Annotated in this window: 46 protein-coding genes, 1 tRNA gene, 1 other RNA gene and 5 pseudogenes; 15 read left to right on the forward strand and 38 right to left on the reverse strand. The window is 41.9% G+C overall.

The window, feature by feature from the left end:
• Positions 1 to 845 precede the first annotated feature (845 nt).
• The 4 genes from ssrS to ACFIKN_RS08380 all read left to right on the forward strand — a co-directional run bounded on the left by ssrS (position 846) and on the right by ACFIKN_RS08380 (position 3,193).
• Positions 846 to 1,006, forward strand: a non-coding RNA gene (gene ssrS / locus ACFIKN_RS08365) — 6S RNA.
• A 257-nt stretch (positions 1,007 to 1,263) separates the two neighbouring features.
• Positions 1,264 to 1,527 carry a hypothetical protein gene (locus ACFIKN_RS08370; RefSeq protein WP_375658239.1) on the forward strand — a complete coding sequence of 88 codons (264 nt, stop codon included), beginning with the start codon at positions 1,264 to 1,266 and terminating at the stop codon, positions 1,525 to 1,527.
• Between the two features lie 220 nt (positions 1,528 to 1,747).
• Positions 1,748 to 2,353 carry a 5-formyltetrahydrofolate cyclo-ligase gene (locus ACFIKN_RS08375; RefSeq protein WP_375658240.1) on the forward strand — a complete coding sequence of 202 codons (606 nt, stop codon included), beginning with the start codon at positions 1,748 to 1,750 and terminating at the stop codon, positions 2,351 to 2,353.
• 18 nt (positions 2,354 to 2,371) lie between these two features.
• Positions 2,372 to 3,193, forward strand: coding sequence for a TIGR00282 family metallophosphoesterase (locus ACFIKN_RS08380; RefSeq protein WP_273790841.1), 822 nt, complete (start codon positions 2,372 to 2,374; stop codon positions 3,191 to 3,193).
• A gap of 366 nt (positions 3,194 to 3,559) precedes the next feature.
• Here ACFIKN_RS08380 and ACFIKN_RS08385 read toward each other — a convergent pair.
• From ACFIKN_RS08385 to ACFIKN_RS08410, 6 genes and pseudogenes are all read right to left on the reverse strand, one after another.
• Positions 3,560 to 3,916: pseudogene (locus tag ACFIKN_RS08385) on the reverse strand (helix-turn-helix domain-containing protein).
• 279 nt (positions 3,917 to 4,195) lie between these two features.
• A pseudogene (locus ACFIKN_RS08390) lies at positions 4,196 to 4,587 on the reverse strand (helix-turn-helix domain-containing protein).
• Positions 4,588 to 4,986: 399 nt separating this feature from the next.
• Positions 4,987 to 5,310 (reverse strand): annotated as a pseudogene (locus tag ACFIKN_RS08395) (UDP-N-acetylglucosamine 1-carboxyvinyltransferase); the annotation flags it as partial.
• Between the two features lie 91 nt (positions 5,311 to 5,401).
• Positions 5,402 to 5,665: a hypothetical protein gene (locus ACFIKN_RS08400; RefSeq protein ID WP_375658241.1), complete on the reverse strand. Its 264-nt coding sequence runs from the start codon at positions 5,663 to 5,665 to the stop codon at positions 5,402 to 5,404.
• Between the two features lie 59 nt (positions 5,666 to 5,724).
• On the reverse strand, positions 5,725 to 7,020 hold the full coding sequence (murA, locus tag ACFIKN_RS08405) for a UDP-N-acetylglucosamine 1-carboxyvinyltransferase (protein ID WP_375631456.1): 1,296 nt from the start codon (positions 7,018 to 7,020) through the stop codon (positions 5,725 to 5,727).
• 159 nt (positions 7,021 to 7,179) lie between these two features.
• Positions 7,180 to 7,332, reverse strand: coding sequence for a hypothetical protein (locus ACFIKN_RS08410; RefSeq protein WP_273790845.1), 153 nt, complete (start codon positions 7,330 to 7,332; stop codon positions 7,180 to 7,182).
• Between the two features lie 176 nt (positions 7,333 to 7,508).
• On the opposite strand from ACFIKN_RS08410, the gene ACFIKN_RS08415 reads away from it, so the two are divergent.
• The 4 genes and pseudogenes from ACFIKN_RS08415 to ACFIKN_RS08430 all read left to right on the forward strand — a co-directional run.
• Positions 7,509 to 7,583 (forward strand) — tRNA-Thr (locus ACFIKN_RS08415).
• Positions 7,584 to 9,299: 1,716 nt separating this feature from the next.
• On the forward strand, positions 9,300 to 10,034 hold the full coding sequence (locus tag ACFIKN_RS08420) for a hypothetical protein (RefSeq protein ID WP_375658242.1): 735 nt from the start codon (positions 9,300 to 9,302) through the stop codon (positions 10,032 to 10,034).
• Positions 10,035 to 10,126: 92 nt separating this feature from the next.
• Positions 10,127 to 10,660, forward strand: coding sequence for a hypothetical protein (locus tag ACFIKN_RS08425; RefSeq protein ID WP_273790848.1), 534 nt, complete (start codon positions 10,127 to 10,129; stop codon positions 10,658 to 10,660).
• A 946-nt stretch (positions 10,661 to 11,606) separates the two neighbouring features.
• A pseudogene (locus ACFIKN_RS08430) lies at positions 11,607 to 11,843 on the forward strand (DnaJ domain-containing protein); the annotation flags it as partial.
• 764 nt (positions 11,844 to 12,607) lie between these two features.
• Here the strand turns inward: ACFIKN_RS08430 and ACFIKN_RS08435 are convergent.
• The 4 genes from ACFIKN_RS08435 to ACFIKN_RS08450 form a co-directional block, all read right to left on the reverse strand.
• Positions 12,608 to 13,372, reverse strand: coding sequence for a lambda exonuclease family protein (locus tag ACFIKN_RS08435; RefSeq protein ID WP_375658243.1), 765 nt, complete (start codon positions 13,370 to 13,372; stop codon positions 12,608 to 12,610).
• A gap of 961 nt (positions 13,373 to 14,333) precedes the next feature.
• The gene (locus tag ACFIKN_RS08440) at positions 14,334 to 14,522 is read right to left on the reverse strand and encodes a hypothetical protein (RefSeq protein WP_273790850.1); all 189 of its coding nucleotides are present in this window, start codon (positions 14,520 to 14,522) and stop codon (positions 14,334 to 14,336) included.
• Between the two features lie 2 nt (positions 14,523 to 14,524).
• Complete coding sequence (locus ACFIKN_RS08445; protein WP_273790851.1) at positions 14,525 to 14,914, reverse strand: hypothetical protein; 390 nt, start codon at positions 14,912 to 14,914, stop codon at positions 14,525 to 14,527.
• Positions 14,915 to 15,226: 312 nt separating this feature from the next.
• Positions 15,227 to 15,544, reverse strand: a complete 318-nt coding sequence (locus ACFIKN_RS08450) for an XRE family transcriptional regulator (protein ID WP_273790852.1) — start codon at positions 15,542 to 15,544, stop codon at positions 15,227 to 15,229.
• Positions 15,545 to 15,960: 416 nt separating this feature from the next.
• Between ACFIKN_RS08450 and ACFIKN_RS08455 the strand changes: the two genes are divergently transcribed.
• A complete protein-coding gene (locus ACFIKN_RS08455) occupies positions 15,961 to 17,031 on the forward strand; it encodes a YdaU family protein (protein ID WP_375658244.1) in 1,071 nt (356 codons plus the stop codon).
• A complete protein-coding gene (locus ACFIKN_RS08460) occupies positions 17,028 to 17,396 on the forward strand; it encodes a hypothetical protein (protein ID WP_375658245.1) in 369 nt (122 codons plus the stop codon). The genes ACFIKN_RS08455 and ACFIKN_RS08460 overlap by 4 nt, the downstream gene beginning before the upstream one ends.
• Here ACFIKN_RS08460 and ACFIKN_RS08465 read toward each other — a convergent pair.
• Positions 17,390 to 17,512 (reverse strand): hypothetical protein, encoded by a 123-nt coding sequence (locus tag ACFIKN_RS08465; protein WP_375631451.1) that lies wholly within the window; start codon positions 17,510 to 17,512, stop codon positions 17,390 to 17,392. The genes ACFIKN_RS08460 and ACFIKN_RS08465 overlap by 7 nt on opposite strands.
• A 501-nt stretch (positions 17,513 to 18,013) precedes the next feature.
• Here ACFIKN_RS08465 and ACFIKN_RS08470 point away from each other — a divergent pair.
• Positions 18,014 to 20,896, forward strand: a pseudogene (locus ACFIKN_RS08470) (toprim domain-containing protein); the annotation flags it as partial.
• Between the two features lie 43 nt (positions 20,897 to 20,939).
• Here the strand turns inward: ACFIKN_RS08470 and ACFIKN_RS08475 are convergent.
• The 10 genes from ACFIKN_RS08475 to ACFIKN_RS08520 form a co-directional block, all read right to left on the reverse strand.
• A complete protein-coding gene (locus ACFIKN_RS08475; protein WP_375658246.1) occupies positions 20,940 to 21,461 on the reverse strand; it encodes a hypothetical protein in 522 nt (173 codons plus the stop codon).
• Entirely contained in the window at positions 21,440 to 22,123 is a 684-nt protein-coding gene (locus ACFIKN_RS08480; RefSeq protein WP_375631448.1) for a hypothetical protein, read from the reverse strand. Before ACFIKN_RS08480 ends, ACFIKN_RS08475 begins: the two co-directional genes overlap by 22 nt.
• 56 nt (positions 22,124 to 22,179) lie before the next feature.
• The gene (locus ACFIKN_RS08485; protein ID WP_375658247.1) at positions 22,180 to 22,305 is read right to left on the reverse strand and encodes a hypothetical protein; all 126 of its coding nucleotides are present in this window, start codon (positions 22,303 to 22,305) and stop codon (positions 22,180 to 22,182) included.
• 58 nt (positions 22,306 to 22,363) lie between these two features.
• Complete coding sequence (locus tag ACFIKN_RS08490; protein ID WP_375658248.1) at positions 22,364 to 22,687, reverse strand: hypothetical protein; 324 nt, start codon at positions 22,685 to 22,687, stop codon at positions 22,364 to 22,366.
• A 56-nt stretch (positions 22,688 to 22,743) separates the two neighbouring features.
• On the reverse strand, positions 22,744 to 22,869 hold the full coding sequence (locus ACFIKN_RS08495; RefSeq protein ID WP_375658249.1) for a hypothetical protein: 126 nt from the start codon (positions 22,867 to 22,869) through the stop codon (positions 22,744 to 22,746).
• Positions 22,870 to 22,927: 58 nt separating this feature from the next.
• On the reverse strand, positions 22,928 to 23,251 hold the full coding sequence (locus ACFIKN_RS08500; RefSeq protein WP_375658250.1) for a hypothetical protein: 324 nt from the start codon (positions 23,249 to 23,251) through the stop codon (positions 22,928 to 22,930).
• 56 nt (positions 23,252 to 23,307) lie between these two features.
• Positions 23,308 to 23,433 carry a hypothetical protein gene (locus ACFIKN_RS08505; protein ID WP_375658249.1) on the reverse strand — a complete coding sequence of 42 codons (126 nt, stop codon included), beginning with the start codon at positions 23,431 to 23,433 and terminating at the stop codon, positions 23,308 to 23,310.
• Positions 23,434 to 23,491: 58 nt separating this feature from the next.
• The gene (locus ACFIKN_RS08510) at positions 23,492 to 23,815 is read right to left on the reverse strand and encodes a hypothetical protein (protein WP_375658250.1); all 324 of its coding nucleotides are present in this window, start codon (positions 23,813 to 23,815) and stop codon (positions 23,492 to 23,494) included.
• Between the two features lie 56 nt (positions 23,816 to 23,871).
• Complete coding sequence (locus ACFIKN_RS08515; RefSeq protein ID WP_375658251.1) at positions 23,872 to 24,462, reverse strand: hypothetical protein; 591 nt, start codon at positions 24,460 to 24,462, stop codon at positions 23,872 to 23,874.
• 163 nt (positions 24,463 to 24,625) lie between these two features.
• Positions 24,626 to 24,844, reverse strand: a complete 219-nt coding sequence (locus ACFIKN_RS08520) for a hypothetical protein (RefSeq protein WP_375658252.1) — start codon at positions 24,842 to 24,844, stop codon at positions 24,626 to 24,628.
• A 286-nt stretch (positions 24,845 to 25,130) separates the two neighbouring features.
• Here ACFIKN_RS08520 and ACFIKN_RS08525 point away from each other — a divergent pair, with 286 nt between their 5' ends.
• Positions 25,131 to 25,700 carry a hypothetical protein gene (locus tag ACFIKN_RS08525; protein WP_273790862.1) on the forward strand — a complete coding sequence of 190 codons (570 nt, stop codon included), beginning with the start codon at positions 25,131 to 25,133 and terminating at the stop codon, positions 25,698 to 25,700.
• 2,049 nt (positions 25,701 to 27,749) lie between these two features.
• Here the strand turns inward: ACFIKN_RS08525 and ACFIKN_RS08530 are convergent.
• From ACFIKN_RS08530 to ACFIKN_RS08565, 8 genes are all read right to left on the reverse strand, one after another.
• On the reverse strand, positions 27,750 to 27,929 hold the full coding sequence (locus tag ACFIKN_RS08530; RefSeq protein WP_375658253.1) for a hypothetical protein: 180 nt from the start codon (positions 27,927 to 27,929) through the stop codon (positions 27,750 to 27,752).
• Complete coding sequence (locus ACFIKN_RS08535; RefSeq protein WP_375658254.1) at positions 27,916 to 28,155, reverse strand: hypothetical protein; 240 nt, start codon at positions 28,153 to 28,155, stop codon at positions 27,916 to 27,918. The genes ACFIKN_RS08530 and ACFIKN_RS08535 overlap by 14 nt, the downstream gene beginning before the upstream one ends.
• Positions 28,156 to 28,254: 99 nt before the next feature.
• Positions 28,255 to 28,413 carry a hypothetical protein gene (locus ACFIKN_RS08540; protein ID WP_375658255.1) on the reverse strand — a complete coding sequence of 53 codons (159 nt, stop codon included), beginning with the start codon at positions 28,411 to 28,413 and terminating at the stop codon, positions 28,255 to 28,257.
• A 99-nt stretch (positions 28,414 to 28,512) separates the two neighbouring features.
• Positions 28,513 to 28,671, reverse strand: coding sequence for a hypothetical protein (locus tag ACFIKN_RS08545; RefSeq protein WP_375658255.1), 159 nt, complete (start codon positions 28,669 to 28,671; stop codon positions 28,513 to 28,515).
• A 99-nt stretch (positions 28,672 to 28,770) separates the two neighbouring features.
• A complete protein-coding gene (locus ACFIKN_RS08550) occupies positions 28,771 to 29,040 on the reverse strand; it encodes a hypothetical protein (protein WP_375658256.1) in 270 nt (89 codons plus the stop codon).
• A gap of 279 nt (positions 29,041 to 29,319) precedes the next feature.
• Positions 29,320 to 29,475, reverse strand: a complete 156-nt coding sequence (locus tag ACFIKN_RS08555) for a hypothetical protein (RefSeq protein ID WP_375658257.1) — start codon at positions 29,473 to 29,475, stop codon at positions 29,320 to 29,322.
• 215 nt (positions 29,476 to 29,690) lie between these two features.
• Positions 29,691 to 29,825 carry a hypothetical protein gene (locus tag ACFIKN_RS08560; RefSeq protein WP_375658258.1) on the reverse strand — a complete coding sequence of 45 codons (135 nt, stop codon included), beginning with the start codon at positions 29,823 to 29,825 and terminating at the stop codon, positions 29,691 to 29,693.
• Complete coding sequence (locus ACFIKN_RS08565; protein WP_375658259.1) at positions 29,822 to 30,061, reverse strand: hypothetical protein; 240 nt, start codon at positions 30,059 to 30,061, stop codon at positions 29,822 to 29,824. The genes ACFIKN_RS08560 and ACFIKN_RS08565 overlap by 4 nt, the downstream gene beginning before the upstream one ends.
• A gap of 377 nt (positions 30,062 to 30,438) precedes the next feature.
• On the opposite strand from ACFIKN_RS08565, the gene ACFIKN_RS08570 reads away from it, so the two are divergent.
• Positions 30,439 to 30,762: a hypothetical protein gene (locus tag ACFIKN_RS08570; protein ID WP_273790865.1), complete on the forward strand. Its 324-nt coding sequence runs from the start codon at positions 30,439 to 30,441 to the stop codon at positions 30,760 to 30,762.
• 1,673 nt (positions 30,763 to 32,435) lie between these two features.
• Here the strand turns inward: ACFIKN_RS08570 and ACFIKN_RS08575 are convergent.
• From ACFIKN_RS08575 to ACFIKN_RS08600, 6 genes are all read right to left on the reverse strand, one after another.
• Positions 32,436 to 33,602 carry a DUF6990 domain-containing protein gene (locus tag ACFIKN_RS08575; RefSeq protein ID WP_375658260.1) on the reverse strand — a complete coding sequence of 389 codons (1,167 nt, stop codon included), beginning with the start codon at positions 33,600 to 33,602 and terminating at the stop codon, positions 32,436 to 32,438.
• 10 nt (positions 33,603 to 33,612) lie between these two features.
• Positions 33,613 to 33,990 (reverse strand): hypothetical protein, encoded by a 378-nt coding sequence (locus ACFIKN_RS08580; RefSeq protein WP_375658261.1) that lies wholly within the window; start codon positions 33,988 to 33,990, stop codon positions 33,613 to 33,615.
• Between the two features lie 693 nt (positions 33,991 to 34,683).
• The gene (locus ACFIKN_RS08585) at positions 34,684 to 34,968 is read right to left on the reverse strand and encodes a hypothetical protein (RefSeq protein WP_375654340.1); all 285 of its coding nucleotides are present in this window, start codon (positions 34,966 to 34,968) and stop codon (positions 34,684 to 34,686) included.
• Between the two features lie 427 nt (positions 34,969 to 35,395).
• Entirely contained in the window at positions 35,396 to 35,605 is a 210-nt protein-coding gene (locus ACFIKN_RS08590; protein WP_375643477.1) for a hypothetical protein, read from the reverse strand.
• A gap of 30 nt (positions 35,606 to 35,635) precedes the next feature.
• A complete protein-coding gene (locus ACFIKN_RS08595) occupies positions 35,636 to 36,169 on the reverse strand; it encodes a hypothetical protein (RefSeq protein WP_375658262.1) in 534 nt (177 codons plus the stop codon).
• A gap of 148 nt (positions 36,170 to 36,317) precedes the next feature.
• A complete protein-coding gene (locus tag ACFIKN_RS08600; protein WP_375658263.1) occupies positions 36,318 to 36,545 on the reverse strand; it encodes a hypothetical protein in 228 nt (75 codons plus the stop codon).
• A 1,255-nt stretch (positions 36,546 to 37,800) separates the two neighbouring features.
• Here ACFIKN_RS08600 and ACFIKN_RS08605 point away from each other — a divergent pair.
• Entirely contained in the window at positions 37,801 to 38,364 is a 564-nt protein-coding gene (locus ACFIKN_RS08605; RefSeq protein WP_273790873.1) for an NADPH-dependent FMN reductase, read from the forward strand.
• 18 nt (positions 38,365 to 38,382) lie between these two features.
• Positions 38,383 to 38,898: a short-chain dehydrogenase gene (locus tag ACFIKN_RS08610; RefSeq protein ID WP_375637680.1), complete on the forward strand. Its 516-nt coding sequence runs from the start codon at positions 38,383 to 38,385 to the stop codon at positions 38,896 to 38,898.
• 333 nt (positions 38,899 to 39,231) lie between these two features.
• Here the strand turns inward: ACFIKN_RS08610 and ACFIKN_RS08615 are convergent, their stop codons facing one another.
• The 3 genes from ACFIKN_RS08615 to ACFIKN_RS08625 form a co-directional block, all read right to left on the reverse strand.
• On the reverse strand, positions 39,232 to 39,402 hold the full coding sequence (locus tag ACFIKN_RS08615) for a hypothetical protein (RefSeq protein ID WP_375658264.1): 171 nt from the start codon (positions 39,400 to 39,402) through the stop codon (positions 39,232 to 39,234).
• Between the two features lie 367 nt (positions 39,403 to 39,769).
• A complete protein-coding gene (locus tag ACFIKN_RS08620) occupies positions 39,770 to 39,919 on the reverse strand; it encodes a hypothetical protein (RefSeq protein ID WP_375658265.1) in 150 nt (49 codons plus the stop codon).
• Positions 39,920 to 40,374: 455 nt separating this feature from the next.
• Positions 40,375 to 40,548, reverse strand: coding sequence for a hypothetical protein (locus ACFIKN_RS08625; protein WP_375658266.1), 174 nt, complete (start codon positions 40,546 to 40,548; stop codon positions 40,375 to 40,377).
• Positions 40,549 to 40,795: the final 247 nt, after the last annotated feature.

Below are 40,795 nucleotides of genomic sequence, written 5' to 3' on the forward strand. Positions count from 1 at the left end.
AGCTCTGTTAGACGAACAATCACCCCAAGCTCTTTAAAACCATTCAAGAACAAGACACTTTACGGCATGCTTTCAAACCTAGATAAGACGCAAACCGGCTTCACATTCCACTCAATAAACTAAAAGCCCCCTGCTTATAACCACACCCCCACACACAATTGACAGTGCCTTTTTTGAATTTGGACCTTTTTTGTATTGCAGGCAGCGTCCAAACATTTCCAATATACCCCCTACAGAATTTCTCTCATAGCAAGCAAACGCTTCACGCTTGAGTCCTCTTCAGCCGTTTCTTCTTTTCACACCTTCCATCATCGATAAAAAAAATTTGTAAACACGATCCTCAAAAAATACTTTTTTAAAAAAGCTTACAACATCGCTTAGCGCCTCTGATAAACTATCATCATCTGTTTTTTATTTTTAAGCTTCAACCATAGCAGCACATACCGTATCGGCTCTCCTCCCCCCCCCTCAAAGTTGATAAAACAGCCCTAAAATACTCCCCACGAGGCAAAAACTTCAAAGAAGCAATATCAATTGAACAAACATTCTTGAATAAGAAATATTCCCTTCAAAGCTCCTCCAAGTATTCCCGCGAAACATAAAAATCAAGCATTGTCCCAAAAGAGCCAGTCAAGCCATTGCCAATAAACCGTTCTACGTCACTCAAACACCCACCCCCACTCATATTTTTGCTTTTTTACTTTGAATAAGCCATCCATCATACAGCCATTTCGAGCAGCCACCAGCAAGGTTATAAAAACTCTCCTGAAATACTTTATGAAAAAGAAGAGAGCGAGGTTATTTTATCCCTAGCAGAAACTCTGAAATTGTTTTATATTAAGGAGGGTGTTCTGCGCTTCTCGACAGGAAATAACGTATTCCTGAGACCTTAATGATCTCCAAGGGAGCTGTCCCTGATCAAGCCCGTGGGCTTTTTCATATGGCGCCCACCTATTTGTATAGGTTCCCGGGATCAGCTTTTTCCATCGGCTGTTGTGGATCACCCTTTATTTGTATAACTTTTTTGCATAAAAATTTTTCCAGCTAAAATTGAGAGCGTCCTTTTACATAAGACCAATGACGATACTCTCTTTTCAAGAAATAAAAATGACGAGGGGCTTTATTTTATAAAACAGACAGCACTGACAAAATAATCCCCTCTGTGAATCTGCTTCATCCCTTCGCACGCAAGCAACGCAAGAGCGGCTTTTTGCACCAAGATACCCCCTATAAAGAGCACACACTTTTTTCATGCTTTTTTTCATGAGCACAGCTCTTGTCCTAACAGAGATTTACAAAACGCCAACAATGAATAAAATATCAGCATCTTATAAAACAGACAGCACTGACAAAATAATCCCCTCTGTGAATCTGCTTCACCCCTTCGCACGCAAGCAACGCAAAAGCGGTTTATCGCACCAAGATACCCCCTATAAAGAGCACACACTTTTTTTCATGAGCACAGCTCTTGTCCTAACAGAGATTTACAAAACGCCAACAATGGATAAAATATCAGCATCTTATTAAAACAATTGACGAGACAATGACACAAAATCCCCTCTGTGAATCTGCTTCACCCCTTCGCACGCAAGCAGCGCAAGAGCGGCTTGTTGCACCAAGATACCCCCTAGAGCACACACTTTTTTCATGCTTTTTTTCATGAGCACAGCTCTTGTCCTAACAGAGATTTACAAAACGCCAACAATGGATAAAATGCCAGCATCTTATTAAAACAATTGACGAGACAATGACACATAATCCCCTCTGTGAATCTGCTTCATCTCTTCGCACACAGCAACGCAAAAGCGGTTTATCGCGTCGTGATGCTCTTTTAACAGAAGAGCGCGCACTCTTTTCGCAACGTGCTTGTTGCCACTTTATTGAATACCTTGAAAAGAAGGGAACCGATTTTTCACGCCTCATTTTAGCAGGCTATTGGCCCATTAAATCGGAAATTGACCCGCGTCCTTTACTGGATGCTGTAGCGTTACGCGGTGGACGTTTAGCCTTACCAGCAGTGCTTGATTCCACCACCATGATTTTCCGTGCATTTTCGCCCAGCACGATTTTAGAGCCCATGCGTTTTGGCACCTTTGGTCCCAGTGCCGACAATGAGGTTGTTGTCCCCAATAATATTATTGTTCCGCTTTCTGCGTTTGATCGTCACTGTCACCGTCTTGGCTATGGAGGAGGATACTATGACCGTGCTGTTGAAGCTCTTGAAAAACAAGGGCATCAAATGACATTATGGGGCATAGGGTTTTCATGTCAGGAGGTTTTCTCTATTCCCGCAGCAGAACATGATCTACAGGTACAAGGAATTTTTACAGAAAAAGGTTTCTTAAAATGTTAAAGTGTGATTAAAGCGCCTATGCGTTTTTTATTTTTAGGTGACATTGTTGGTAGCACAGGCTGTAAAGCTGTTTTTGAACACCTTCCTCAACTGATTGAGAAATGGCAGCTTGATTTTGTTGTGGTAAATGGTGAAAATGCCTCTGGTGGTTTTGGTCTTAAGCAAGAGACATATCAAGATCTTTTGATGACCGGTGTTGATGTTGTCACCACGGGCAATCATGCTTTTTCTCACAAAGAAGCATTGCAGTATGCCCATGAGAGTGATCGTTTTTTACGCCCTGCCAATTTTTCGAAAGAAACTCCCGGAAAAGGTGCTGGTGTTTTTACGGCAAAAAATGGCGCCCGTGTTCTTGTCGCCAATCTGTTGGGCAACGTTTTTATGCCGTGCAAAGTAGAAGATCCATTTGAAACAGCGGAAAATATTCTTCTTGCCTGTTCGTTGATGGAGCAAGCCGATACGATTATTTTTGACTTTCACGCAGAAACGACAAGCGAGAAGCAATGTTTAGGCCATTTTCTGGATGGTCGTGTGAGTGTTATCGTTGGCACACATACGCACATTCCCACGGCTGACGCGCAGATCTTAGAAGGTGGGAGCGCCTATTTAACAGATGCAGGCATGTGTGGAGATTATAACTCCTCTCTTGGAATGGATAAAGAAGAACCCTTACACCGTTTTCTTTATAAGACGAAGCAAGACCGTTTTGAACCGGCGTGTGGTCCCGCCACCCTTTGTGGTTTAGCGGTTGAGATTTCAGATCGCACCGGTTTAGCAGAAAAGGTCTCAGCGGTACGGATTGGTCCTCATTTAAAGCCTGAAGTTCCGGATTTTTGGTAGCTTCTTTTAAAGCCGCCCCTTTGATGATCGCTCTCCACTGTGCGCCCTTTGGATGATTGCTCTCCAAGATTTCCTTTTGAGAACTCTATTTGGCAAGATGATTTTCAAGCCCTTCCCAAATCCTAAAAACACCCCGCCCTCCAATTTGCCTAATACAGCAACTTTTCTAGCACAAATAAGTCACTCTTTTTAAAAGGATAAAAGATAAAGGATAAAAATTTTCGTGATTTTTAAAATGATGAGAAGGAGGTTTTATTCGGACATTTCTGCGGGGGGGGGGAGGAGAAATGTTAACCCCCTTCTCTAGAAAAAGCTTTATATAATAATTTATTATTTAGCAAGAGCCTCTTTAATTTTTTTTTGATTCTAACGAAAATTTAATCTTAAAATTGCTTTCTGCTTTTTAGGTTTGAGCTCTCTAAAACTTTTCAAAAGGATATGCTCTTCTTTACTTGAAATTCTTTCATCACAGTAATACAAAGCATTTTCTTTTGTTGAGAGATCAGCGTAAAAAAAAGGCAATAGGAACATTGAGAATATCGGCAATTTCTTGTAAACGCCCAGCTCCTATACGATTAGAGCCTTTTTCATATTTTTGGTTTGTTGAAAAGTCACACCTAACTGACTGCCTAATTTCTTTTGCGACATTCCGATCATTGTTCTTTTAAAGCGAATTTTTCTGCCTATCGAAATGTCGTTAAAGTGTGGATTTTTAGCTTTCACTTCAAGCTCCCCTACCGGTTGCGAGCACCTCTTATGCGTATTCCGGGAGTCAAAAACACTGAGTTCAGTCAGCTTTTTTGCTTTTAGTGCTAGAGCGCACTTGGACATGGCAAAAACTCCCGGAATCTCGCGATACTTATAAAGCAGGCTAATGTTTCATCTTGGATTTTCAGGCTTTGGGTTCCACCATTCAACCACACTGTACGACGAGAACCCTGGTGCTTGTTCATAAAATAATTTCTGGAGACCAGCAATAAAATTTAAAACAGTGTTTTTATCTCATGAGACAATCAAACACAAAATTGCCTTCTGCTTTTTAGGTTTAAGCTCTCTAAAACTTTTCAAAAGGATATGCTCTTCTTTACTTGAAATCCTTTCATCACAGCAATACAAGACATTTTCTTTTGTTGAGAGATCGGAGTAGAAAAAAGAAATAGGAACATTGAGAATATCGGCAATTTCTTGTAAACGCCCAGCTCCTATACGATTAGAGCCTTTTTCATATTTTTGGTTTGTTGAAAAGTCACACCTAACTGACTGCCTAATTTCTTTTGCGACATTCCGATCATTGTTCTTTTAAAGCGAATTTTTCTGCCTATCGAAATGTCGTTAAAGTGTGGATTTTTAGCTTTCACTTCAAGCTCCCCTGCCGGTTGCGAGCGCCCTCGCATTGGTATTCCGGGAGTCTGAAAGTACTGAGTTCAGTCAGCTTTTTTTGCTTTTAGTGCTCATCGCACCTGGACATGGAAAAAACTCCCGGAATCCCGGGAAACCCACAAGAGTAGGCTAATCTTATGTACTGAACTTTAGGGCTTTCAGACCCTACTGATCGTTGCGTAGACGACCAAAGTTACAGTGTTATTTATAAAGTAATTTCATGAAATTAGCAATAAAATTTAAAAACAGTCTTTATTTGTTTGTTTTATGAGCCCCACCCGCCTCTCAAACTTTTATGCCCGCTTGTAAAAACCATGAGATAAACCCCACGTTTATTGAGAGGATTAACAACCCTTGATTCTTGAGATTAATCCCCCCCGAAGAGAGAGATTAAAGAATACCCTCAAAGGAAATTACACTGTGATGCGTTGGATTTTTGCGCCACAACGGACTAATTTTTCTTCTAATCTCTCAAATCCACGATCAAGATGATAGACACGACTGACGATTGTTTCCCCCTTTGCCGCCAATGTAACAAGATAAGAGGGCTGCAATCACAAGAGAAACAACAAGCACGCAAATCCGTCGCCATAACGGGAGCCCCTCGCAAATTCTCTGTTGCAAATTCTCTGTTCCATGAGACAGTTTCTCTCTCGCCCATGGCGCTTTATCGGCACCCTCAAGCGATTGAGTTCTTGAACATGCATAAAACGATTTTCGAAAACCGTCTCTGTAATTTCGTGCGGTTCCCTCAACCCCGTGTTATAAGCGCCGTAAACGACACTGAGAACAATAATCTCTACCCCCTTGTTAGAGGGGCAAAATTCTTCAAAAAAGACAACCATTACGAAAAGAAAAAAGCAGCCACAAAAGCCATCCCCTTGACATACCCTTGAAAGGTGGAGGTTTGAAAGAGCTATTTAGAAAACCATCAAGAATATACGGCTCCAAAATTCCACAAACAAGAGAGTAAATCATTAAAAATGCGCCAGCAAGCCCAGCCTCACAAGCCCAAGCCCAGCCGCCCCTAAAAGCCAAGCATTGTGCTAAAACACCCCCAAAGCGCAACCTTAAAGCATGGCCCGCCCACACAACAGCCACCCCCCAAGCAACCTCTCAAAGCCATTCTTTTGGGCATATCTTTGAAAGCTTTACACTGTGATGCGTTGGATTTTTGCGCCACAACGGACTAATTTTTCTTCTAATCTCTCAAATCCACGATCAAGATGATAGACACGATTGACGATTGTTTCCCCCTTTGCCGCCAACGCTGCAATCACAAGAGAAACAGAAGCACGCAAATCCGTCGCCATAACGGGAGCCCCTTGCAAATTCTCTGTTCCATAGACGGTTGCCGTCTGCCCATCAAGCTTTATCTGTGCTCCTAAGCGATTGAGTTCTTGAACATGCATAAAACGATTTTCGAAAACCGTCTCTGTAATATGCGCGGTTCCTTCAGCCCGTGTCATGAGCGCCATGAATTGGGCTTGGAGATCGGTTGGAAAAGCAGGATAAGGTCCTGTTTTAATATCAACGGGCATAATTTTGGTGTTCTTTGGATTTCGCTTAACATGAATTCCTTGAGGTTCTATTTGAATCTCGAGTCCTGTTTTTTGGAGCACCTTAAGCACTTTTGTGAGATGATTAGGATTTGCATTTTTAAGAAAGACATCTCCTCCTGTCATAGCAACAGCCATTGCATATGTCCCCGCTTCTATTCGATCAGCAATAACGCGTATTTTTGTCCCTTTAAGTTTTTTCACCCCTTCAATTGTAAGCGTTGTTGTTCCTTCACCGGTTATTTGAGCCCCCATAGCATTCAGGGTTCGAATAAGGTTTGTCACTTCTGGCTCACAAGCCGCATTCTCAAGAACGGTTGTTCCCTTTGCCGTTGTCGCCGCCATCAGCAGCACATGGGTTCCCCCAACAGTGACTTTAGGGAAACGATAGTGATCACCTTTTAAGCCCCTTGGCGCTTTTGCATGAACATATCCATTTTCGATCGAAATCTGTGCGCCTAAAGTTTTGAGTCCTTCAAGGATAAAATCGACAGGTCTTGTTCCAATAGCACATCCTCCAGGAAGCGAAACATAAGCCTCTGCGCATCGTGCAAGCAGAGGTCCGATAACCCAAAAGCTTGCACGCATTTTTTTCACCAGTTCGTATGGCGCCCGTGTTGTGGCTATTTTTTGCGCCGTAAAATGAATTGTTCTTGAATTCACACATTCATCGTTAAACTCTTGTCCATCAACGGCATATCCCACACCATGATTATTGAGAATACGAATAAGCAGTTCGACATCGGCCAGATGAGGAATATTTTCTAAAGTAAGCGTTTCTTCTGTCAAAAGCGCCGCAATCATAAGAGGCAAGGCAGCATTTTTTGCTCCTGATATAGGAATTGTTCCTTTAAGTTTTTCTCCCCCAACAATTTGAATAGAATCCATAGTGTTTTCCCTCTTTTCCTTTGTGCCTGCCCTTCCAAAGGATTGTCCCCCTTCGGGAAGTTATGCTTTATTAATCGTTTTAGAACGCATTCTAAATATGAGAACAAATTATTGAGAAGTTTGGTTGCAAAGCTTCACTAAAAAACATTTTTTTGCATTTTAGAGCTCTGTTTGTGCTCTTTTTCGGCATTGTTCTTTTCGACGTTTCAGGTTTTGACGCAATTGTTGCGCCAATCTTTCTTGACGTCGTTTTGCTTTTTCATCTTGATGATTCATTTCATTTTGTTTTTGTTTTTGATACATTTGTGTCATTGCGCAACCTTTTAAACAGTGTTGAGCTTCTATCCAAGCAACTCATAACCTTAAATATTTAAGCATATAAGAAACATATGTCATGACATAAGATACGTTTTCTTGCAAGAATATACAAATGTTCTCTTGCCTATTTTCTGACAATATGGCACAAGACAGCGCAAAGATTGAAAAGGGCTGCGGTAGCTCAGTGGTAGAGCACTCCCTTGGTAAGGGAGAGGTCGAGAGTTCAATCCTCTCTCGCAGCACCATTTTATTCTTCTTTTGCCTCTCTCTTCTTGCCCCTATAAGCCTTCTCTATAAGCCTCAATTTTTCCCCCAGCCTCCATTGGCTTCATCACATCCTCCATCCTTTAAACCATGCGCTTCAATGGCGTCAAAATCAATGGCTTCAATGACGCACTTAATCTCCAAAATGCTTTATGAGCGGCTTTTGAAATTGACACACCCCAAAGAATAGCCCCCCTCCCATTGGCTTCCCCCTTTTTCCTTCCTGTAAGACACCCCCCTTATCCTTCTCTTTGCCAAACCTCACTGTTGCATCTTCTTAACACTTGAGACGGTATAGGCATTTTTATTTCTTGAATATTTTTCCCCACAAGCTCACCCCACTTATAATATGCAGACAAACGATTTTACTTGTTTCAATATAAGAGCGTTTGAATAAGAAGGTTTGAAATAAGAACATCTCACACTATTTCGGGCTCTCATTGAAATTCAAATTAAATCTCAATAATGAATTATTATAAACTCATTGTTTGAACATATCCCATTGATACCTTTATCCGCCCCAAAACGAATAATCTTATCTTTCTAGCCTCTCTATCCACCTCAAGCAACACAAGTATTCCCTCTAAAAATTAGAATAAGCTTCATCGATCCTATTCGTCATTTACAACAAATCTAACAGAGCCATTTCCAGAACCTCCTCTCAACTCAATTCCTTCCCCATTCTCCCCACCCCTTACCAAAAGAAAAAAACCAAACAGTGATAAAGCCCCCCCTCAATAAAGCTTTCAATAAGTCACCCCACGCTCCCATATGGCAAACATCTCATATGACAGACATCCCCATATACTAGGCATCCCATATACCAGAAAATTGATAGCCCGCCGTTTCAAAGAAGATCCCTCATTACCAATTTTATACACTATGATTTTCCACGTGCTCTAAGCCATCCCTCTTTCAAGACGCTCTTTTTTATACGAATACTTTAATTTATACGGATAGCGTTATTCCTCTTGCAGAAGAACCCTAAGAGCGAAGAATTCTCTTCCCCTCTATTCTATTGAAATCAAACACCCCTCTTCGCTTACAGTTCACAAGGCTTACAGTTCACAAGCAGAAAGATCCGTATGGCATAAAACTTTTCAAGAAAAGCCTACCTTTTATGAAAAGTCCCCCCCACAGTGAATGAGATTATGAATCATCCCAAGAGCTAAAGCCCATGTCGCAATCTTGAGAACGAGCTCAAGATGATACCAACTTACTTTTTCATAAAGTAAAGATGAGGTGTGTAATATTTATAATCTACGAGGTTTTATCGTTACCTCTCACGATACCATTTACAAGCCCCAGCATGAAGTTCACGAACGCCGGTATGAAATGGGCATGAAATGAGTATAAAAAGAGCTTGGAGCAAGATGTCTCTTTAAAACAAGCGCATGACTATGCACAACAAGTATATTTCGTTTAGAGCATTTTGGATATTCCCCACTCCCGCCCTAGAACAAACATTTTGGTGACAGGACCTCCCTTATATTTTCTACTGTCCTTGTCTCCTCTGTCCTTGTCTTCTTCAGCGAATAAAACCCCGCATGTGCGGGGTTTTATCCTGTACTACACCCTTATTTAGATACAGTATGATCACTATCGCTGTTTTCATTAAATACATTTTTTACATATATTTTCAACACAAAAATAACACATATTGATTTATTCAACAAAAATCATTAAACGTTAAAATGATGAAATTATTATTCAAAACGTACGTCATAATATTTATAACGTTTTTTTCTGTATCCCTATTATTGGGTTGTACTCAAGTAAGCGATCTCGCTGAATACGATAGGCTTTACCAAAAATATGTCCATGAAAATTACACTCCTTTAGCATATTCTCAGAAATTAGAAAAAGCAAAAAAAGAGGTAGAATATTTAAAAGCGTATATGGAATGGACTGTAGACATACCCCATGACAAAAGTCAATTTTGGAGGCATTTAATAACATTGCCCAGTAATCCTCCAGAATTCAATATTTTTAAACATTATCACATATTGCTTGTTTTTTGTGGACGTTTTTTTGATTTATGGCAAGGTGATAAAACGATGCCCACACTTACCTTTAACGACTTACCAACAAGACTTAGGGCTTTTAAAGCTAACGGGATGAAATACAGGAAAAATTGGGATTATATAGAAAATATTTTCCTCAACGCAAAGTTTGAAACAAACTTTGATGATCCAATGTTTGCGTACGCAGAAAAATTTTTGGATTCCCCTAATGGCATTAGTCGAAAAGAACAAACTCTCCAGACAGAGCTGCTCATAATAGGCAATGAACTCACTCGTTTTAGAAACACAGCAACAATGTGCGTTATGGCTAGAGAGGTATACCTTGCCATGATGCCCAAAGAAAATGTAAAACCGCCCGTAAGATATAGCACTTTTGAAAAATGGAAGCAGTATTTAAAAAATCTTTAAACGGATAATAAAACGCCTTTCAAAATACTTCTAAAGAACCATTAAGCCCTCTCACAATGACTATAATCAATCACAAAAAGGGTATAAAAAAAATGTTAATTAAACAGTCTTTATTGAGAAACGTCTTAATTATCGCCCTTTTAACAACGCATCTTTTTTATTCTTCAAAGGGATATACTCATTCGAATGAACTATTCTCTTCAAAAGAGATTACAGAAAGAGAGAGATTGTTCCGCATTTTCCTCGTTAATGGAAGTAGTTGGTGGTCAGAAAAATTCTACCAAATTCTCTGGATAGAAAAAACATTTTTTTTGGAAAACAAGTGGCGGTTATCGCAACCTCTCTATGAAAAACATGTCAATATAATAAAAAAATGGCAGAATATAATCAAAAAACGACATCATGTATTTAATACTCTGTGTAGCCTTATAGAATTAGAAATAGATGCAATGCGACATGTGAATGAAGCAAAACACTCTAATGAGCATACCCGTCTCTCAAACAGTATGAAACACATAGAGACATATCAAGAGCGTATAGCTAAAAACAAGAAAGAACTTGAGAAACTTGATCATGAAATTGAGATCTTATACAGAGTTATCATAGAGTATACAAAATTACCATAAACTTTGATCTATTCATTCCATAACTTTATGAAAAGTGCTTCTCAAAGGGTATTCTGCATTTTCAAGCATTTTTAACTATCTATCGCCATCTTTAGATACAAAGTGCCAAAGTACATACAATTTGTTTTATTTTACCAACATAAAAATAACATATATTGATTTATTCAATAGAAATTACTTATCAAAGCTCGTTAGAAACAAAAGGCAATAAATACCCTATGTTTAAACACTTTATTTTATTTGCTATAGCAATAAGCGCTGTTTTTATTCACGCATCATACAACCCGTGGATGTAGAAAAGACGAATTTTTTGTTGGGAATACTTCTCCGATCAATTGTATTTCCAAAGAATATATAAAACAAAAAATAGAAAAGAAGATATTGGAAAAAGAACGCGAAAGATAATGGTTAGAGCTTGAAAAATTTGCTGTTATTGCTTGTCCAAGTAGAGAGTTTCCTGTTTACCCTGTTTTTTCTATTATCGATTGTATTTCAGAGGAAGAACTCAAACAAAATCGTTTTAATAAAGATAAAATCAATATAATGTACTTATTCATGCAATGGTTTATCGTAGGATTCATCATAACAACGATAACGTCCGTTCCCATTAGTTTACTTTGGCGTTTTAGATTTAAGGTTCCTGCCTGTTTATTTACAATAATGACAACCTTGGCTATTATTGCCGTCCCTTTATATTTGATTTATCGTCTCTCTTTTAATCTATTTTTGTAAAAAATATTTCTAAAATATTAAAAACACCCTGCATTTTTAAGCGTTTTGAACTGTATCTCCCCTCATTTAGATACAATAGCCCCAAGTACAGCCCCACCATTCAATACGATTTTCACCATACTTTAAACATAAGATAATACCCATTGATATATTCAACAAAAATTAGTTAAGCTATCCTATAAAAATAAGAGCAATACACAAGTAGCAGTATTTAATGATATTAAATGAAGACGATTATTATGGAATTCTTGATGTAAGCTACGCATGCAACGATAAACAGATAAAATCTGCTTTTCGTAAATTAGCTCTGCAATACCATCCTGATCATAATCCTAGTACCGAAGCTGAACAAAAATTCAGAAAAATTCTTGAAGCCTATGAAGTTCTTAAAGATCCTCGAAAGAGAGCTGCTTACAATCAGTTCTACCATAAAACCTCTGAAAACAATCACAAGACCTCTGAAAGAAGTAGAAACCAAGAGAACAGAATAAGAGATAATATAAATATAAATAATATCAAGCGTGTAATTTTCATTACTTGTGGAATAACGCCTCTAATTTATGGTACAATTTCACTCTTTACGTGGAATATACCACTAGGAATAATAAGTATAGGGTTATTAATTCTCATCAGTATAAAAGGATATTTGGTAAAGATTGGTAAATTGATATTCTGGCTCATACTCATACAACAATTTTTAATGTTTACCAGATTTATATTGAAAATTATCTCATGAAAATGCTTTTGAAGAGTATTAAGAGCGACCCACAGTGAATTCATAAAATGTGGTCATTTTTGATTTTCTATAACAAGGTAATGTAGAGAAACATAAAGATTATAATATCTCTATCCGTTCTTTCCCTATTCTCCCGTTTTCCCCACCCCTTTATTTTCTTCCACAATCCGCCCGCCACCCTTTCCCCCAACAAGCCCACTTGACTCCACACAGACTTTTTCTCATGCTCCTACATTCTTTTCCCCATATCGGCTAAAAAACTCCCCCCCTTAATCTTCCCCCTTATCTCCCCCCCTTAACACGCAACACAAAAGCTCCCAGCCCCCTCGGATCTCGACGTCTAAACATCTGTCTCACGTCTCCCGTAAAACATCTCCTTCCATTTTCCAGCATGCTTTACCTATCACTCCAAGCTCCCTACTTGCGTGCCCAGAAAACACAAAAAAACCGGCTCTTTTCCCCCTCTGCTCTTTACCTTTTTATAGAACTTTGCCTCTCCTCAACGCTGCACACGATCCCTTTCTTGCCCACCTCATTCTTGTTTTGCCCTCCAGCAGACGCTTTGTCTTCATTCCAAGCACCCTTTCTTCCCCCTCCTTCAAAGCAATTTCTGTCCTTAGATGAAAACCTGTCCCAACACTCTTAATTTGCTCTACCATCTTCTCCAAAGCCTCATTAAAACGGCTAATTTCATTTTCAAGCTTGCAAATATACGCTTCATCACGATAAGCCCGTTTAATCAAAGGAGGCATATCCGGCCAATAGAGCATTAAATCCACCCATTCGCGTTGAGAAATCCATAATCCCCCTTGACATTGTGCTTTATGTTCTGCTGGAAAATTCTTTTGCATGAAATGAGGGATCAAAATTTCAGGTTTTTTTGTTTTAATTTCTAATAAGCCATTTTTTCCCACAAAAGCATCGGGGGAAAATCCTTGTCCGCGATCATCAGCCAAAACAAAGCCAATACATTCAGGTTCTGTATGTGTAAGTTCCCCATAAAGCTGTCGTGCGATTGGTTCTAATTCTGTTCCACGTCGCTGAGAAAGTGTTGTTCCTTCCTCAACGGTTTTTCCTGTAATTCTTTCTCCCGCCAATTTCATCATCACACTCTGATAGCGTGAAGTTTTTTGCCCCTGTTTTTTTTGTGCCATAACCATCTCAAACAAAGAAGCCGTAATCAAACCATTACGCACTTTCTGCCATTCTTCTGTTCCTTGAATACAATCGATAATAATTGGCATGACCTTTCTCCCCTTCATCTTTAAAGTGTTTTTTGCAATATATCCTCTTTGAAACATTCATATTTTTAAAGCCTGTGTCCCTCACACGGACTAAAGGCGACAACATCCTTCAATGCATCCTTCAATATTGTGCCGCTGAAAACACAAAAACTGCTGCCCCCCTCAACATCCCCCCTCCGCAATTTCTCATATATAGGCTCTTTTCTTCATGCCCCCCCTTTCCCATATCGGTTAAGAAAACCCCCGCAAAGCTCCCCCCTAAGCTCCCCTAAGCTTCCTTAAGTCCCCCCTAAGCTCCCCTAAGCTTCCCCAAAGCTTCCCCTAAGCTTCCCTTCCAAGAACGAAAGCATAACGCACACCATTGTCACCGCAATGAAAAAGCACTTGGACCCTTTCATTGCGGCGCTCCCCCAGCACGCACCACAAAAACTCCCAGCCCCCCCGTTTTTGTCCCAATACGTCTAAACAAGCTTTAACGACCTCCCCCGTCAAACACCTTCTTCCATTTTCCAGCATGCTTTACGTGTCATTCCAAGCTCCCTACTTGCGTGCCGCAAAAACACAAAAACCGGCTCTTTTCCCCCTTGAACGTGCCTTTTTATAGGTTGGAACCTGTTTGTACTGCTGCTTCTCTTCCCCCTAAGCCTTCATTTTTATTTTCCAGCATGCTTTCCGTGTCACTCCAAGTCACTGAATGACGACCTGCCCCACCATTGCCTTATCCCCTCAATGAACCAGCCAGCAACTTCCTCGCCCCACACACAAGCGCCCGCAATTTCTCATATATAGGCTCTTTTTTTCATGCCCCCCTTTCCCATGTCGGCTAAAAAAACCCCCGCAAAGCTCCCCCCTAAGCTTCCCCTAAGCTTCCCTTCCAAGAACGAAAGCATAATGCACACCATTGTCACCGCAATGAAAAAGCACTTGGACCCTTTCATTGCGACTTCCTTTTTCAACCCTGCTATTGCACGACGGAAAAATCATGGCGGCAATATTCTTCCTCCAATTTTTTTGCCATAGACTGAGCCACCTCTTGCGATATAAAAAGTATAGCGTTGTGTTTTTGTGGTTCGAGTCTGATTAAATTTCGCATATTTCCAGCATAATAAAGTGGAATCCCTTGATAAGAAGTCTTGAGATAACTTGGCATGTTTACCACCAATAATCTGTCAAGACATCACATGGGCGTAAACGATGTTGTTTTTCATAAGAGCCATAGAGATTATCTTCATAATCGCAAGCCGCTCTTTCATTTAAACAAGCATGATAAGCTTCACTATTCAAAATGAAGGGCTGCAATTGTGTATTTTCTTCATTCATTTCATGATTTTCGACATAAAAATCAGCGATTTGTTCCGTAACATCTTCAGCATGAGAAGTTGTCAGATCGAGTCGTAAAACTCTATAAACAGTTTCACATTCTTCAATCAGTTCGAGCACCTCTTCGATTTCGTCGATTGGTCCTTCATAAGTACAAGGATTTTCCTCTTCGCATAAAACGATAATGATTTCATCCTCTTTAACGAATGAAATATTTTTCATGATTTCCCCCTTTAGATAGTTGATAAAGCATAGCCTTGTCTTGACAAGACTAAATATAGCGTTAGTCTTATCTCCTCTATAGGAGAGATGTCAACCATTTTATCCTTCATAAAAGATATATTTTAAATATCTACGGGGTTCAAATGACATATGTAAATAAAAATCTATTATTCTTTGTTCCTCTCATGCCCCTTTGTTGTTCTCTATTTGTTCTTACAAAATTGCAATTATAAACACACAGGAGAGATAAAATGAGTGACATAATATTAATAAAATACTGGAGTCGCCTTGATTCAAAAGCACAGAAGGAAGTTATTTTGAAGCTTCGTCAATTGGCCGCCGCAAAAGAGTCAAAATCGCCTGTCTCTCTTGCGGAGAGAGTTTCGAAATAAGCTCTATAAATTCTTTATCTTCAGGGCTAGCCCCTTTACCATAAAGAATATAATTCATACTGATATTAATTTCGTGACAAATTCGCGAGAGAGATTCGATTGTTGGTTCTTTTCCTTCAGAAAGAATAGAATGAAGGTACCCCGCGCCTTTACCGGCAGCGAGGGAGATAGATCTTTTTGACCGCCCACTTTTTTCCAAAGCGATTCTTAATCTTTGACGCCAACCATCGATATTCATAATTTCACCATATAGCGCGTCTTTTTAAAAAAACACGTCCTTTTTATAAAACGAGCTTGCATTATCCTCTAAAAAGGATAAAATTAAGGAAACAAATTTTACTTTTTCGGGGGAAATTTTTTTATTTTTGGATCATAAAAACACTTTAACCACCCTACAGGATATAAAAGACCACTCTCCAAAGCTTCTGCCCAAAAGCAAGTACGTTGAGAATGTGTGGTATTCTTTATTTTTTCCATCACCGCAATCTTAAATCGTAAGTTTGCATGCTCTTCAAGCACAGCCAATCATTTATAAGCGTCGTAAAGAAGCCTCTAGTCATCATCGAACAGAGCCAAAAGCAACACAAGTTAAATCCTTATTTGAGCTTTTATCATCAATAAAAATGTATAAAAAAGAAGAAAGTAGATTGCAGTATGAAACACGCTAATCAACAAGAAACTCCTCATTATGAATCGTCTAGGCTTCCATATGTTTGTTGGTATCAAAATGACTTTCTAGGAGGTGTACGTGGGATGCGCGCACACGAAATTGGAATCTATACGATTCTTCTCAATGAAATGTATGCCCGTGGACGACCTTTAGAAATATCGAAAGAACGTTTAGCGCGTCTTTGTGGTTGTGACAAGCGAACTTTTGTTAATGTTTTAGAAATGCTCATCCAAGAGGGTAAGATTTTAAATTTAGCCAATGGATTATGGAACAAGCGTTGCGAAAATATTTTTCAAGAGCGTGAAAAATTGCTTGAACAAAAATCCTTTGCGGGTCGTTCTTCGGCAAAAAAACGCAAAAAAATCAATGCAGAGATGCAACAACTGCTTAACGAAAGTCCAAAAGATGCTGCACAAAGCTCAGAAGCTCAAAAGGCAGAAGAAAAGGAAACACCTTACGGTGTTTTAGAAAAGAAAATTTTGTTTGATGAGACAGAGCCTTGTTTTTCCTTCGAAGAGAACTTTGAACAAAGCGATCATCCATCCTCCTCATCGGCTCTTGATTCACCTCTCCCTTCCCCTCCACAAGAAGAAGCGGAGCAAAAAAACGCTCCCTCTTTAACTGCTCCCCAAGCCGAGTTTACCTCCGCCCCTATCGCGCAAATTGTCACGGGGGAAAAAACAAAATCCGCCACCACTCTTCCCTCCAGCAATCTTTCTGCCTCCATCCCGCTTTGCACCAACAAAAAAACCACTTCCTCAGTTGCCAAAGGGCACCGTCTTCCTGAGCATTGGCAAGCAGACATCAAGGCGGCAGTTTCAGAAGGTTTGAGTGAAAGCCAAGCCCATTGGCAAGAAAAGAAGTTTCGCGACTATTGGCAAGCCAAGAGCGGCAAAGAAGCTCTCAAAGTAGACTGGCAAGCCACATGGCGCAACTGGTTTCGCCGTGAGATCGAACGGCAAGAACAGCAAAAACAGGGAAGCTCCTCATCTTTCATCTCTGAGAACAACGACACCCTTTACCGCAGTTTGATCAACTATAATGACAATTTTTGACATCACAAAAACAACGTATTTTTCAAGCACGCGCGGGGATAAAAATGTTTCAAAACCACAACAGCATCGGACAAAATAACACAGAACAAAACAAAGGGCGGCAAAACAACACTTGGATAGGCGATTCACACAGCAAAACGCGTCAACATCGACCATTTTGCTCTCATCACAAAAGCCATTTTCCCCACACAAGGACATCCACAGGCACCCCAACACAAGACACCCCAACAGGACTCCAACATGCACCACACCCTCACAGGCATCCGCCCCGCCCTTCTTGCATCCTTCCTCCTTTCCTCAAAGCGCCACTTCCCATGCTCTTGGCAAACAAACACCAACACAGCCATTTCAGAAAAACTCAATGAAAAGCAAACTCTTTGGCAACAAACCCACCCCCTCCACACAGACACCCCAACATACACCCCAACAGGACTCCAACATGCACCACACCCTCACAGGCATCCGCCCCACCTTCTTGCATCCTTCCTTCTTCACCCCCTTCCTCCTTTTCTCAAGGCACCACTTCCCATGCTCTTAGCAAACAAACACCAACACAGCCATTTCAGAAAAATTCAATGAAAAGCAAACTCTTTGGCAACAAACCCACCCCTTCCACACAGGCATCCCAACAGGACTCCAGCATGCACCACACCCTCAAAACAGGCATACCCACCCCGCCCTTCTTTCACCCCCTTCCTCCTTTCCCCTTCCTCCTTTCCTCAAGGCACCACTTCCCATGCTCTTGGCAAGAAGACATCAACACAGCCATTTCAAAAAGGTTTGAGTGAGAGTCAAGCCCTTTGGCAAGCCAAGAGGTTTCGCGACTATTGGCAAGAAAAGAGCGGCAAAGAAGCTCTCAAAGTAAACTGGCAAGCCCCATAGCACCACGGGACTTTACGATCAGATCGATGGTGAGAACAGCAAAAACAGAATTCTCACCTCCCACATCTTGAGAAAAACGACAATAATATCACGAATGACCATGAGCACAATTTTTGAAATCAAACAAAAACTTATCTCACAAGCCGATAAAATAGTAGAAATGCTTCTTCCCCAAGGGCACAAACGAGGCAACAATTGGATTGTAGGCAACACACGTGGTGAAGCTGGTCAAAGTTTATCGATTTGCTTAAGTGGTAGTAAAGCAGGACTTTGGTATGATTTTGCAGAAAGCACAGGAGGAGATCTTTTAGACCTTTGGTGTGAAGTCAAAGGCATTAGCCTCTCTCAAGCCTTAGAAGAAGCACGCGCGACTCTCAATCTGACACGCCCCAAACCCTTTATGGCGCCTCATCGTTCCTATCGCCGTCCACCGGTTCCTAAAGGGCAGAGCCCGCAGAATCTTGTAAAAACCTATCTCCATGAAGAACGCCGCATTCCTCTAGAGATTATAAAGCGTTACCGCATAGGAGAAAATGGCGAAAAAATCATTTTCCCCTTTTATAAACCCGACGGCACCCTTGCTTTAGTCAAAGAACGGCTTGCGCAAACGGGAGCAAAAACCAAACCAACAGCCTCCCAATGTGAACCGATTTTATTTGGTTGGCAAGCCCTTTACCCCACAAACCACCCCTCCACGCACACATCCCAGCAGGCAACCCAGCACACATCCCAGCAGGCATTCCAAAACACCGCCCAGCAGGTACCCTCAACCAACCCCACCTCCACACAGGCACCCCAAAACACCGCCTCAACCAACCACGCCTCCACGCAGGCGCCCCAAAACACCGCCACAATCAACCCCGCCTCCACAAAGGCATCCCTGCACACATCCCAGCAGGCATCCCAACACGCACCTCAGCAGGCACCCCAAAACACCGCCTCAACCAACCACGCCTCCACGCAGGCGCCCCAAAACACCGCCACAATCAACCCCGCCTCCACAAAGGCATCCCTGCACACATCCCAGCAGGCATCCCAACACGCACCTCAGCAGGCACCTCAGCAGGCAACCCAGCACGCACCTCAGCAGGCACCCCAAAACACCGCCTCAACCAACCACCCCTCCACACAGGCACCCCAAAACACCGCCTCAACCAACCACGCCTCCACGCAGGCGCCCCAAAACACCGCCTCAACCCAACACGCCTCCACGCAGGGGCCCCACAACACCGCCTCAACCCAACACGCCTCCACGCAGGGGCCCCACAACACCGCCTCAACCAACCACCCCTCCACACAGGCACCCCAAAACACCGCCTCAACCAACCACGCCTCCACGCAGGCGCCCCAAAACACCGCCTCAACCAACCACCCCTCCACACAGGCACCCCAAAACACCGCCACAATCAACCCCGCCTCCACAAAGGCATCCCTGCACACATCCCAGCAGGCATCCCAACAAGCACCTCAGCAGGCACCTCAGCAGGCACCCCAAAACACACCCCAGCAGGTACCCTCAACCAACCCCGCCTCCACGCAGGCACCCCCAAACACCGCCTCAACCAACCTCACCTCTACACAGGCGCCCCAAAACACCGCCACAACCAACCACGCCTCTACACAGGCGCCCCAAAACACCGCCTCAACCAACCTCACCTCCACACAGGCGCCCCAAAACACCGCCTCAACCAACCACCCCTCCACGCAGGCATCCCCGCACACACCCCAGCAGGCACCCACGCACGCGCCCCAACAGGCGCCATTCCCCAATTTTTCTTCAACAAACCGTACCATTGTTATCACTGAAGGAGAAATTGATGCGCTATCCTTAGCCGCCTATGGATATCCGGCGGTTTCTGTTCCCTTTGGAGGAGGCAGTGGAGGAAAACACAACTGGATTGAAAATGAATTTGATCATTTAGAATCTTTTGAAACGATTTTTTTAGCCACCGATATGGATCCGCCCGGAGAAGAAGCAGCCCGTGAGATTGCCAGCAGGCTTGGACGCCACCGTTGCTACCGTGTCCGTTTACCCCTTAAAGATGCCAATGACTGTTTAACCGCAGGGATCGATAAAGCCACCATAAAAGCTGCCTTTTCCTCAGCACAAAGCTTTGCCCCAGAAGGTTTACGGCGCGCCTCAGACTATAAAGATCAAGTGATTGGGCTTTTTTGGCCAGAGCCTGAAAAACATCTTGGTTATACGGTTCCCTATCCTAAACTGAAGGACAAATTGCATTTCCGCCCAGCAGAATTAACGCTCTGGAGTGGTGCGAGTGGTACAGGTAAAAGCCAATTATTATCAGATTGTATTCCCCATTGGATTGCACAAAAGAGTCGCCTTTGCTTAGCGTCTCTAGAAATGAAAGGAGAACAATCACTTCGCCGTTTAACCAAACAAACGGGCGGCTTAGAACAGCCTACAAAAGAAACGATTGAACGGATTCTTCATTTTTTAGACGAAGGGCTTATTCTTTATGAGCATGTTGGCAAATCGAGCGTAGATACCTTGCTTGAAGTCTTTGACTATTGCCGTGCGCGCTATGGCTGCGATCAATTTATCATCGACAGTTTGATGCGGCTTGGCATTGCCTCTGATGATTATGCAAGACAAGAACAAGCGGTTTATAAAATGGTTGATTGGGCTGTTTTAAACAATGTGCATATTCACCTTGTCGCCCATGCCCGCAAAGGCGGTCTGGATAAAGATATCCCCAGCACAGAAGACATTAAAGGCGCCTCAGAAATTGGTGCCAATGCCTTTAACATCATCACCATTTGGCGCAATCGGTCGTTGGAAGATAAAATCTTTGCCGCCTCTCTAGCACAAGAAAAAGCAGATTTAGCAAAACGCCCAGGCGTTATTATGAATATTGCCAAACAACGTTCTGGTGATTTTGAAGGCAAAATAGGGCTTTGGTTTGATCCCCAAACTTATCGCTATCGCTGTTCTTTTGAACAATCATTCCCTCGACGTTATCTGTAATACCCCATAAACCCCACTCTCTTAAAAAACGCCACCGCCTTCACACGCGCACGCCTTGCTCCCACAGAACAACAGGAAGGATCAATCCACAAATAATGAAAAACACCCAATCCTTCGCAAACCAAAGCCAGCTCAACCCCATATACTCTGCTCCCAAAGGCAAACAAAAAAAGATCGCTCCAGCAATGGCGCAAAACACCAACCCCTTCAATAACCACAAACAACGCGTCACCACTCCATTTTGCCGCCCTCTCATATGCAAAATCAAGAACCACTCCAACAGTACAGCAAACACGATCCCCATCAAGGACAGGAGTCCCCACGGTATGTCCATACTCTCCATCCCCAAAAGAGCTAAAAAAAGGACGACTCCTAAAATGCCGTAAAACAGCACTTCCTTCAAAAAGAGGGAAACACCAAAAATACAATAAAACGCCGCCCGCCACCACGGAATATCGAAGCGCTTGGAAAGCCTATAAGTACAAATAACGACAACAATAAAAAGGTAGGAAACCACCAACAACAGCAAAAAAACACCCCCTACCTCAAGAACCAAGCCCATAGAACACGCGCACACCTTGCTCCCTCACAAACAAAAGGAAGGGTAAATCCAAAAATGAATAAAAACACCCAATCCTTCGAGAACCAAAGCCAGCTCAACCCTAGATTCTCTGCTCCCAGACGGGTAAAACAAAGGAGAGTACCCAAAATGCAGGAAAACAGCACAAAATTCAAAGCACGCAACGACCTCTGTAATACCGTATCACCTTGCTCGCGTATAAAGAACCCCAAGAGCACTTTCAACAATACAGACAAGAGCAAAACCTTTAAGAATACCGCCCTTATGCTATCCATATCTCTGACACCCACAGCAGCAAACCACAGGATAAAGCCCATCATGCAACAAAACATAACCGCCTTTAAGAACACTTGCCAAGCAACAGGCATGCTCTTGACGCCCAGATGCACCAAACCAAGGACAGTTGCAAAAATGCAAGAAAACACCGCCCCCTTCAAGAGCAGCTCCCCGTCAACAGCGCGCCTGCCCACGCCCACATAAATAAAACCAAGGTAGGTGGCAACAACGCCATAAAGCACCACCCATCTCCAAAACATCCCCCCTGTAACAGAGCGACGCTTTGCTCCCACATAAATAAAAATCAAGGCAAGAGCAAAAAAGCAGAAAACCCCCAACAACAGCCAAAACATCACATCGTTCGACATCAAATACCCCTCACAGAAAGAACATCAAAGACCACGCCCGTGGGACAGAAAAATGCTCATTTTTTTAAGCCCCCCAACAGTACACGCACACACCGTACCCCCTCCAGAGCAAAAAAAGAAACAGCTCCAATAATGCCCGCAAACACCAGAAACTTCAAAAACATGTCCCGCGCAATCACCATACGCCCCGCTCCTTCATTAAGTAAAAATCAGAGACCATGCCAAAAATGCAGCAAAAGATCAATCCTTTGCAAAGAATGAAAGCCTAAAACCAAGACGCTTTGCCCCTAGACAAATAAGCCCAAGGATAAGACCAAAGACAACGCCAAAAAGAATATGGAAGACCCACTTGTTTGAGAACCACAACCAAGCCAAACCAAAGTGCTCAGCTTGCCCATAAACAAACTTAGAGACAGCGATAATAATGAAGCTCAACGCCAAATTTTTTAAAAAAGCCTTCCTTGTAACCCCGAAAAACCTCATTGCCGCATAAATAGAAACAAAGACAAGAGCAACAAAGCAGAAAAACCCCAACCACTGCAAAAACATCAAATCGTTCGACATCAAATACCCCTCACAGAAAGAACATCAAAGACCACGCCCGTGGGGAAGAGAAATGCTCATTTTTTTAAGCCCCCCAACAGTACACGCACACACCGTACCCCCTCCAGAGCAAAAAAAGAAACAAGTCCAATAATGCCCGCAAACACCAACCCCTTCAAAAACATGTCCCGCGCAACCACCATACGCCCCGCTCCTTTATTAAGCAAAAATCAGAGACCATGCCAAAAATGCAGCAAAAGATCAATCCTTTGCAAAGAATGAAAGCCTAAACCCAAGACGTTTTGCCCCTAGACAAATAAGCCCAAGGATAAGACCAAAGACAACGCCAAAAAGAATATAAAAGACCCACTTGTTTGAGAACCACAACCAAGTCAAACCAAAGTGCTCAGCTTGCCCATAAACAAACTTAGAGGTCACGCCAACAAAGAATGCAAGCACCCCACCCTTAAAAAAGTCCTTCCTTGTAAACCCGAAAAACCTTATTCCCGCATAAATAGAAACAAAGGCGAGAACCAAAGGACAGAAAAGTGCCAACAACTGCAAAAACATCACATCGTTCGACATCAAATACCCCTCACAGAAAGAACATCAAAGACCACGCCCGTGGGGAAGAGAAATGCTCATTTTTTTAAGCCCCCCAACAGTACACGCACACACCGTACCCCCTCCAGAGCAAAAAAAGAAACAAGTCCAATAATGCCCGCAAACACCAACCCCTTCAAAAACATGTCCCGCGCAACCACCATACGCCCCGCTCCTTTATTAAGCAAAAATCAGAGACCATGCCAAAAATGCAGCAAAAGATCAATCCTTTGCAAAGAATGAAAGCCTAAACCCAAGACGTTTTGCCCCTAGACAAATAAGCCCAAGGATAAGACCAAAGACAACGCCAAAAAGAATATAAAAGACCCACTTGTTTGAGAACCACAACCAAGTCAAACCAAAGTGCTCAGCTTGCCCATAAACAAACTTAGAGGTCACGCCAACAAAGAATGCAAGCACCCCACCCTTAAAAAAGTCCTTCCTTGTAAACCCGAAAAACCTTATTCCCGCATAAATAGAAACAAAGGCGAGAACCAAAGGACAGAAAAGTGCCAACAACTGCAAAAACATCACATCGTTCGACATCAAATACCCCTCACAGAAAGAACATCAAAGACCACGCCCGTGGGGAAGAGAAATGCTCATTTTTTTAAGCCCCCCAACAGTACACGCACACACCGTACCCCCTCCAGAGCAAAAAAAGGAACAAGTCCAATAGTGCCCACAAACACCCCATTGTTAAAGATCAAAAACCAGCGAACCCCCATATGCTTAGCGCCCACATGCGCCAACCCAACAACAGCTCCAACAACGCAGCAAAACACCAGAAACCTCAAAAAAGACACCCCACGTGATATCCCCTTACCCCGCACCCTCATAAGCAAAACCAAGGACAGGTCCAGCAATGCAACAAACACCGCTCCTATCACTAAAAATTCCCACGATATATCAAAACGCTTCACTCCCTTATAAGCAAAGCCAAGAACCACTACAGCAATGGCGCAAAACACCACAGCCTTGAAAAACACGCCCCACGATACAGTCTTACGGTCTGCTCCCACAACAATAAAACAAAGGGTCGCTCCAGCAATGCAAGAAATCTCCACCCCCTGCCAAAACACCTCCCACGTCATAACCGGTCGCCCCGCATCCTCATAAGCAAAACCAAGGACCAAGCCAATAACGCAGAAAAACGCCAGCCCCTTCAAAAACATGTCCCGCGCAACCACCATACGCCCCGCTCCTTTATTAAGTAAAAATTAGAGACCATGCCAAAAATGCAGCAAAAGATCAATCCTTTGTAAAGAATGAAAGCCTAAACCCAAGACGTTTTGCCCCTAGACAAATAAGCCCAAGGATAAGACCAAAGACAACGCCAAAAAGAATGTGAAAGACCTAACTGTTTGAGAACCACAACCAAGTCAAACCAAAGTGCTCAGCTTGCGCATAAACAAACTTAGAGGTCACGCCAACAAAGAATGCAAGCACCCCACTCTTAAAAAAGTCCTTCCTTGTAACCCCGAAAAACCTCATTGCCGCATAAATAGAAACAAAGGCGAGAACCAAAGGACAGAAAAGTGCCAACCACTGCAAAAACATCAAATCATGCGGCATCAATATCCCCCACAGCAGTAAAATTAAAGGTAACGCCCATCATGCAAAAAAATGCCAATCCTTTCAAGAAGCAAATCCACGCGAGACAATACACTTTTCTCCCATACAGCCTCTCCTATAAAACAATGACAACACCCACAGAAAGCGACCCCTCACCCTTTTTTTGAAACTTCCCCTCACGCAAAAAGCAGACATAAAAACGTATCCCTCAACAAGCATACAACAGCACAATCCCGTTTCTTTGCATAAACATAAAGAAGCAAACGATAATTTTTAAGGAGATGCTATGACCCATAAGCAGAAAAAAAATATGCAAACCTGCCCGCTTGATCATCAAAATCAAGAAAAGCACATTGGTCATTTAAAGACGCAAGAAATCCCTGTTGAAACGCGTAATCCTTATTTTAAACCCAATCATCGAGAAAGTTCCAGCAACCCGCGCACCATCAATGCCATTGCCAATGCACAAAGCCATCCCATTGCACTTTTATATGCGAAAGGACATCTCAGCAAAGCCCAATATAAAGCGGCAGAACGTTTTTATTTTTACTGGCGTCAAAGCCAAGCCGATCTCCACATGAGCCTTGACTACACCCGTGAAAAGGTTTCCTGTAGCCAAGGGTACATACACCCCATTGAACGTCAAATAGAAGCCTCCAATCATTTAAGAACAATCAAAGTTCAACTGGGTATTCTTGGCTATTCACTGCTTGAACGCGTTATCGGCCATGGACAAGCGATAAAAGAATTAAGTTCTTCAAAACGCAAACAAAACTCCCTTGCCGATCATTTACGAGATTGTTTAGACTTGCTCGCATTTCATTGGGGATATGCAAACCATAAACATTTTGAATAATCCCCCTCCTCGCCATTTTAAGCGGCCTCCCATGTTGCCCCCGCCCCTCTAAAGAAACCTCCCCCACACGGGCTCAAGCATTGAGCAGCTCTCGCCCCCATTTTCATTACCTTGCCCCCCACACCCAAAAGGACAATACTTCACCCCCCACACATACTGAAGATACACCCCACACTCTTAAAAACAAAAAGCCTTCCCCATATCAGTCCTATAATCATGAGGGGCTCTTAATTCGTTTTTGATTGAAGAATATTATCAAGATGCTTGCATGCATCATAATATTTTTAAATATAGTTTAATTAATATCGAGTCTTAAAACAAATATTCAATTGAAAAAAGTATTAAGTTTTAATGCAAAATGACAAAATTTTTTGTAAAAAGTATTTTTTATATTGCTATTTTTTCAATTCTCTGCTAATTATAATGTGGTAGGTTCTTTAAGTATGATTTTTTGTATTTAGTACGGCCTTTTGAATTTATTCTTTTTTGACACGTCCTGCGAGTCAATGTTAAAATTCTCCTGCTCTTTGGTCCTCTAATTGCGACGGAGGACTTTTTTTTATAACTGTACTTTTTTATGACTGTATTGTCTTAAATCACTTCCTTATGAGCTTTGTTATATTCCTCCATAAGGTCTACCCGCAAAATAGATCATTCTTTTGTCAAATTGACTTGCGTTTCATTCTCAAAGAACAAAGATTCTTAACTCAATCTGATTTACAAACAGCTTGGATACACTTCTCTCTTGGCTTCCATTCACTCTTGGCTTCCATTCAGGGATTTTCAGCTAAACTCAAGGCGCAACAGGAGCTTGCTCTGTCTTAAAGATTCACCACGCCCTTAAAAAAACACTTAAAACATATCCAAAGAAGCCTGCTTCATATCACCAAACTTCAAATGACAGTGTTTTACGACATAACAGAATGACTTAACTACTGGATAACTTTCTTTATCGCATAGTCCACCAACAGGTTGATGTATCACGGTAATACTTTGATTTATAATAATAATTTCCAGTTATCTATATAAAATTAAGAGACCCGGATATCATAGGGATTCTCTCATTTCAAATTTATTTCATGTTGCATCAATCAACACCTTGTCTTTTCCACATTACAAACATGAGAGATATATGAAATAAAACACTAGCAAGATAAAGAATCAAAATGCCTCTTATGAACACGCTCAAGAGCCAAAGGCTGTCATCACATGAGGCGCGAATAGTATGATAGTGCAGGCTTTCCCCTTATGAGATTTTAAAGAAGGGCTTATCCACTTCGCAAGAGATTTCTCCATTATCCCATTCATCAACATCCCCATTCATCAACATCCCCATTCATCAACATCCCCATTCATCAACATCATTGTGATGATAAGACAACATAATGTTTTTTAAACAAGTACGTAAATGTGCAACACAAATATATTCTATTTAGAACATTCTGTTTTACGTGATTCGCGTAAAACCTCATTAAAAACAAAATCTCTATGAGAAAAAATCTAAAGCGTGAGGATAAAAACATGAAGCAAGCGTGATTCCATTCAGCTATTGCTCTTTAACCGTCAAACCAAATAAAAATAGATCCGGCCAAATAAAAATAGATCCAGAAAGTATGTTAATCTTCCTACCTTAAGAGATAAGCTAAGAATATAGACAACATCTCTCCTAACATTCCCCTTTTTCTAGCATCGCGTAAGAATCAAAAGTTATACAGCTTATTTTGTCATATTATAAAGCACTGTTTTTTTAAGGCGGTATTGAAGCAGTTAAAACAATTGAAGTGTTTAGCCAACGCCATTAGCAAAGCTAAAAAAAACAAACTGTTGAAAAGCCGTGCATATCTTGTGTAAACACAAAAAAAACAAGAAAAAGGCACAAAAATATCTTAATTTTTATAAAAATGCTCAGCGTCTTTTACGATTGTATTGACGAACAACCCTTATCACATAATCATCTTAAATATTGAGAATAAAGAATGAATAGCCCTCGCAAATACAGCAACCTATCAATAAAAATATAAAAACAAATCTTTTGGTTATCTCTGTTTCTTATGGAATATGCCTTTCCCTATGGATGCACTTTAGCCTCCAAAGAGTGCGTTCAATCCATGGAAAGGATGCACTCCAGCCCTTAAAGAGTGCATCCTTCCCCTCAACGGAAACTGCCGAACCCTCATGAAGCAGTATCCAATCCATAAGAGGATGCACTCCGCCTTCAAAAGAGTGCATCCTTCCCCTCAACGGAAACTGCCAAACCCTCATAAGGCAGTATCCAATCCATAAGAGGATGCACTCTAGCCCTCAAAAAGAGTGCATCCTTCCCCTCAACGGAAACTGCCGAACCCTCATAAGGCAGTATCCAATCCATAAGAGGATGCACTCTAGCCCTCAAAAAGAGTGCATCCTTCCCCTCAACAGATACTGCCAAACCCTCATGAAGCAGTATCCAATCCATGAGAGGATGCACTCCGCCCTCAAAAAGAGTGCATCCTTCCCCTCAACGGAAACTGCCGAACCCTCATGAAGCAGTATCCAATCCATGAGAGGATGCACTCTAGCCCTCAAAAAGTGCATCCTTCCCCTCAACGGAAACTGCCAAACCCTCATAAGGCAGTATCCAATCCATAAGAGGATGCACTCTAGCCCTCAAAAAGAGTGCATCCTTCCCCTCAACAGATACTGCCAAACCCTCATGAAGCAGTATCCAATCCATGAGAGGATGCACTCCGCCCTCAAAAAGAGTGCATCCTTCCCCTCAACGGAAACTGCCGAACCCTCATGAAGCAGTATCCAATCCATGAGAGGATGCACTCTAGCCCTCAAAAAGTGCATCCTTCCCCTCAACGGAAACTGCCAAACCCTCATAAGGCAGTATCCAATCCATAAGAGGATGCACTCTAGCCCTCAAAAAGAGTGCATCCTTCCCCTCAACAGATACTGCCAAACCCTCATGAAGCAGTATCCAATCCATAAGAGGATGCACTCCGCCCTCAAAAAGAGTGCATCCTTCCCCTCAACGGAAACTGCCGAACCCTCATGAAGCAGTATCCAATCCATGAGAGGATGCACTCTAGCCCTCAAAAAGTGCATCCTTCCCCTCAACGGAAACTGCCAAACCCTCATAAGGCAGTATCCAATCCATAAGAGGATGCACTCTAGCCCTCAAAAAGAGTGCATCCTTCCCCTCAACAGATACTGCCAAACCCTCATGAAGCAGTATCCAATCCATAAGAGGATGCACTCCGCGCCTTAAAAAGAGTGCATCCTTCCCCTCAACGGAAACTGCCGAACCCTCATAAGGCAGTATCCAATCCATAAGAGGATGCACTCTAGCCCTCAAAAGAGTGCATCCTTCCCCTCAACGGAAACTGCCAAACCCTCATGAAGCAGTATCCAATCCATAAGAGGATGCACTCTAGCCCTCAAAAAGAGTGCATCCTTCCCCTCAACGGAAACTGCCGAACCCTCCTAAAGGCAGTATCCAATCCATAAGAGGATGCACTCTAGCCCTCAAAAGAGTGCATCCTTCCCCTCAACGGAAACTGCCGAACCCTCCTAAAGGCAGTATCCAATCCATAAGAGGATGCACTCTAGCCCTCAAAAGAGTGCATCCTTCCCCTCAACGGAAACTGCCGAACCCTCCTAAAGGCAGTATCCAATCCATAAGAGGATGCACTCTAGCCCTCAAAAAGAGTGCATCCTTCCCCTCAACGGAAACTGCCAAACCCTCATAAGGCAGTATCCAATCTATAAGAGGATGCACTCTAGCCCTCAAAAAGAGTGCATCCTTCCCCTCAACGGATACCGCCGAACCCTCATAAAGGCAGTATCCAATCCATAAGAGGATGCACTCTAGCCCTCAAAAGAGTGCATCCTTCCCCTCAACGGATACCGCCGAACCCTCATAAAGGCAGTATCCAATCCATAAGAGGATGCACTCCGCGCCTTAAAAAGAGTGCATCCTTCCCCTCAACGGAAACTGCCGAACCCTCATGAAGCAGTATCCAATCCATGAAAAGGATGCACTCTAGCCCTCAAAAAGAGTGCATCCTTCCCCTCAACGGAAACTGCCGAACCCTCATGAAGCAGTATCCAATCCATAAGAGGATGCACTCTAGCCCTCAAAAGAGTGCATCCTTCCCCTCAACGGAGACTGCCGAACCCTCATAAGGCAGTATCCAATCCATAAGAGGATGCACTCTAGCCCTCAAAAAGAGTGCATCCTTCACCTCAACGGAGACTGCCGAACCCTCATAAGGCAGTATCCAATCCATAAGAGGATGCACTCTAGCCCTCAAAAAGAGTGCATCCTTCCCCTCAACGGAGACTGCCGAACCCTCATAAGGCAGTATCCGATCCATAAGAGGATTCACTCCGCCTTCAATAGAGTGAATCCTTCCCTTCAAGGGTTTTACTCAATTTTCATCGCATCTCATTTTTATGAACCCTCATTTTTATGAATCCTTGGTCAAAGGCACAAAAGGAAGTTTTCTAGCGACTGCCGTATCACCCATCTTATGGGATTCCACTTGCCTACAGAGCTTTCAAACCTTTTTACGCCTTCATAAAATCGAATCTAAAAGAATTCATTAAGGCAATTAAGGGTAAATTTTGTCAAAATATAGACAAAGTTTATTCTTTTTTGTGATTGTTGTATTTTTACTATAGTTATTTAAATCGAATTTATATATGATACGTATCGATATTTATTTATCGAAATAAATATAGGAGAAAAACTATGAATATCAGATATTTTTTCATAGCGGGGGCTATCACAAGTGGTTTAGCTCTCGCGATTCAAAAATCTGATCGTATAGTCAATAAACAGCCCTCTCCTATTGTTGCACCTTATACTATTGAGAAAACAAATTTACAGTTTGTTAAACAAGTAAGGGACACATCGGATACATTGAATATACTGAGAGTCAGTAATAGAAGCGCATCAGAACAAGCATCAATAAACGATATATACGAGAAAGGAAAAAGTTTATTGAATGCAATAGCTAGTTTTTTAGGATCAATTATTATATATTTCATACAACTTGTTTCTACTAGAGTATAAGATACAAAAAGTTCTTAAAGTAAAGTTATATACATTTTGTATATATTGTAAAACTTAAATAAAAAGGCCCTTTTTAAATGGGGCCTTTTTTAGTTTAATTTTTCCTTTGTTTTAGTTTAATTTTTATTGTGTTTTTATTTTTATTGGCCAAATATCACAGCCTTCAAAAATGCCATTTTTTGCCTTCCTCTCCCCTCAAATGACAAAGGCTCTAACCCTTAAAGCTCCCCCATAGGCTCTAACCCTTAAAGCTCCCCCATAGCGCTTTAATCAATGAGAATCAGAAATTCCTTTTATTCTTCTTGTTCTTCCCAAAAGTTCCTCTGTTTCAAGAAAATGACCATGCATCCCCTACATCATCGGATTGGCTTACAGATCTCCATGAAGCAGACTGAAAAACACAAAAATACCATATAAATTTTTGTATCAATATCACCATACTGAAACGCTGTTGCAGCTTAACAAGCGCTGCTTCATTGGCAAGAACAGCTTAAAGACAAAAAATACCTCAAAGGAAAAAGACCCTAACACTGCTCAAAAATGCCATTTTTTGCCTTCCTCTCCCCTCAAATGACAAAGGCTCTAACCCTTAAAGCTCCCCCATAGGCTCTAACCCTTAAAGCTCCCCCATAGCGCTTTAATCAATGAGAATCAGAAATTCCTTTTATTCTTCTTGTTCTTCCCAAAAGTTCCTCTGTTTCAAGAAAATGACCATGCATCCCCTACATCATCGGATTGGCTTACAGATCTCCATGAAGCAGACTGAAAAACACAAAAATACCATATAAATTTTTGTATCAATATCACCATACTGAAACGCTGTTGCAGCTTAACAAGCGCTGCTTCATTGGCAAGAACAGCTTAAAGACAAAAAATACCTCAAAGGAAAAAGACCCTAACACTGCTCAAAAATGCCATTTTTTGCCTTCCTCTCCCCTCAAATGACAAAGGCTCTAACCCTTAAAGCTCCCCCATAGGCTCTAACCCTTAAAGCTCCCCCATAGCGCTTTAATCAATGAGAATCCGCAATCCTTTTATTCTTCTTGTTCTTCCCAAAAATTCCTCTGTTTCAAGAAAATGACCATGCATCCCCTACATCATCGGATTGGCTTACAGATCTCCATGAAGCAGACTGAAAAACACAAAAATACCATATAAATTTTTGTATCAATATCACCATACTGAAACGCTGTTGCAGCTTAACAAGCGCTGCTTCATTGACAAGAACTTCTTAGAAAGACAAAAAACACCTCAAAGGCAAAAGAGCTTAACACTGCTCAAAAATGCCATTTTTTGCCTTCCTCTCACCTCAAATGACAAAGGCTCTAACCCTTAAAGGCTCTAACCCTTAAAGCTCCCCCCATAGCGCTTTAGTCAATGGACCTTTCCCTCATACCGCTTGAATAAGGCACTTGAATAAGCGATAATTTATGAGCATTTTCTAACAAAACAACAGAACAGTCTTAAAGAAGAGAGTAGAATTTATAATTGATTTTTCCCCCTATTCTTGAGGATCAAGCTATTTCCAGTCTATTTTTTAAAATCTTGGCTATTATTCTTGATTTTTTGAGCCCTTTATTTGGCTCTGGTAAGAAAGGTGTGAAAGCGTCTCAATCATGGCGCTTTCACATCTTTTAAATAAGAGTGCTTTTCTTCAACAGGAGAGTACAACACTAATCAATTTTTATATCCATAAATGCGATTTTACCATCTTTAATATAAGTAATATCAGGAGCATGTTTTACCCCCTCTGCTTCAAACACGAACTGTTCATCACTCACCCCTTCAAACCCTTGTTCCCTTAATTCTTGTTTTTTCTCCTCGACTAATTTTTTATGAAAAGCACGTTTTTGATTACACGTATTAGGGGATCTCACTCTGAAAAGCTGATAGTCCATGGCTATAGACCACTTCTCAGCAACCCGTTCCAGTAGATCGTAACTGAACTTTCCTTCCCTTTTCACTTCTTGAGCGATCACCATCGCGCGTTCCAAATGGACTTTTTCAATGGTTTCATCAAAGCCAAGCTTCTCCCCTGCCGTAAAACTTTCGTCATAAGAAGCTAAAGTCTCAACATCGCCCAGTAAGGCAAGAGCAGCAAGATGCAGCAAAGCATAAGGTGCGAGCTCTATGTCATCATCCGGTGCCCAAGATAAAGAGTCTTTTTCCCAAGGGGGAATACCATATTGAGAGCGAAACATTTCATGCAAAGAATCATCTTCCATTGTCCATTTTAAAGTTTTATCGAGTGCTTTCTTTAAAAGCTGGACGCTCACTTTTTCTTCAAAAATTTCCAATCCATTGGGTACAAAATTCATAAATACCGTTGGCACAACCCCAGAATTATGAGGATTAATCGTCTGACAAGCCGCCGCAAAAATACCGCTCATAATTAAAAGTCCGCGATCAAAAGGCGAAAACTCTTCCACTCGTTGCTCGTTATAAAGAAACTGCACTTCGCGATCTGGTAAAAAGAGGGTTGCCAAATAATCTCCCTTTCCCTCGATTTCCACCGACCATCCCAAGCTTTTTAAAAGCCCTGTTGCACTTTCTATCGTGAGAATTTCATCATCATCATCATAATCGGCAGAGAACTCTTTTTCCTTTAGTTGCAAACGCCTCTCCTGCACCACAGCTTCATCTTTCCAAAACTGCTGCGTTGCAAGATCATTTTCTTTAAGCACTCTTTCCAGCTCGCCTTTCACTTGGAAATTCATTTTCATCCGTTTAAAGACAGAGATATAAAGAGCTAAAATAAGCATGATAATGATCATGCAAATAACAATCATCACCCAGAATCCGGGATCTAATAGAAATACGGCTATAGGATCACTGTTCATTTTTCCCCTCTCAGTCTTTACAAAGCCCGTGCGACAGAGAGCTTATGTGCTCTCCTACAGAGATTGCTTCTTCTAGTTTCTGAATATTTTTTCGCAACTCACCCGTCACTTTGGTGCGAAGCCGTAACATAACCGGAATAAAAATAATAACACAAACCGTTATGATGTCCGTTGTTTTAAAGAGAACGGCATGCACAACATATTGCCACCCTGTCAGCTGCCAATTCAATACACCTGGTATTTCTAGAACCATTTTCCACATGATAATGAGAACCGCAATAGCAAAGATAATTTTATAATCCTTTGCTGAGAGCAACACGTGCTGGAGCGAAAAAGAATGCGCTCCTTTATGCGTTTCTTGCTCTGATGCCCAATTTTGCTCCTTCATGTATTCCCCTCTCACTCTTTGAAAAGACCCGTGCGACAGAGAGCTTATTTGCTATCACACAGAGATTGCCTCTTCTCGTTTCTGGATTTTTTTCCAATTTACGCATTATGATGATGCAAAACCCAAATACCACCGGAATAAAGAAAAGTACACAGACCATTATGGTTTGCGTCATAATAAAAATTATAATATTCCTGCTACCTTGCCACCCTCTTACCTTCCTCACATTGCAAACAATAAAGATTTTCAAACCACGCCAATCTGTAAACAATAGTCACAATTCAGCTTTTTCTTCCCAAAAATTCTCTTATTTTCAAGAAAATCACCCTGCAACCCCACTTCAATAGGATTCATTTCAAAGCTTGAATGAACAAGGCTCATAAAAATACGAAAACAACCCATATACCGCGCGCCCCTACAAGCAAAACCGTTCCTTCCTCACGCCTCAAACGATAAAGTAAGTCCCAAGCACTCACTCTAGGCTCTAAACCCCAAGGGCTCTTATTCCCTTAAATCAATACTAATCCATAATCGGCTTTTCTTTCACTCAATGCCACCCTCAACACTGCTCCTTAGAGCAATGTTTACGGACACCTCATGAAAGAGCACCAAAAAATATCAGAGGCAAAATGGTATAGAGAGCAATCCCTATAAAGGCTGAATCTCTCATAATTTCTTCATTATTTTTCCCTCTCATGACTTCTCAAACGCTGTATCCTGTTCTTGCAAGACGTTTTTCAGTTCTTTTCTTAAACAGCGATACGTTCTCACCTGCTTAAAGACACCATAATAAAGTTCTAAAATCATCATGGGAATACAAGCAACCACCAATGTCACGCACATAAGCACGAAAACAAATATCATGACAAGAATATCGTCCATTTTCCAGTTCACACTTTCTTTATATCGATCCTTTTGATCGGTTATTTTACCCCGTTGCTGATCTATTCCTTTCAATTTCCGAATATTTTTTACCAACAAAAACCACAATATGATGTAGAGTATCAACATAACTGGGAATAAGACCAAAACACACACTATAATAACTTTCCAAAACGCATACAGAGAGAGAAAAAGAGGTGTATCCCACCACCCTGTCCGTTCCCCATTGCTACCCAAGGATAGGAGAAAGAAAATCTTGTTCCACAGCTCAAGAGAAAAAATGCTGTACTCTTTGCTATCCAAGGATGAGAGAGAGAGAATCCTGTTCCATAGCTCAAGAAAGAAAATCCTGTTCCATAGCTCAATAATGAGAGAGAGAAAACAAATGACAACATGCTCTCGCACAGAAAAAATACTTTTTTCGAAAAAATGGCGCAGTCCATTATAAAATGCTGAATTTTTCCCCTTCATTGCTCTTCCTTTTTTTATGAAAAACGCATTTCTTTATCTCATGCCCGCTCTTTTAAGAACCACGAAAAGTGCGATGCATGGCGCTTCCCTTGTTTTCAACAAAAACCCCCAACTTTCTAAAAGCGCGGTTGCTCTTCCCAATGATTAAGAGCATCCTCCTCATTACAAACGAAAATAGGCTATCCTCTTTGCCAGATGATTTTCCAACCATCCCCTCTTCTTGTGTCACGAGAGCTTCTAAACATTGCCTCTTACCCCTCACGATAGCTACAAAAGCGCCTTGTCACTCTCTTTATCTTACGCGTTTTAATGCCCGTCTCACTTTACGATACGTTCTCACCTGCTTGAAAACAAAATAGTAAAATTCTAAAATGAGCATGACAACACCCGCAGGAAAAAAGACGTTTAGCAGAAATATCAACCAAAAGTATACGATAAAAAAACAGCTTATTTTTTCTCTATTGTTTTTTACCGGATTATTTTGTTGATCGATTGTGTGACCCCGTTGCTGGATAGCCTCTTCTAACTGCTGAATCTTTTTTTTCAACAAATACGTTAAGATGAGATAAAGCACCAATAAAACAGGCATCAAGGCAACAACAACCACCATGATGACTTCACGCAGCACAAAAAGCGCCAAAAGAGTGCTATCCTGCGATACACTCAACGGCCACTTGGCTTCTAATGGGATCAAAAGAGCTTTATAACCTATCCCAATAAGGATAGAAATAAGACAAATAATCATATGATCTTTATAAGAACGAAATGATTTTCCCAAAAAAAGAGAGCACCGTTTGTTATAAAATGTGGAATTTTCCCCCTTCATTTGCTCTTCCCTTTTATGCAACTGTTTGTCCCTAACTTTATAAGGACACGCATAATCTCTCAAAGCACCATTGCATCCATTATCGTCAAACAGAACACCCCAGAAAATACTCGTATTGCATATTCATGTTGCCAATAGTTTTGCCAATTCACGTGCTTGTTTTAAAGAAATCTCTCAACACTTCCAAACCAACGCGCATCACCCCCATTTCATGAACAGCCCCCATGAAGGGGATAACAATAGCGCCTCCATGAATATATCCCCTTACTATAAACTCTATCACCACCATTGTTTCAATAAAAAATGTAATCCGGCACCATTCATATACGCCCCCTGCGGCCTCTACAATAGCCTTACCCTCCCTTGTAATACGCATAATCTCTCAAAGCACCATTGCATCCATTATCGTCAAACAGAACACCCCAGAAAACACTCGTATTGCATATTCATGTTGCCAATACTTTTGCCAATTCACGTGCTTGTTTTAAAGAAACATCTCTCAACACTTGCAAACCACCGCGCATCACCCCCATTTCATGAACATCCCCCATGAAAGGGATAACAATAGCGCTCCCATGAATATATCCCCCTTACTATAAACTCTATCACCACCATTGTTTCAATAAAAAATGTAATCCGGCGCCATTCATATACGCCCCCTGCGGCCTCTACAATAGCCTTACCCTCCCTTGTAATACGCATAATCTCTCAAAGCACCATTGCATCCATTGTCGTCAAACAGAATACCCAAAGAACACTCGTATCGCCTATTTATGTTGCCAATACTTTTGCCAATTCACGTGCTTGTTTTAAAGAAATCTCTCAACACTTCCAAACCAACGCGCGTACACCCCATTTCATGAACATCCCCCATGAAGGGGATAACAATAGCGCCCCCATGAATATATCCCCTTACTATAAACTCTATCACCACCATTGTTTCAATAAAAAATGTAATCCGGCACCATTCATATACGCCCCCTGCGGCCTCTACAATAGCCTTACCCTCCCTTGCAACAAGCTACGCCATAACTCGTTCCTCAACACGGACAACCCCATTAGCGTAAGGCTCCTACGACAACCCCACCCCCTGCCCAAAAAACAGCCCTATCTAGCTTCTACGATAGCCTTTATCCCTTGAAAAGACAGAAGCATTTTTATTCTTTTCTCAATTGTTTTCGGACCCCCCACTTAAGACATGAAAAAAGGAACTTCCATTGATTTGCAAATGATCGCGCAATAAGAGCATTTGAAATGAGAAAATCTTACAACTTTCTTATTCCAATTAAAAAGGATCAATGATCATTCAAAATATGACGATACATTCCATTTTTCATTGGGGATCTTGCAAGCCAATAGCTTAGAATATATTCATAAAAGCGCTTCTAAGACAGAGAGACAGCCGCAATTCTTGAGATCAAGCATTTTAATATCAATGAAAGCACTAACATTCCCTTGCAAGTTTGAGGTGTTGTTTTGTCAACAATCTTGTTAGCATGGATTGATTCTATAACTATGCGATATCAGCACAATTGCTCTTTATAAACAGCATTGATACGCGCCATTTTACTCACACTTCTTTATAAGCCTTGCGTTATAGGCTTGTGGGGAAAAGATAAAGGAGAATCCTGTTGAATATAGCAATTATTTTGGGGTCTGTGCGTCAACCTTCCTTAACAAGAACTTTAGCCAATTATTTAGCGGATTGCCTCATAAAGCGGGGTGCATCACTTCAGTGGGTTGATTTGCGTGAACAGCCCTTGCCGATGACAGATCCCGATTATCATCAGCAGGTAGAGGCTAATCCAAGTGCTGCGGTCCGTGAGTTTGTAAAAACCATTGCAGCGGCTGATGGCGTTATTCTAGCAAGCCCCGTTTATCAAGGGTCTTATTCGGGTGTTTTAAAAAATGCTCTTGATAATTTGAGCTATAATGCCTTTTTAAATAAACCTGTTGGGCTTATCTCTCATGGGAGTACGGCCAAAAAATGCGCACAACCGTGTGAGCATTTAGTTCCGGTGGTACACACGCTTTATGGTTATACACTCCAATGTCAAATCGCCTCTTCCAACGAAGATTTTTCCTCAGATGATGAAGGTCGTACTTGGAAAGTTACAAGTGAAGAGGTACAAACACGTTGTGAAAGACTTGCTGATGAAATGTACACATTTTTAAAGCAAAGAGGTGGGATTTAAAGTAATAAGGGAGGGGGCATGAAAAAAAAGGATGCGCACTATCGTTATTTAGTGGTAGGGGGTACAGGGATGCTTGCCCCTTTGTATCAATCACTAAAGCCGCAAGAAGTGATTATTGCTGCACGCTTTCTTTCCCATAAAGTCCAGCTTGAGGCATTGCACAACAAACAGTTGTGTGTGTCGTTGGATTATGATTGTGCGGCATCAAAGGCGCAATTTTTAGAAGCTGTGAAGCAATGGCATGATCTAAAATATTGCATATTATGGATTCATTCGCCCGCCTATGCATTTTCTTGCGCATTAATTGAGCAGTTGGCTCTTTTGCCTAAACCGCCATGTATTCTTCATATTTTTGGTTCCAACATGCATGATCAAATGATCCTCGAGTGCGCGCGCAAAAACAAGGTTGATTTTATCCCCATTCAATTAGGACAAAAAACAACGCCCAAAGGTTTACGATGGCTGACCCATAAGGAGATAAGCCAACAGGTACTGGATGCCATAAAAAACCATATGAATAAACAAAACTTATGAGCAACACCTATGGCTTTGCAAAGAAGCAGTGTCCCTTCAATCTCTATCCATACCCGAACACCCTCTTGAATAGCCCATACTCTCTTACATCATAGGCTTTGAGAACGAACAATCCCCCTCCCTTACGCCTCTAAACAGCATGCCTATATCAACAGCTCCAAAACCAAACGTTTTTCTATCCCTTCTCACACGGACTTACCCCCTCTGACAACCATCACAGCCCTTGACCAACCACACACCCTTTTACAGTTACACGTTTTTACGATTTTGCAAATTCACAGAAAACAACAAAACTGCCGATAAACCACCCCGTTAAAGCCTATCATCAGCCTATTACAAACCTATCACCAGCCTATTCATTGCCATCAACCCTTTTCCCCCAACGCCCTCCATTACCCCAATCCCCCATTCCAATTTTGACGCATTGCACAATCCAACCTTTACGCCTCCATTGGCACCTTTTCTCCCCATATCCGCCCCACAACCATCACGGCTCTTGAGCAACCACACGCCCTATTACAGTTTCACGCTTTTACGATTTTGCAAATTCACAGAAAACAAGCAAACTTCCGATAAACCGCCCCGTTAAAGCCTATCATCAGCCTATTACAAACCTATCACCAGCCTATTCATTGCCATCACCCCTTTTCCCCCAACGCTCCCCATTACCCCATTCCAATTTTGACGCATTGCACAATCCAACCTTTACGCCTCCATTGGCACCCTCTTTACCCCATATCCTCCCCACAACCGTCACGGCTCTTGAGCAACCACACACCCTTTTACAGTTCCACGTTTTTACGATTTTGCAAATTCACAGAAAACAAGCAAACTGCCGATAAACCGCCCCATTAAAGCCTATACAAGCCTATTACAAACCTACCATCAGCCTATTCATTGCCATCAACCCTTTTCCCCCAACGCCCTCCATTTCCCCATTCCCCCAGCGCGCCCTCCATTCCTCCATTCCCCCAACGCCCTCCATTTCCCCATTCCAATTTTGACGCATTTCACAATCCAACCTTTACGCCTCCATTGGCACCTTTTCTCCCCAACCGCCCCACAACCCTCACAGCCCTTGAGCAACCACACACCCGCTTTTACAGTTTCACGTTTTTACGATTTTGAAAATTCACAGAAAACAAGCAAACTGCCGATAAACCGCCCCATTAAAACCTATACAAGCCTATTACAAACCTATCATCAGCCTATTCATTGCCATCAACCCTTTTCCCCCAACGCCCTCCATTCCCCCATTCCCCCATTCCAATTTTGACGCATTGCACAATCCAACCATCCTCCATTGGCACCCTCTTCTCCCCATATCCTCCCCACAACCCTCACGGCTCTTGAGCAACCACACACCGTTTTACAGTTCCACGTTTTTACGATTTTGCAAATTCACAGAAAACAAGCAAACTGCCGATAAACCGCCCCATTAAAGCCTATACAAGCCTATACAAACCTATCATCAGCCTATTCATTGCCATCAACCCTTTTCCCCCAACGCCCTCCATTACCCCAACGCCCTCCATTACCCCAACGCCCTCCATTCCAATTTTGACGCATTTCACAATCCAACCATCCTCCATTGGCACCTTTTCTCCCCAACCGCCCCACAACCCTCACGGCTCTTGACCAACCACACACCCTATTACAGTTTCACGTTTTTACGATTTTGCAAATTCACAGAAAACAACAAAACTTCCGATAAACCGCCCCATTAAAGCCTATCATCAGCCTATTCATTGCCATCAGCCCTTTTCCCCCAACGCCCCCCATTCCTCCATTACTCCATTCCAATTTTGACGCATTTCACAATCCAACCATCCTCCATTGGCACCTTTTCTCCCCATATCCTCCCCACAACCCTCACGGCTCTTGAGCAACCACACAC

The organism is Bartonella sp. CL436QHHD (assembly GCF_042195105.1).
In the GTDB taxonomy this organism is placed as follows: Bacteria; Pseudomonadota; Alphaproteobacteria; order Rhizobiales; family Rhizobiaceae; genus Bartonella.

Coding starts and splice junctions, on each gene's coding strand:
- ACFIKN_RS08370 (WP_375658239.1), top strand. CDS start 1,264: ATGAGCACAGCTCTTGTCCTAACAGAGATTTACAAAACGCCAACAATG.
- ACFIKN_RS08375 (WP_375658240.1), top strand. CDS start 1,748: ATGACACATAATCCCCTCTGTGAATCTGCTTCATCTCTTCGCACACAG.
- ACFIKN_RS08380 (WP_273790841.1), top strand. CDS start 2,372: ATGCGTTTTTTATTTTTAGGTGACATTGTTGGTAGCACAGGCTGTAAA.
- murA (WP_375631456.1), bottom strand. CDS start 7,020: ATGGATTCTATTCAAATTGTTGGGGGAGAAAAACTTAAAGGAACAATT.
- ACFIKN_RS08410 (WP_273790845.1), bottom strand. CDS start 7,332: ATGACACAAATGTATCAAAAACAAAAACAAAATGAAATGAATCATCAA.
- ACFIKN_RS08420 (WP_375658242.1), top strand. CDS start 9,300: ATGAAATTATTATTCAAAACGTACGTCATAATATTTATAACGTTTTTT.
- ACFIKN_RS08425 (WP_273790848.1), top strand. CDS start 10,127: ATGTTAATTAAACAGTCTTTATTGAGAAACGTCTTAATTATCGCCCTT.
- ACFIKN_RS08435 (WP_375658243.1), bottom strand. CDS start 13,372: ATGCCAATTATTATCGATTGTATTCAAGGAACAGAAGAATGGCAGAAA.
- ACFIKN_RS08440 (WP_273790850.1), bottom strand. CDS start 14,522: ATGCCAAGTTATCTCAAGACTTCTTATCAAGGGATTCCACTTTATTAT.
- ACFIKN_RS08445 (WP_273790851.1), bottom strand. CDS start 14,914: ATGAAAAATATTTCATTCGTTAAAGAGGATGAAATCATTATCGTTTTA.
- ACFIKN_RS08450 (WP_273790852.1), bottom strand. CDS start 15,544: ATGAATATCGATGGTTGGCGTCAAAGATTAAGAATCGCTTTGGAAAAA.
- ACFIKN_RS08455 (WP_375658244.1), top strand. CDS start 15,961: ATGAAACACGCTAATCAACAAGAAACTCCTCATTATGAATCGTCTAGG.
- ACFIKN_RS08465 (WP_375631451.1), bottom strand. CDS start 17,512: ATGCAAGAAGGTGGGGCGGATGCCTGTGAGGGTGTGGTGCATGTTGGA.
- ACFIKN_RS08475 (WP_375658246.1), bottom strand. CDS start 21,461: ATGGGCTTGGTTCTTGAGGTAGGGGGTGTTTTTTTGCTGTTGTTGGTG.
- ACFIKN_RS08480 (WP_375631448.1), bottom strand. CDS start 22,123: ATGTCGAACGATGTGATGTTTTGGCTGTTGTTGGGGGTTTTCTGCTTT.
- ACFIKN_RS08485 (WP_375658247.1), bottom strand. CDS start 22,305: ATGGTGATTGCGCGGGACATGTTTTTGAAGTTTCTGGTGTTTGCGGGC.
- ACFIKN_RS08490 (WP_375658248.1), bottom strand. CDS start 22,687: ATGTCGAACGATTTGATGTTTTTGCAGTGGTTGGGGTTTTTCTGCTTT.
- ACFIKN_RS08495 (WP_375658249.1), bottom strand. CDS start 22,869: ATGGTGGTTGCGCGGGACATGTTTTTGAAGGGGTTGGTGTTTGCGGGC.
- ACFIKN_RS08500 (WP_375658250.1), bottom strand. CDS start 23,251: ATGTCGAACGATGTGATGTTTTTGCAGTTGTTGGCACTTTTCTGTCCT.
- ACFIKN_RS08505 (WP_375658249.1), bottom strand. CDS start 23,433: ATGGTGGTTGCGCGGGACATGTTTTTGAAGGGGTTGGTGTTTGCGGGC.
- ACFIKN_RS08510 (WP_375658250.1), bottom strand. CDS start 23,815: ATGTCGAACGATGTGATGTTTTTGCAGTTGTTGGCACTTTTCTGTCCT.
- ACFIKN_RS08515 (WP_375658251.1), bottom strand. CDS start 24,462: ATGGTGGTTGCGCGGGACATGTTTTTGAAGGGGCTGGCGTTTTTCTGC.
- ACFIKN_RS08520 (WP_375658252.1), bottom strand. CDS start 24,844: ATGCCGCATGATTTGATGTTTTTGCAGTGGTTGGCACTTTTCTGTCCT.
- ACFIKN_RS08525 (WP_273790862.1), top strand. CDS start 25,131: ATGACCCATAAGCAGAAAAAAAATATGCAAACCTGCCCGCTTGATCAT.
- ACFIKN_RS08530 (WP_375658253.1), bottom strand. CDS start 27,929: ATGCACTCTTTTGAAGGCGGAGTGCATCCTCTTATGGATTGGATACTG.
- ACFIKN_RS08535 (WP_375658254.1), bottom strand. CDS start 28,155: ATGGATTGGATACTGCTTCATGAGGGTTTGGCAGTATCTGTTGAGGGG.
- ACFIKN_RS08540 (WP_375658255.1), bottom strand. CDS start 28,413: ATGGATTGGATACTGCTTCATGAGGGTTTGGCAGTATCTGTTGAGGGG.
- ACFIKN_RS08545 (WP_375658255.1), bottom strand. CDS start 28,671: ATGGATTGGATACTGCTTCATGAGGGTTTGGCAGTATCTGTTGAGGGG.
- ACFIKN_RS08565 (WP_375658259.1), bottom strand. CDS start 30,061: ATGGATCGGATACTGCCTTATGAGGGTTCGGCAGTCTCCGTTGAGGGG.
- ACFIKN_RS08570 (WP_273790865.1), top strand. CDS start 30,439: ATGAATATCAGATATTTTTTCATAGCGGGGGCTATCACAAGTGGTTTA.
- ACFIKN_RS08575 (WP_375658260.1), bottom strand. CDS start 33,602: ATGAACAGTGATCCTATAGCCGTATTTCTATTAGATCCCGGATTCTGG.
- ACFIKN_RS08580 (WP_375658261.1), bottom strand. CDS start 33,990: ATGAAGGAGCAAAATTGGGCATCAGAGCAAGAAACGCATAAAGGAGCG.
- ACFIKN_RS08595 (WP_375658262.1), bottom strand. CDS start 36,169: ATGAAGGGGGAAAATTCCACATTTTATAACAAACGGTGCTCTCTTTTT.
- ACFIKN_RS08600 (WP_375658263.1), bottom strand. CDS start 36,545: ATGCGTATTACAAGGGAGGGTAAGGCTATTGTAGAGGCCGCAGGGGGC.
- ACFIKN_RS08610 (WP_375637680.1), top strand. CDS start 38,383: ATGAAAAAAAAGGATGCGCACTATCGTTATTTAGTGGTAGGGGGTACA.